The 57,671-nt window shown below is 54.2% G+C and carries 52 protein-coding genes and 1 riboswitch (2 of these 53 cut by a window edge); of the genes, 30 read left to right on the top strand and 22 right to left on the bottom strand.

The window, feature by feature from the left end; all coding sequences use genetic code 11:
- Positions 1-2,907, top strand: the 3' portion of a protein-coding gene (locus G7G_RS0111750) for an ATP-binding protein (protein WP_029621953.1). 96 nt of this gene lie to the left of the window's left edge; 2,907 of the gene's 3,003 nt are visible here — the last part of the coding sequence; the start codon falls outside the window, past its left edge; its stop codon occupies positions 2,905-2,907.
- On the opposite strand, the gene G7G_RS0111745 is transcribed toward G7G_RS0111750, so the two are convergent.
- Entirely contained in the window at positions 2,904-4,556 is a 1,653-nt protein-coding gene (locus tag G7G_RS0111745) for a peroxidase family protein (RefSeq protein ID WP_010441622.1), read from the bottom strand. The two genes, G7G_RS0111750 and G7G_RS0111745, sit on opposite strands and share 4 nt — an antisense overlap.
- A gap of 18 nt (positions 4,557-4,574) precedes the next feature.
- The gene (locus G7G_RS0111740; protein WP_010441621.1) at positions 4,575-5,642 is read right to left on the bottom strand and encodes a catalase family protein; all 1,068 of its coding nucleotides are present in this window, start codon (positions 5,640-5,642) and stop codon (positions 4,575-4,577) included.
- Positions 5,643-5,973: 331 nt separating this feature from the next.
- A riboswitch (cobalamin riboswitch) is annotated at positions 5,974-6,181 on the top strand.
- 237 nt (positions 6,182-6,418) lie between these two features.
- Between G7G_RS0111740 and G7G_RS0111735 the strand changes: the two genes are divergently transcribed.
- From G7G_RS0111735 to G7G_RS0111720, 4 genes are read left to right on the top strand one after another with little or no spacing between them, the layout of a single operon-like run.
- Positions 6,419-6,775 (top strand): DUF1636 family protein, encoded by a 357-nt coding sequence (locus G7G_RS0111735; protein ID WP_010441620.1) that lies wholly within the window; start codon positions 6,419-6,421, stop codon positions 6,773-6,775.
- Complete coding sequence (locus G7G_RS0111730; RefSeq protein WP_010441619.1) at positions 6,772-7,557, top strand: ABC transporter ATP-binding protein; 786 nt, start codon at positions 6,772-6,774, stop codon at positions 7,555-7,557. The genes G7G_RS0111735 and G7G_RS0111730 overlap by 4 nt, the downstream gene beginning before the upstream one ends.
- A 16-nt stretch (positions 7,558-7,573) precedes the next feature.
- A complete protein-coding gene (locus G7G_RS0111725; RefSeq protein WP_010441618.1) occupies positions 7,574-8,521 on the top strand; it encodes an ABC transporter substrate-binding protein in 948 nt (315 codons plus the stop codon).
- Position 8,522: 1 nt separating this feature from the next.
- On the top strand, positions 8,523-9,536 hold the full coding sequence (locus tag G7G_RS0111720; protein WP_010441617.1) for a FecCD family ABC transporter permease: 1,014 nt from the start codon (positions 8,523-8,525) through the stop codon (positions 9,534-9,536).
- 151 nt (positions 9,537-9,687) lie between these two features.
- On the opposite strand, the gene G7G_RS0111715 is transcribed toward G7G_RS0111720, so the two are convergent.
- Together G7G_RS0111715 and G7G_RS22980 are read right to left on the bottom strand one after the other, a co-directional pair.
- Complete coding sequence (locus G7G_RS0111715) at positions 9,688-10,611, bottom strand: hypothetical protein (protein WP_010441616.1); 924 nt, start codon at positions 10,609-10,611, stop codon at positions 9,688-9,690.
- Complete coding sequence (locus G7G_RS22980) at positions 10,608-11,057, bottom strand: O-methyltransferase (protein ID WP_083829005.1); 450 nt, start codon at positions 11,055-11,057, stop codon at positions 10,608-10,610. Before G7G_RS22980 ends, G7G_RS0111715 begins: the two co-directional genes overlap by 4 nt.
- Here G7G_RS22980 and G7G_RS24395 point away from each other — a divergent pair.
- The 9 genes from G7G_RS24395 (at position 10,998) to G7G_RS22975 (ending at position 20,611) form a co-directional block, all read left to right on the top strand.
- Positions 10,998-11,153 carry a hypothetical protein gene (locus tag G7G_RS24395; RefSeq protein WP_010441614.1) on the top strand — a complete coding sequence of 52 codons (156 nt, stop codon included), beginning with the start codon at positions 10,998-11,000 and terminating at the stop codon, positions 11,151-11,153. The genes G7G_RS22980 and G7G_RS24395 overlap by 60 nt on opposite strands.
- Positions 11,154-11,277: 124 nt before the next feature.
- A complete protein-coding gene (locus G7G_RS0111705) occupies positions 11,278-11,730 on the top strand; it encodes an Lrp/AsnC family transcriptional regulator (protein WP_010441613.1) in 453 nt (150 codons plus the stop codon).
- Between the two features lie 226 nt (positions 11,731-11,956).
- Entirely contained in the window at positions 11,957-12,967 is a 1,011-nt protein-coding gene (gene dctP, locus G7G_RS0111700) for a TRAP transporter substrate-binding protein DctP (protein WP_010441612.1), read from the top strand.
- 7 nt (positions 12,968-12,974) lie between these two features.
- Positions 12,975-13,517, top strand: a complete 543-nt coding sequence (locus tag G7G_RS0111695) for a TRAP transporter small permease (RefSeq protein ID WP_010441611.1) — start codon at positions 12,975-12,977, stop codon at positions 13,515-13,517.
- Positions 13,517-14,809: a TRAP transporter large permease gene (locus tag G7G_RS0111690; protein WP_010441610.1), complete on the top strand. Its 1,293-nt coding sequence runs from the start codon at positions 13,517-13,519 to the stop codon at positions 14,807-14,809. Before G7G_RS0111695 ends, G7G_RS0111690 begins: the two co-directional genes overlap by 1 nt.
- Positions 14,810-14,826: 17 nt before the next feature.
- Positions 14,827-15,231, top strand: a complete 405-nt coding sequence (locus G7G_RS0111685) for an OsmC family protein (protein ID WP_010441609.1) — start codon at positions 14,827-14,829, stop codon at positions 15,229-15,231.
- A 49-nt stretch (positions 15,232-15,280) separates the two neighbouring features.
- A complete protein-coding gene (locus G7G_RS0111680; protein WP_010441608.1) occupies positions 15,281-16,477 on the top strand; it encodes a cytochrome P450 in 1,197 nt (398 codons plus the stop codon).
- 191 nt (positions 16,478-16,668) lie between these two features.
- The gene (locus G7G_RS0111675; protein ID WP_010441607.1) at positions 16,669-18,105 is read left to right on the top strand and encodes an aminotransferase class V-fold PLP-dependent enzyme; all 1,437 of its coding nucleotides are present in this window, start codon (positions 16,669-16,671) and stop codon (positions 18,103-18,105) included.
- 448 nt (positions 18,106-18,553) lie between these two features.
- On the top strand, positions 18,554-20,611 hold the full coding sequence (locus tag G7G_RS22975; protein WP_010441606.1) for an adenylate/guanylate cyclase domain-containing protein: 2,058 nt from the start codon (positions 18,554-18,556) through the stop codon (positions 20,609-20,611).
- A 266-nt stretch (positions 20,612-20,877) separates the two neighbouring features.
- Here the strand turns inward: G7G_RS22975 and pta are convergent, their stop codons facing one another.
- The 9 genes from pta to G7G_RS22970 all read right to left on the bottom strand — a co-directional run bounded on the left by pta (position 20,878) and on the right by G7G_RS22970 (position 29,275).
- Positions 20,878-21,885 carry a phosphate acetyltransferase gene (pta, locus tag G7G_RS0111665; protein WP_010441605.1) on the bottom strand — a complete coding sequence of 336 codons (1,008 nt, stop codon included), beginning with the start codon at positions 21,883-21,885 and terminating at the stop codon, positions 20,878-20,880.
- Positions 21,886-22,092: 207 nt separating this feature from the next.
- Entirely contained in the window at positions 22,093-23,157 is a 1,065-nt protein-coding gene (locus G7G_RS0111660) for an aldolase/citrate lyase family protein (protein ID WP_010441604.1), read from the bottom strand.
- Positions 23,158-23,170: 13 nt separating this feature from the next.
- Positions 23,171-23,971 carry a 2-oxo-hept-4-ene-1,7-dioate hydratase gene (gene hpaH, locus G7G_RS0111655; protein ID WP_010441603.1) on the bottom strand — a complete coding sequence of 267 codons (801 nt, stop codon included), beginning with the start codon at positions 23,969-23,971 and terminating at the stop codon, positions 23,171-23,173.
- Positions 23,968-24,822: a fumarylacetoacetate hydrolase family protein gene (locus G7G_RS0111650; protein ID WP_010441602.1), complete on the bottom strand. Its 855-nt coding sequence runs from the start codon at positions 24,820-24,822 to the stop codon at positions 23,968-23,970. The genes hpaH and G7G_RS0111650 overlap by 4 nt, the downstream gene beginning before the upstream one ends.
- 91 nt (positions 24,823-24,913) lie before the next feature.
- Positions 24,914-25,765: a 3,4-dihydroxyphenylacetate 2,3-dioxygenase gene (hpaD, locus tag G7G_RS0111645; RefSeq protein WP_010441601.1), complete on the bottom strand. Its 852-nt coding sequence runs from the start codon at positions 25,763-25,765 to the stop codon at positions 24,914-24,916.
- Between the two features lie 42 nt (positions 25,766-25,807).
- Positions 25,808-27,319 (bottom strand): 5-carboxymethyl-2-hydroxymuconate semialdehyde dehydrogenase, encoded by a 1,512-nt coding sequence (gene hpaE, locus G7G_RS0111640; protein ID WP_010441600.1) that lies wholly within the window; start codon positions 27,317-27,319, stop codon positions 25,808-25,810.
- Positions 27,320-27,322: 3 nt separating this feature from the next.
- Positions 27,323-27,721 carry a 5-carboxymethyl-2-hydroxymuconate Delta-isomerase gene (locus G7G_RS0111635; RefSeq protein ID WP_010441598.1) on the bottom strand — a complete coding sequence of 133 codons (399 nt, stop codon included), beginning with the start codon at positions 27,719-27,721 and terminating at the stop codon, positions 27,323-27,325.
- 139 nt (positions 27,722-27,860) lie between these two features.
- On the bottom strand, positions 27,861-28,574 hold the full coding sequence (locus G7G_RS0111630; protein WP_010441597.1) for an aspartate/glutamate racemase family protein: 714 nt from the start codon (positions 28,572-28,574) through the stop codon (positions 27,861-27,863).
- Positions 28,571-29,275: a GntR family transcriptional regulator gene (locus tag G7G_RS22970; RefSeq protein WP_010441596.1), complete on the bottom strand. Its 705-nt coding sequence runs from the start codon at positions 29,273-29,275 to the stop codon at positions 28,571-28,573. The genes G7G_RS0111630 and G7G_RS22970 overlap by 4 nt, the downstream gene beginning before the upstream one ends.
- A gap of 103 nt (positions 29,276-29,378) precedes the next feature.
- Between G7G_RS22970 and G7G_RS0111620 the strand changes: the two genes are divergently transcribed.
- Positions 29,379-31,073 (top strand): thiamine pyrophosphate-binding protein, encoded by a 1,695-nt coding sequence (locus G7G_RS0111620; protein WP_010441595.1) that lies wholly within the window; start codon positions 29,379-29,381, stop codon positions 31,071-31,073.
- Here the strand turns inward: G7G_RS0111620 and G7G_RS0111615 are convergent.
- On the bottom strand, positions 31,034-31,954 hold the full coding sequence (locus G7G_RS0111615; RefSeq protein ID WP_010441594.1) for a LysR family transcriptional regulator: 921 nt from the start codon (positions 31,952-31,954) through the stop codon (positions 31,034-31,036). The two genes, G7G_RS0111620 and G7G_RS0111615, sit on opposite strands and share 40 nt — an antisense overlap.
- Before the next feature lie 97 nt (positions 31,955-32,051).
- On the opposite strand from G7G_RS0111615, the gene G7G_RS0111610 reads away from it, so the two are divergent.
- The 6 genes from G7G_RS0111610 to G7G_RS0111585 all read left to right on the top strand — a co-directional run bounded on the left by G7G_RS0111610 (position 32,052) and on the right by G7G_RS0111585 (position 38,320).
- A complete protein-coding gene (locus G7G_RS0111610) occupies positions 32,052-33,185 on the top strand; it encodes an enolase C-terminal domain-like protein (RefSeq protein ID WP_010441593.1) in 1,134 nt (377 codons plus the stop codon).
- On the top strand, positions 33,182-34,432 hold the full coding sequence (locus tag G7G_RS0111605) for an NAD(P)/FAD-dependent oxidoreductase (protein WP_010441592.1): 1,251 nt from the start codon (positions 33,182-33,184) through the stop codon (positions 34,430-34,432). The genes G7G_RS0111610 and G7G_RS0111605 overlap by 4 nt, the downstream gene beginning before the upstream one ends.
- 52 nt (positions 34,433-34,484) lie before the next feature.
- The gene (locus tag G7G_RS0111600) at positions 34,485-35,459 is read left to right on the top strand and encodes a TRAP transporter substrate-binding protein (protein WP_010441591.1); all 975 of its coding nucleotides are present in this window, start codon (positions 34,485-34,487) and stop codon (positions 35,457-35,459) included.
- 70 nt (positions 35,460-35,529) lie between these two features.
- The gene (locus G7G_RS0111595) at positions 35,530-36,063 is read left to right on the top strand and encodes a TRAP transporter small permease (protein WP_010441590.1); all 534 of its coding nucleotides are present in this window, start codon (positions 35,530-35,532) and stop codon (positions 36,061-36,063) included.
- 4 nt (positions 36,064-36,067) lie between these two features.
- Positions 36,068-37,381 carry a TRAP transporter large permease gene (locus tag G7G_RS0111590; protein WP_010441588.1) on the top strand — a complete coding sequence of 438 codons (1,314 nt, stop codon included), beginning with the start codon at positions 36,068-36,070 and terminating at the stop codon, positions 37,379-37,381.
- Positions 37,382-37,387: 6 nt separating this feature from the next.
- Positions 37,388-38,320: a hypothetical protein gene (locus G7G_RS0111585; protein ID WP_010441587.1), complete on the top strand. Its 933-nt coding sequence runs from the start codon at positions 37,388-37,390 to the stop codon at positions 38,318-38,320.
- A 612-nt stretch (positions 38,321-38,932) separates the two neighbouring features.
- On the opposite strand, the gene G7G_RS0111580 is transcribed toward G7G_RS0111585, so the two are convergent.
- Positions 38,933-40,255 (bottom strand): UDP-glucose dehydrogenase family protein, encoded by a 1,323-nt coding sequence (locus G7G_RS0111580; protein WP_010441586.1) that lies wholly within the window; start codon positions 40,253-40,255, stop codon positions 38,933-38,935.
- A gap of 356 nt (positions 40,256-40,611) precedes the next feature.
- Complete coding sequence (locus G7G_RS0111575; protein WP_010441585.1) at positions 40,612-41,493, bottom strand: LysR substrate-binding domain-containing protein; 882 nt, start codon at positions 41,491-41,493, stop codon at positions 40,612-40,614.
- Positions 41,494-41,682: 189 nt separating this feature from the next.
- Here G7G_RS0111575 and G7G_RS0111570 point away from each other — a divergent pair, with 189 nt between their 5' ends.
- The 4 genes from G7G_RS0111570 to G7G_RS0111555 are packed head-to-tail and all read left to right on the top strand — an operon-like array spanning position 41,683 to position 47,996.
- A complete protein-coding gene (locus G7G_RS0111570) occupies positions 41,683-44,136 on the top strand; it encodes a GcvT family protein (protein WP_010441584.1) in 2,454 nt (817 codons plus the stop codon).
- A 15-nt stretch (positions 44,137-44,151) separates the two neighbouring features.
- Complete coding sequence (locus G7G_RS0111565; RefSeq protein ID WP_010441583.1) at positions 44,152-45,672, top strand: trimethylamine methyltransferase family protein; 1,521 nt, start codon at positions 44,152-44,154, stop codon at positions 45,670-45,672.
- 60 nt (positions 45,673-45,732) lie between these two features.
- Positions 45,733-46,746 (top strand): Ldh family oxidoreductase, encoded by a 1,014-nt coding sequence (locus tag G7G_RS0111560; protein ID WP_029621950.1) that lies wholly within the window; start codon positions 45,733-45,735, stop codon positions 46,744-46,746.
- An 11-nt stretch (positions 46,747-46,757) separates the two neighbouring features.
- Positions 46,758-47,996 (top strand): NAD(P)/FAD-dependent oxidoreductase, encoded by a 1,239-nt coding sequence (locus G7G_RS0111555; protein WP_010441581.1) that lies wholly within the window; start codon positions 46,758-46,760, stop codon positions 47,994-47,996.
- Here G7G_RS0111555 and G7G_RS0111550 read toward each other — a convergent pair.
- The 3 genes from G7G_RS0111550 to G7G_RS0111540 are packed head-to-tail and all read right to left on the bottom strand — an operon-like array spanning position 47,977 to position 50,555.
- The gene (locus tag G7G_RS0111550) at positions 47,977-49,365 is read right to left on the bottom strand and encodes an MATE family efflux transporter (protein ID WP_010441579.1); all 1,389 of its coding nucleotides are present in this window, start codon (positions 49,363-49,365) and stop codon (positions 47,977-47,979) included. The genes G7G_RS0111555 and G7G_RS0111550 overlap by 20 nt on opposite strands.
- Before the next feature lie 12 nt (positions 49,366-49,377).
- On the bottom strand, positions 49,378-49,965 hold the full coding sequence (locus G7G_RS0111545; protein WP_010441577.1) for a helix-turn-helix domain-containing protein: 588 nt from the start codon (positions 49,963-49,965) through the stop codon (positions 49,378-49,380).
- 11 nt (positions 49,966-49,976) lie between these two features.
- The gene (locus G7G_RS0111540) at positions 49,977-50,555 is read right to left on the bottom strand and encodes a carboxymuconolactone decarboxylase family protein (protein ID WP_010441576.1); all 579 of its coding nucleotides are present in this window, start codon (positions 50,553-50,555) and stop codon (positions 49,977-49,979) included.
- Between the two features lie 316 nt (positions 50,556-50,871).
- Between G7G_RS0111540 and G7G_RS0111535 the strand changes: the two genes are divergently transcribed.
- The 4 genes from G7G_RS0111535 to G7G_RS0111520 are packed head-to-tail and all read left to right on the top strand — an operon-like array spanning position 50,872 to position 54,268.
- Positions 50,872-51,618 (top strand): amino acid ABC transporter ATP-binding protein, encoded by a 747-nt coding sequence (locus G7G_RS0111535; protein ID WP_029621948.1) that lies wholly within the window; start codon positions 50,872-50,874, stop codon positions 51,616-51,618.
- A 1-nt stretch (position 51,619) separates the two neighbouring features.
- The gene (locus G7G_RS0111530) at positions 51,620-52,462 is read left to right on the top strand and encodes an amino acid ABC transporter permease (protein ID WP_010441574.1); all 843 of its coding nucleotides are present in this window, start codon (positions 51,620-51,622) and stop codon (positions 52,460-52,462) included.
- 36 nt (positions 52,463-52,498) lie between these two features.
- Entirely contained in the window at positions 52,499-53,332 is an 834-nt protein-coding gene (locus tag G7G_RS0111525) for a transporter substrate-binding domain-containing protein (RefSeq protein ID WP_010441573.1), read from the top strand.
- A gap of 54 nt (positions 53,333-53,386) precedes the next feature.
- On the top strand, positions 53,387-54,268 hold the full coding sequence (locus G7G_RS0111520) for an amino acid ABC transporter permease (RefSeq protein WP_010441572.1): 882 nt from the start codon (positions 53,387-53,389) through the stop codon (positions 54,266-54,268).
- Between the two features lie 7 nt (positions 54,269-54,275).
- On the opposite strand, the gene G7G_RS0111515 is transcribed toward G7G_RS0111520, so the two are convergent.
- The 3 genes from G7G_RS0111515 to G7G_RS0111505 all read right to left on the bottom strand — a co-directional run bounded on the left by G7G_RS0111515 (position 54,276) and on the right by G7G_RS0111505 (position 56,780).
- Positions 54,276-54,593 (bottom strand): non-heme iron oxygenase ferredoxin subunit, encoded by a 318-nt coding sequence (locus G7G_RS0111515; protein ID WP_010441571.1) that lies wholly within the window; start codon positions 54,591-54,593, stop codon positions 54,276-54,278.
- A gap of 3 nt (positions 54,594-54,596) precedes the next feature.
- The gene (locus G7G_RS0111510; protein ID WP_010441570.1) at positions 54,597-55,541 is read right to left on the bottom strand and encodes a fatty acid desaturase family protein; all 945 of its coding nucleotides are present in this window, start codon (positions 55,539-55,541) and stop codon (positions 54,597-54,599) included.
- 153 nt (positions 55,542-55,694) lie between these two features.
- Positions 55,695-56,780, bottom strand: coding sequence for a hypothetical protein (locus G7G_RS0111505; protein WP_010441568.1), 1,086 nt, complete (start codon positions 56,778-56,780; stop codon positions 55,695-55,697).
- 95 nt (positions 56,781-56,875) lie between these two features.
- Here G7G_RS0111505 and G7G_RS0111500 point away from each other — a divergent pair, with 95 nt between their 5' ends.
- On the top strand, positions 56,876-57,671 hold the 5' portion of the coding sequence (locus tag G7G_RS0111500; protein ID WP_010441567.1) for a LysR substrate-binding domain-containing protein. It continues 134 nt past the right edge of the window; 796 of the gene's 930 nt are visible here — the first part of the coding sequence; its start codon is at positions 56,876-56,878; its stop codon lies off the right edge, out of view.

Here is a 57,671-nt window from a genome sequence, read left to right as displayed (position 1 = left end):
CTCGCCCAGACCCTTGATCCCGAGGATTTGCTATCGACCACGCTGCGCTATCAGAAATTGGTCGAACATGCCACCAATGCCTTTGGAGGCAGCGTGCTGCAGATCGTCGGTGACGGAGTTTTGGTGGTCTTTGGGTGGCCTTCTTCCTGTGAAAACAATGCCGAAAGGGCCATGCGCTCGGCTTTGCGCATACATTCTGATCTGGCCGAATTGTCTGGCCCGACCGAATTGCAGTGCCGCATCGGAATCGCTTCTGGCGTCGTGCTGGTCGGGGATATTGCACTCGGGAGCAACATCCAGCCGGATGCGATCTTTGGATCTACGCTAAATCTTGCTGCGCGGTTACAGGCCCTTGCTGAACCCGGTGGGACGCTGATATCCGCTGCGACCCGTGCACTGGGGGGCGAGCAGCTTGAGTTCGATGGCCTGGGTGCAAAGAGCCTTGCAGGATTTGATCGGCCCGTTCCAGTGTATCGCTTGGCAGGTGAGACCCGAATTCAGGTATTGGATAAAGACCGGATACCTTTGATCGGGCGGGACGCTGAGAGAGCGCAACTTCATGCGGCTTGGTCTGACGTGGAAACCGGCAAAGGAAGGGTAATTTATCTGCAGGGTGAAGCAGGAATTGGAAAATCCCACTTGATCCGGGATCTGCGTACGTCGGTCGGCCCCCAGGCCTGGGTGACGTATCATTGCAGTCCTTTTCATGTGAGCTCACCCTTTTTTCCATTCATCTCACAAATTGAACGCTGGTGCGGAATTCTCGACAGCGACGACATCGCGATCCGACGAAACCGAATGACGGAACATCTGGGCAATATTCTGGATGACGACCAGTTGGGCACCTTGTTTTTTGTTCTCGCCCCAGGACCCGGCGATCATGGACCCGCCAGCGAAGAGGCGCTGCGCGCCGAAATCGTTACGATATTCCGTCGTGTCTTTGAAGTGTTAAGCCGCGAAGGGCCGGTGCTTGTCGTGGTCGAGGATTTGCAATGGGCAGATCCGTCGACCCTTTCGGTTCTTCAAGCTGTGGCAGAGCATCTTAGCAAATTACCTGTTCTGCTATTGTTGGCCGGGCGAAATCCTGTCACGCGGGCTATGGAAGAACGCATCCCTTCGCTGCAGATAACTGCACTATCACCGCTGGATGATGACACCGCTGCGGTTTTGGCCGGTGCCGCATCAAATGCGCAGCTTAGTGATGATACCATGGCGCAGATCGTGACCCGTGGGAACGGCATTCCACTTTTCATCAAAGAATGCGCGACTGCTATGGCAGCTTCACCCGAACGTGGGCTGGGGGCCATTCCCGCGACACTTCACGACCTATTGGCTCAGCAAATAGACGAAGTGGGTGAATTGCGCCGTACAGCTGTCGAGGCGGCAGTCATAGGTAGTACATTTGGCGTACCAATGATGGCGCATATCAGCGGCATCTCAGAAGCCGAAGCTGATGAGGCAATACACCAGCTTGCCTCAACAGGTTTACTGCAGCACCTGCCGGGTACAGGGAAAAATGCGACCGGGGCCTGGCGGTTTAGGCACGAACTTGTCCGCGAAGCAGCCTATCAAAGCCTCGTACGGGACCGGCGGGCGCATTTACATCGACGCGCAGCCGAAGCACTGAACGCACAGCCTGAGGCGGCCCGCAAACCGGAACAGATTGCACGTCACTGGGAGTTGGCAGGCGCGCCCGGCAAAGCCGTGGCTGCCTGGATCGAAGCCGCTCGCATAAACCTGCGTCGCCATGCCAATCAAGAAGGTGCGCAGCACGTTAGAAACGGACTGCGATTGCTGCAGAAACTGCCTGCCGAACATCGTGAAGAGGCAGAACTTTCCTTGCAGTTTCTACTTGCAGCCGCAGAACGCGTCCGGATCGGATATGGCGCGGATTCTGCAATTTCAGCCTTCGACCGTAGCTTTGAACTTTCCAAGAAACTCGGGGACCGACGCACTTTGGTGCGCGCCGGCAGGGGTCTCTTTACCGCCGCGATGGTCAAAGGGGATTATCGCAAGGCCGAGCATTGGGGACAGGCGATGATTGATGCCCATGATGATCACCATACGTGCATGGTCGGCAATTACATACGTGGATCAGCGCTTGCACCGCGTGGACAGTTCATAGCTGCGGCGACTGCGCTGGAAAAAGCAGCTTTGCACGCCGAAGCACACGCTGCTGAGGCAGGAAACGATCCGGATGTCGCGGCGATGTTACAGATCGAGAGCATGGCTGCTTTGGTCGACAGTTTCCTGGGAAAAACTGAACGTGCTTTGGCTCGCGCCAAAAGTGCGGTTGATGCTGCAGGGGTATTGGGGCAGTCGCTGACAGTGGCAAATGCGATGCATTGGCAGACCGAGATCTACATGCAGACCGATCATCCGGATTATCCGCATATGGCAAAGACTTTTGCAAAGATCGTGCGAGACAGTGTTGGCCCATATTACAACGCGGTTGCAACCGCGCATCTCGCGGGTGCGTCGATACGTTCGGGCGAACCGGCAAAGGGCGTCGCCTTGCTGCAATCGGCCTGGGAAAAAATGCATGCAACTGGAGCCAAGGCGGCAGGTGTTCTTGTCCATACTGAACTTGCGCGTGGCTTTCTCGCGCTTGGTCAAATCCCACAAGGTCTGGAAGCAGTTGATGCTGGTTTAAGATTTGCGGATCAAACCGGAGAGCGGAATTACGAAGCCGAGCTAAACCGGATCAGAGCTGCGCTGCTGGCAAAGCAGGAAGACGCTTCTGATGAGGCCGAGGCCGCGTGCCGAACGGCGATACAGGTGGCCCGTGATCAGGGAGCTGCTCTGTATGAGAAACGAGCATTAGAAGATCTGGCCCGTCTGCGACCAGTTGACCCTGAGATTGCTGCACGTCTTGCCAAGCTGAATGATGCCGGGGTTTCGGCCTAGCGCCTTCGGCCCAATGCACAGTCATCCGGGGCAAGATTCAGACCAACAAATTCAGCGACCTGCGCAAATGAAGAGGTTTTTAGCAGCAGCCGATGTCCCGTTTGCGAAAAGGTCTTGGCCGAGTACAGGTTCTTTGAGACCATTGGGTTGTTCATGAGTTGCGTGATCGCGTCATACCCCACCATTGACGTCATCAAGTCACCCATAATGACGGTCCCCTTGTGCTGCTCGGCGAACAAGCCCGGAAACAACTCGATCCGGTCAACATTGCAATACATTCTGCTCAGGTCGGCGATTAGCTCGTCGGCGAAGGGCTGATCCCCCACAAGATCCGCGATGCTCGAGTGTACTCGACGTTTAAAATGATGACGATAGGCGTTCAGCGAGGGAAGTCGTGCTTTGCGTGTAAGGGCAATCGTTGCTTCGACCGGTGAGGGCACACCTTTTGCAGGCCTTTCGAACAGAAAATCAGGTGTATTGCGCAGCGATATCCTGGCTGCGGGTTGGCGCGAGAGAGAGCGGATCATTTCCTCAAGTCCCGTTTGTTCGACGAGGCGAGGGTTGAACCGGAAACCAGTCGGCTCGACCTGAGCGCCGTCGATGATGAAACGCTCGGGGATCATTGAATGCCAACGGTACAGCAAATTGAATTCAATCGCGATTTGGTTTGAGTGATGCCAACGCTGCCAGCGGTTGACGCCGACCGGCAGATGAAAAGGCATGTTTGCCACGTGGCTGATATAGTCCTCGATCACCAGTTTGATCAGCAGCGCGATCAGAGTGCATCGCGTGGTTTGGAACACGCGCTCTTTATCCCAGCCGTCAGTGCCGCGTTTCTCGCGCCAGAGAAGATCGGCAAATGTATTGTGCGCGCGCATCATCAATGTGTTGATGGCAGTATAGCCGATCGTGCCGTTGCCGTTGTCCAGGCCGGTTGCGTGAAAATCAAGCAGCCTTTGATCGACTTGTTGGCACGTCAGCTCGGGATGTGCGCGTTTCAGGGAGTTGCGCAGCTTGCACGGATCATGCAGGGGCCGCGCAGCATCATCACCCTCGGCGAGACTGCCATCAAATGGCGGGGCCAGCTTAACTCCACCGGATTGATCTTTCTGGAACAGCTTCGGCGGCCACATTTCGCCATTGTCGTCCATCCGAAACGCCAGTCGGTGGGTCATTACGCCTGTTTCGGGGTCTCTTTCGCGCAGCATATCAGTTTGAAAATCATTCAACCCGTAGATCTGGCAAAGATCGACTTCGTGGTTTGAATCAGTCTGATCAAACGGTCCGGTTGGCCCGAAGGTCCGCAGAAAGCTGTCGGTGAACCATTGCGCGACCGATATGAAAAGAACGGTCGTGCCTTGCGGGCACAACAAGGTAAGCGGGCTGCCATCTATCTGTGTTCTGCGGCGAAACAAGTCGGCCACTTCACTTTCCGATGGCAGGATCGGTGAGGGATCTTCGGGCGGTGTGTGACGACCAATCCAGCGGTTGGAATAGACGCCCGGCCAGCTGGTATAGTCCGCACACAATGTATAGGGTCGCGGCCGGTGCACCCGCGCTGCATTCGCAAGCCTCATGGCTGAGATATAGCTTGTCGTGCGTGGTGCGATCTTGAACCCAAGATTGATAAGATCATCAATATTCAGCATCTAAATGGCTCCAATTGATCATCGGTTTGGAAAACGGGCGCGCGCGAGGCTGAGGTAAGTCTTAAGCCGGATTTCGTTGATCGGACCCAGAGGTTTGTGCTCGGCGGTCACACGCCATGGCGAAAATGAAAGGGTATCACCATCGAGCGGATCAAATTCTGCATCTCTTTCGATGGTAATATCTGCGATGGGTGTAACCGTGCGATGAAACGGGTCAAGTGGTGCGTCTGGCTGTGGATCGCAGGCCCATCGGACGCGGTTGTCGAGCGGATCGAAGTCGCCATCATTACGCGGTGGTTCGATTATACAGAACTCAAATCGATTGCCGTCACCGGCGACGTCCTGACGGAGTTTCCGGCTGATGCCGTCATGCTCGTCCACCGGTTTAGTTGCTACCTTATGTCGAACGCTGCGGGCGAGGTATCGTACTGTCAGGTCAGTCCCCAGCCGATAGGGCGTCGTTGACCAGAAATGCGCCTCGAATGGCGACTGCATGTAGTTCGAGGCAAAATCGCTCGCAGTCTGAAGACGTCGCCTGCCTTTTTGTGTGGCAAATGCGTGAAACAGGGCCACCAACCCTCGAGTGATCAGCTTCAATGACCAGCTGCGACGCTTATTTGACGCGTGCTGTAGGGCTTGCAGCGTGGCGATCAGGCTGCTTAGCCGTTCATAATCGTCGGAAAGGTAACTGGGGAAAGTGTCCCGATCGACAAGAACAAAGTCGAACTCATCGCTGATTTGCGAGATGTTGAGTTGTGAAAGCGCCTCGACGTCGATCAGTTTGGTGCCCGGCACATCAAATAGTTTGACCGCCATTCCATGGGCATCGGTTTTACGATCATCCAGATGCGCACCGTTGGAAAAGCGAACTGCTGCAGAATAACTTGCTGCTTTTTCGAAAAGGCCATGGCGCAACCTTTCCGGCAGATCGTCCCGGATTGTGAAAGTGGCTTTGACACACCCATGGCTGCGCCCATGTTGCGCTCTTAACCTTCGACCTTTCCACTTCGCGATCGCTTCAAAATTCTGATCGATGATATCGTCAACCACGTCTTCAGGTGAAGTGTTTGGCAAATAATGTGTCAACGAACCCCCTTTCCCGAGCAAGCCCAGGCAATAATTAACCTCTACAAATATGTCTGACAGCCAACCCCTTCTAAATGCCCGCAGATTAACCCTTTTTGGTTTTTCTTTCAAATGAAGTGACTTATGGCAGCCTTATTGCCTCAATCCTTTCGACCTCAAACAGCCGTTTTCGCGTCAGAATGAAGTATACCGGTCAATAATTGGTAGGGTGGGATCAATCGATTTACGACTTCCAAACGGGCGCGGTTGGCGCCGTGTTCGCTAGCGTTGCGTTGGCTTACCTTGGAAGACTTATGCTGACAGAAAGTTATTGACGCATTTCTTGATCTCGGGCACTCAGGCAGCAGATGGTTCCCAACGATACGTCAGAGGGATGAAAAGGGAATACGGTGAGGAATGCCACGCGGCGCCAATTCCGTAACTGCCCCCGCAACTGTAAGCGGTGAGCTATGCCAAATAGCCACTGACCCCAAGGGTCGGGAAGGTTGGCCAAGCGCGGACCCGCAAGTCAGGAGACCTGCCATCAATTGTTCAACCAACCCGGGGCGGGGCGTCCTGGAAGGAGGTATTGATGGCACGTTATACACGTGTGTGCACGACTGGCAGCTTCCGTCTGCGCTTGGAAACAAGCGGAGTGAGAAATGCGAAAATCGCTGATCAATACATTGTCGACAACGTGAACCGCCGACGCGGGGTGCCCAACGCGGTGTTCAGAATACTCATAACGTTACGATATAGCATAGCAATAACTTTAATTGCGCAATAAAGGTGGCGAGATGACGAACAATGTTGATCATATCCTTCTTGTCTGCGCGAGCTGCAGAAGTGGCGAAAGTGCAGACAAAGTACCCCAGGCTTTGAAGCATAAATTGCCGAGGGAATTTGTGATCCGCTCTGTGAATTGTATGGCGGGTTGTGAAAGGCCAACCACCATCGGCTTTCAGGCCCGTGGCAAAGCACAATATCTATTTGGTGACATTTCTACAGATAAAGATTTGGACGCGATCGTTGAATTTGCCCATCAGTATCTGCGCAGTGGCGATGGTTGGACAAAAGCCACTGATCGGCCACGGGCATTGTTCACAAAAACTCTCTCACGCCTGCCGCGTATTGAGCTTGAGGAAGCGCTATGACCAAGCAAAGCTTTCTGATAGCCGAAAATCTGGAATATTACGCGCTTAACGGAGATATCTTGTTGCAAGGCGTTTCGTTCGCCTTGGACGAGGGCGCTATTCTTGCGATCGCTGGTCCGAACGGGGCAGGTAAAACAACGCTTTTGAATCTACTCTGTGGTGCCGAGGCACTGGCATTGGGGGATGTGCGTATGAATGGACAAAGCCTCAAGCACCTATCCGCAAAAGAACGCGCCCGCATGATAGCCGTTGTCAGCCAGCAGGAATTTCCTGACGGGCGTCTGTCACTGCGTGATTATGTGGCATTGGGTCAGATCCCCATACGCGCAGATCGCTCGGCCGAAGATCATGCGCGCGAACTGAACCGGATATTAGACCTCACCCATTTAGGCATGTTGGCGGACAAGCGGATGGCTCAGCTTTCTGGGGGTGAGCGTCAGCGGGCTCATATTGCTCGCGCCTTGGCACAAAACCCCTCGTTGCTGTTTCTCGATGAACCCACAAATCATTTGGATCCGGACGCAAAGGGGCGGATGCTATCGCTGGTCGCTGATCTTGGGGTCACAGTGGTAATGATCGTGCACGATTTGGTCATGATCCCTGAATTTGCCACACATGTTGCTTTGATGAAATCCACGCACCTGACCGGATTTGGCACTGTTGCCGAAGTTCTGACGCCCGAACGGGTCCGTGAAACCTTTGGCGTGGATTATCTGTGCTTTCACCATGAGGGTCGCGTGATACCGGCTCTTGATATCCGAAGAACCACTGTTTCTACATAAACTCAGGAGAATATTGATGAAACACATCTGGTCCGTGGCTTTGGTCACTGCCATTGCAAGCAGCGCTGCAGCGCAGGAAGTCACCGTGGACAATTGCGGCGAACCCCTTGTGTTTGAGACGTTGCCGGAACGGTTGGTCGTGCATGACATGAACATGACGGATATGGCTTTTGCTTTGGGGCTACAGGACAAGATCGTCGGCCTCACCGGGATCACCGGCTGGTACAAGACCAGCCCGGAATTCGATACCTTGCGGGGTAACATTCCGGAGCTCGCGCCGAAATACCCCACTGTTGAGAACCTCGTCGCAGCGGACCCAGATTTGTTTTTCGCGGGCTGGTATTATGGAATGAAACCGGGTGGGGATGTGACGCCAGACACATTGGAACCCTTCGGGATCAAAACCATGATCCTGACCGAAAGCTGTGTGCATTTGGACAAGGATCGCCCCGAGTCCAGCATGGACCTGCTGTTTGACGATGTTCTGCGTCTTGGCAAGGTTATGCAGGTCGAGGACAAGGCCGAGGCGCTAGTGAGTGAATGGAAAGACGAATTGGCCGCGATCGAAGCGCAAACGACCGAGCTGCCGAAGCCTCGAGTTTTCTTGTTGGATGGTCCGGCGGATGCACCGTTCACTGCTGGGAAGTTTGCCATTCCCGATGCTATGATCGCTGCGGCGGGTGGTGAGAATGTCACCCATGACATGGATACAAGCTGGGGGCGTAGTTCCTGGGAAGCCGTAGCCACATCTAACCCCGAATTCCTGGTGCTGCTGGATTATCAGACCGGCAACGGCGCAGCAGATACCTTCAAATTCCTGCAAGAGCATCCGGTGATGTCGCAGACCGATGCCGTCAAGAATGAGCGTTGGATCGGCTTGCGGTACGAAGAATTGACACCTGGCCCCGCAAATATTGAGGCGATCTCGAAAATGGCTCAAGCGATGCATCCGGGCCTCAACTGATATGGGCCGATTTGGCCTAACACTTCTGCTGGGGGCGGCTATTTTGGCCGCCCTTGTGCTGGTTTCCACGATTTACGGAACTACCTCGATCCCGGTGTCTGAGACATTTACTGCTATTATGCGTGGCACGGGTATCGACGACGGCGAAATGTCTCCGATGCACCGGATCGTGTTTGATCTCAGGTTGCCCCGTGCATTGTTCGCCGCTGTGATAGGCGCCGGACTTGGTATCGTTGGCGTCGTCCTACAAACCACGACTCGCAACGATCTTGCCGACCCTTTTCTTTTTGGCTTGTCTTCGGGGGCCGCCGCAGGTGCGGTGTTTGTCATCACCGTAACCGGAGATGTGCTGGGTTTTTGGACACTGCCGCTCGCCGCCTTCTGCGGAGGGCTCGTCGCGTCGGGCGTTGTATTGGCGCTGGTTCACGGTTTGCGCACAAGTGCGCCAGAGAAACTAATCCTGGCAGGATTGGCGGTTTCATTCCTGTTTTCAGCCATCACCAACTACTTGATATTTGCGGGTGACAACCGCGCTGCCCACTCGGTGATCTTCTGGATGTTAGGTGGATTGGGCCTGGCCCGCTGGGAGACGTTTCCGCTTGTTTGTGTTGGGCTGATCCTGATCCTAACGTATTCTCTGTATCGCAGTCGTTGGTTGGACGCGCTGCTTACGGGGGATTTAACCGCAGCAACTCTTGGGGTCCCTGTTCAGGGATTGAGATTCAGCATGTTTTTCACGGCGGCTTTGGCAACTGCAGTTTTTGTCTCGGTGGCGGGTGTGATCGGATTTGTTGGCTTAATGGTGCCACACATAGCCCGCGGAATTGCGGGACCTTTGCACAGCCACCTTGTACCGACTGCCGCGATTGTTGGCGCTGCGTTATTGACCGGTTCGGATATTCTCAGCAGGCTTTTGCTGGCGCCACAGGAGTTGCCAGTAGGGATTGTCACGACTTCCATTGGTTCGGTTTTTGTATTTTTGCTTTTGTTCAGAACAGCAAGAAACCAGCGGTGAATTTAAGTGATGAACAGCCGCAGCTATCGCTTTCCGGATTTAATCGCATCTCCGCTTCTTGATGGTCGCAATGAGCCTAAAATTGCCAACTTCTCAATAGTTTACTCTATTTGAAAGGTGCAGTCGGGCTAAAAGTTTGGCAATCAAATGATCATTCTACTCTTGGCGAGATACGCCACAGAAAAGCGCCGCCGATAAAGAATGCCAGATCACCCAGTGATGTGACCACGCGAAACAACCCGATTGCAATCAGCGCTTCTGCCTCAGATATGTAGGCCTGTAAAAAAATGAGCAGAACAAACTCACGGATTCCGATCCCTCCAGGCGCGCCAGGAGTGACATAGCCTAACAGCCAAGACGTCACGGCAATGACTATGATGGCAGGGTCATAGTCACCGGAAACCAATCCAACCAATACCAACAAAGTAAAACCCATGGCTAAAAAGAAGATGGAAGCAAGCAACGATCCGTAGATAAGCCTTTGTCGCGACGGCGTGTTGGGCTGCGCTCGAAGCATTCTTGTAATCAGTATGATCATCAAAATGGCAATAACCATCGCTGTCGGTACAAGCCAATGAATGGGTATGACCTCAGATATTTCTAGTGAGTGGGGAGCTGCACCAAATGTAAATCCAATTAGAGCGAAAAGCCCCGCGACCAGAATAAGAGTGCAAATTTCAAGAATATTTGCGAGCGCCAACCCACCCTGACTTGCTCCATGGTCAGCCATAACGATATGTCGGCCCAAATATTGAAACACGTTTCCCGGTAGATATTTCGCGATCTGCGTTTTGGAGTAGGTTGAAAACGTCAGTGCACGTGAAAATGTTTGGTCTTGCGTTCCCTGGACCAGCCCATGCCAAAGCTCGGCCAATAGCAACAAAGCGGTTGAATAAAAAAATATTGCCGCAAATACGATTGCCCACGCCTGCCAGCCAGGAGACCAAGCCGCAATTTGGGACCAGTGCTGTGCAACCGCGACGGTAAAATAGTACAAAGTCACGGCAACAATGGCCCAGCCTATCACGCGTAGCGCGCGCCGCAGTCCACGCCCTAACTTATTTGGAAGTGTCATTTCTCTGCTACAGGGGTGGGTTGGATCAGTGTCGTTTGATCGGGGTAGGGCAGTGATGGAACGCGCCCCCGGTAGGTCTTGATCTGTGCCTCCACCGCTTCAATCGGGCTGCGATACTCCCGTCTGCCAGAGTTATCAAATACGATCATGCCACCAGGTGCAACGTGTGCTATCGCGTGCCTCAAACAAGCCACCCGTGCGCGTCCGTCTATGATGATGACGTCGAATGGACCTTCTGCGCCTTCGATTGCAGTGACATAATTTTCGAAGCTGTGCGAAGTATTGCCAGGTTTTTTTGATCCGTATTCTGGATTGTAGTTGGCATCGGGCTCAATCAGCCTCAATTCAACGTTGGAAAACGCGCTCAGCCGGTTGGATATTACAGGATGCCAATCGACATCATGTTCGACACTGGTGACATGATGAGCGCGCCGCGCGGCCCAGATTGTGCTGGTACCGCTACCGTATTCAAAAACGCGTGGGGTGTCTCACTGGGCGAGAAAAGCGTCGATCTTGTCGATGGACGTCAGTCTGGCGGTTGATGGGGCTCGATTCATTTCGTGGGGTCAGAGAAATCGTGGTAGAATCAATACTATTGCGTTGTGTGTAAGAGTTTCCTGTGTTTTTTGTTGTTTTATGGGTCAATTGAATGAATTGCGTGCGTAGATGGATGACAAAGACTTAAAAATCATTGAGGCATTGCAAAAGAACAGTTCTCTTTCGCAGCGAGAGCTTGCCGAAAAGGTCAACTTGTCTCAGAACGCCTGTTGGCGACGCTTGCAGCGGTTGAACGAGACCGGTGTAATCGTTGGTTCGACGGTGCGCGTTAACCGCGAGAAACTTGGCCTCGGCTTGGTAGTCTTCATGATGGTGAAAACGCGCCATCATTCGACGGAATGGCTTGATGCATTCCGCCGCGCCGTATTGAAAATTCCGGATGTCGTAGATTTTTTCCGGATCGGGGGCGATTACGACTACATGATAAAGGTCATCACTGAGGATATGAACTCGTATGATCTGGTATATCAGCGCTTGATTTCAGAAGTAGAGCTTGACTCAGTTACCTCCTATTTCTCGATGGAAGCAATCGCTGAGCAGCGGCCATTAAAAATCTCTTGAACTTTGATTTTCACGTGAACAGCCCGATTTGGTTGGTCCAAACTAATTGTAAGTGCATGATTGGATTGTTTTCGATTGGGAAGAATCGCACTAGGGGCGATCGTAAACTTTAGGCGAAGTTTTCCCATTCTTGTGGTCACATACACAGGATAATCTGAAATCGGTTGATATTTTGGTGATAATATTCACCAGGTCGCAGATATCATTTCCATCAGGAGGACACGATATGAATAGACTTATCCAAGCTGCCGCATTCGGTATTTCGGGTATAGGAGCAGCCATTTCGCCAGCGATGGCCGATGAGTGGCGCCTTAACAACTTTCTTCCGGAAACACGCCCGGAAACGGCTGAGCTGGAGCAATTCGTCGAAGATGTGAACGGCGCACTCGCGGAAGGCTCTGAGATTACTCTCTACAGCGGCGGTTCGCTGGGTTTGCCCAACACGGATACCTTGCGTTTTTTGCCCAAAGGCGCAGTGGAAATGAGCTTGATGTGGGCCAACTATTTAGGGCGTGACGCTCCTGCGCTAAGCTCCGTAGTTGTTCAGGGCACCATCGGCTCGATCGAGGAGTTCGAAAAAGCAATCCCGACAGTCCGCGATATCTATGAAGAAGAGTTTGCTGACTGGGGTGTGTCCTCAGTGGGTTATGTCGCAATCCCGATGCTGTCGGTTTCAGTTTTCTGCCGGGATGAGCCCGTGCGCACCCTTGAGGATCTCAAATCAAAGAAGCTGCGTGTCTGGGCGCGTGATCAGGTCGAAACCTTCACCCGTCTGGGTGTAGCCGCGCAGATCATCCCGCAAGAAGAAATGTATGTGGCGCTCAAGACCGGGGTCGTTGACTGTGCCCTTTACCCGGCGCTCTATGCGCATACGGTCTCGTTGCAGGAAGTGGCCAAGTATGCGTCATTCCTTTATCCGATGGCATCCGGCCCATACGTAATCGGTGTGGCCACCGACAAGTGGGACGCGACGGATGAGGCGACCAAAGCGGCGATCACTGCAGCAGCAGATGATTTGTGGGACCGTACCAACCAGTATGAAGATGACTTCGAGCGTGAGCTTGCTGCCCGTGAAAAACTTGGTGAAGAGGGTGTGACCTGGGGTGAAGACTTCTCTGACGAAGACCGGGCCCTCTTTGTGTCCTCGGTAACCGAAACATGGAAAATGCTGGCGGAAGAAGCTGGTGGAAACGCACCGGCCTACCGCGAACGTGTTCTGACCGCTTTGGGCCGCTAATTCTAAGATGGCAACAAGATTAAAACACTTTATCGCGCAGGGGCTGGATCGTCTGGCCCTTGCGTGTGCGGCGGCATCAGCACTGGGAATGATTGCCATTGTTGGCATTATCGTAACCAGTGTCCTGATGCGTAAGTTTGCCAACTCGCCTCTTCACATCACAGAGGAAGTAGTTGGACTGTTATTGAGCGTCTCGTTGTTTTTGGGTTTGCCGATGGTCACCTTGCGGGCCAAACATGTGCGCGTTTCGCTGTTGGCCGACAGGATAAAAGGCAAGATGCATGTCGTTGTGCAGATAGTCGCGCTGCTGGTTGGTATAATCTTCTTTCTCTGGTTGATCGTCGAGACGATCCCTTGGTTCGAGTTTGCTTTCATGCGCTATCTCAAGACGGAAACCACCCGGATTCTGCTCTACCCCTGGATGGCGTTAATGCCGATCTCTCTGACGCTAACCCTATCCATTTTTGTGGCCCGTCTGGTCGGTGTTCTGGACCGAGTGGATGACTCAGAAGCAGATATGGAACAAAGCTTTACCGACGAGGCCCGCTAATGTCATTTTGGCTTACTCTGATTGGGGTGCTGGTTGCCACCGCCGGTACTGGCGTCGCTTTGGGTGCCGCATTGGGCCTGACTGGGCTTATTATCCTTTACTTTTTCTCAAACGGCGCGACCTCGCTTGCAATCGACGCAATCTGGGGCGTTTTCAACTCGTTCACACTCAGCGCGGTGCCAATGTTCATCTTGCTTGGTGAGGTGTTGCTGCGGAGCGGAATCAGCGAGAAAGCCTATTCCGCATTCTCGCCTCTATTTCGGCGAATTCCAGGTGGGTTGCTGCACACTAACATTGCGGTTTGCACATTGTTTGGAGCCGTCAGCGGTTCGAGCCTTTCGACAGCAGCCGCGGTCGGATCGATTGCTTATCCTGAAATGTCCAAGCGCGGCTATGACAAAGACACCGTAGTTGGAAGTCTGGCTGGCGGAGGCACGCTGGGGCTGCTGATACCGCCGAGCCTGTCTTTCTTGATTTACGGCGCATTGACGGAAACCTCGATCGGCCGCCTGTTTGCCGCAGGCATTATCCCGGGTTTCCTAGTGGGTCTGATGTTCATGGCCTATCTCTTCGTAAAATGCTCTCGCAACCCGTCGATCGCTCCACGTGACCAGGAGCCGGTATCGTTGTGGCAAGCCTTAGCAGGCTTCAAACAGATTTGGCCACTTCTGGCACTGATTTTCGCGGTGATCGGCAGCATTGTGGGTGGTTTGGCAACGCCAACCGAAGCCGCAGGTGTGGGCGTTGTGCTGGCAGTCATTATCTCTTCGATTTGGGGGGATTTGACCTGGAAGAAATTGGTTGAGGCGGTGTATCAGTCCGTTCTGTTGTTCGCTGCAGTTGGTTTTCTGGTGCTGGGCGCAACCATTTTGGCAAAATCCACAAGTATCCTGGGTGTCCCTCAGCAAATTCTCGAGGTGGTCGCAGAAAGCGGTATGGGAACCTACAGTGTGCTGTTAATCGTCGTTCTGATTTATCTGATCCTGGGATGTTTCTTCGACGGATTGTCCCTGATGATCATGACGTTGCCGGTGGTATTCCCGCTTTTGACGGGCTTGGGATTTGATCCGATCTGGATCGGAGTAATCATCACCATCGTGATCGAGATTGGACAGGTCACACCCCCGGTGGGACTTAATCTATCTGTCCTGACGGCGCTGACCAATAATGAAGTCAGTTTGGGACGCGTCGCGGTGGCAACAGTGCCTTACTGGTTGATCCATCTGTTCGCCATTCTGGTACTGACGATGTTCCCTGCATTGGCGCTTTTCCTGCCAAATCTGCTATTCTGATAAAGGAGCTCAGCCCTGTGGTTCTGAAAGTGAGGCCCAAAAGTTTCGGACCGGTCTTTGTGTTCTTCGATGGAAGTGCACAACTCAGCTATGCCTATGGGGATACTGACGACATTATTTCTCATCCGCCGCATGAAACTCCGGTGGACACAATGATTGCGTCGCTTGGTTCATGTATCATACGTTCAGTCGAGTGGGCGGCTGCGCAACGTAAATCGCAGTTGAATCCTTTCACGGTCAAAATTGTAGGCACCAAGTCTCCTGAATTGCCCGGTCGGTTGGAGAAGGCCGAGATCACGATCATCGGCGATGTGGTGGATGATGGGGTGATGGCCACCCGCATCTTGAAGCAGGCTAAAGCTATTTGCACTGTCAGCAACTCATTGAACACCGAAGTCGAGATCAACATTCAGGCGGCCTGATCGCCTGAATGCCGCTGCCAGCCAATTTCTCGGTACAAGGAGCAGAGCCATGACCGAACCCTCTGCTGCGAGGCACGAAGTTCCCGTAGATTCCGACACGACCCTTGAAATGCTCGACAGAGATCCAGCCTCTGTCTATCGGCGTTTGCGGCGCGAAGCGCCTGTGGTCCGGATAGAGGCGATCGGCCGGATTGTTTTGACTAAGGCAGACGACACCTATCTGGCCAAAACGGATTCACAGCATTTTCATTCCTCCGATTCCAGGACGGCAATGGAACGAGCGTTTGGTGGCAACACGTTGATGCGTAAAGATGGTCCGGCGCATCTGGACGAGCGAAATGCAATGGTGGAAACCTTTCATGCTCGCCACATTTGCGATACCTGGAGGGCTAGGTTCCAAGCAGTCACTGAATTGGCTGTATCCGCTTTGCGCGATCAGACCAGAACGGACCTTCGCCAGACCTTGGCGGCTCCGCTATCGGCGCTCTACCTGCAACACGTTTTAGGCATCCAGCCTGACGATCAGGATCAACTTTTCAGTTGGGCGAATGCCTTGATCACGGGGGCCATGAACTCGGGTTTTGACCCGGCCGTATTTGCGCTCAGCGATCGTGCCAACGATGAAATGAACCGGTGTTTTGACAGGATGATCGATTTTCATCGCGAAAACCCCAATCCTTCCGTTTTGTCAGTGATGGTCAATGCGCCTAATCCACTTTCACTAAGTCAGATACGCACAAATCTAAAAATCTGTATCGGGGGCGCGGTGGTCGAAAGCCGTGATGCGATTTCAACCACGATCCACGGGCTTCTACGCAATCCGGATCAGCTAAATCACTGCATAGAATCCGATCGTTGGGACTTGGCATGTGAGGAAGGGCTGCGCTGGGTTGCCCCTATTCAGGCCAGCCCACGTATAGTTGCCAGTGAAATTGCCCTACGCGGAGTAACGTTGCCTAAAGGTGAAACAATCTTGGTTGTGCAGGGCTCGGCCAATCATGATGAAGACTACTGGCAGGACCCACATCTGTTCAATATTTATCGCCCGCTTAGTGCAAACCAGACCTTTGGGTTGGGTCCGCATCGGTGTATGGGGGGCGATCTGTATCGTCGACTGGTAAGCGATGCACTGCTGCCGTATTTGTTCCGGTGTTTTCCAAATATGCAGGCCGATCCCTCGCGGGCTGTAGAGTTCAGGGGTTTTGCTTTTCGTGGCCCGACTTCACTGCCGGTTTTTCTCCGTTGAGTTTGATAAATGCGGAGGCGGCATTGAACGAGCGCCTCGATAACGGTGTGGCAGAAACTTAGAGTTGGTGAATTAACCCAATAACAACCCTATTCTTCGTTCATAATTATCGAATAATATGCCAATGGTGATAACTTTGGGTCATATTTTTTTGTGATTACATATAAAATACTCATCAAAGGAGTATTCCCATGTCGCTTGCAGATTTTCGTAGTTCTCTAAAATCCGATAACCTTGTTCGCAACTTGCGCGAAGGCGTAATTGGCGACGGGGCAAGCATCCCGGGCCTGTTTGGCGAGGTATCACTCGTTTACGCAGATTATGTTGCCTCCGGACGGGCTCTTGCTCAGGTTGAGGACTATATCCGAGAATCCGTGCTGCCCTATTATGCCAACAGCCATACCGAAGCATCGTTCTGCGGTTCCTTTATGACCCGTCTGCGCGCCGAAGCCCGGGCTGAAATCTCGCGTCTTACTAATGCCGCAGGGTGCAGCACGATATTTACTGGTTCTGGTGCTACTTCGGGCCTTAACCGGCTTGTCGCGCTATTTGGTATCAACGACGCTGCCAAGGCTGTTGTTTTTATTGGTCCTTACGAGCACCATTCCAATCTGCTGCCTTGGCGTGAATCAAAAGCTGAAGTAGTGGAAATCCCCGAGGCCGCAGAAGGTGGCCCTGATCTGGCGTTGCTTGAAGCAGCATTGAAGGATCATGCTGACGCTGACGTCAAAATTGGCAGCTTTTCGGCAGCGTCCAATGTCACGGGTATTGTCACTCCGACCGATGAGGTCACGCGATTGCTCAAGTCCCATGGTGCATTGTCGGTCTGGGACTACGCAGGAGCTGGTCCCTATCTGCCGATTGATATGAACCCCGCCGATGATTGCCAAAAAGACGCAGTCGTTGTTTCACCACACAAGTTTCCGGGGGGGCCAGGAGGCAGCGGGGTATTGATAGTGCGCGATGACACTGTTTGTCTGGATATCCCATCGTGGCCAGGAGGAGGGACAGTAACCTTCGTGTCGCCGTGGGATCATCGGTACTCGTCCGATATCGCAGCCCGCGAAGAGGCAGGCACCCCCAATGTTATTGGTGATATTCGCGCCGCGCTGGCCTTTATCATCAAAGACGAAATTAGTCAGGCCTTCATCTCTGCACGCGAAGCAGAGATGAACGAAATGGCATTGAAGGCTTGGTCCAAAAACCCGCAACTGGCCCTGTTGGGCGTTGGTCACCCGCATCGATTGCCAATCTTTTCGTTTCGGGTGAGCCGTGCTGATGGATCGCGTTTCCACCACCAGCTTTTTACCCGAATGCTAAGCGACGTTTATGGTATTCAGGTACGAGGTGGATGTGCCTGCGCAGGTCCGTATGCGCATCGGCTCTTGGAAATAGGACAACCCGAATCCGAACAGCTATTCAGCGATCTGCGGGATGGAAAAGAGTTGCTTAAACCGGGTTGGGTACGTCTGAATTTCAGTTATCTGATGGATGACGCGAAAGTTCAGTACATCATCGATTGCGTGAACGAATTGACCGGTCGTCTCGACGAGTTGGAAGTGCGTTACATGTCCGATCCAGCAACCGCTCGCTTCGCCATCAATTCCGACGCGCTTGAAGTGGCGTAGTCGGCGATATCGAGAACTTACGGCGGTCGGACCTCCCTCGGTGGGTCTGGCCAAATTTCTTACTGTCTGATTGTGACAACAGCCGGGAGCGGGTCATTTTGCAACGATTGAAATATCGAAGTTCAGTTTCTATCACACACGGGGGCTTGAACATTGAACCTGGGATTAGTGCGACTGATTTTCATTTGTACCGTGACTGGGTAGAAGTCGTTGGCTCTTCGAATTCTAAGGCGCGGGTTCGTTCAATGTGAATTGATTACGCTGCTACCAGTTTGTGTGCGATCATTCACCGAGAAAGAGGCCATTTGGCACGGCGCGTCAAATGGTCAGGCTATTTAGTGGTCAATCTGGGTAGATTGGCCATGTCGGGCCGGGGCATGAGGAATCATATGGTCGAATCGCGCAGTGAAATTGCATTTTCCCGACGATGTATCGTGTTGGAGCAGACATGCGCATCAGTGTAGGGATCGCGGTGACTCTGCTGGTTGCGTTGTCGATTGGCGTGTCAACTTTTCTGGTGCATTCGCTTTGGTGGACGACTGCACGCGAGAACAGCCGAATGTTGGCGGCTGAGATCAATAGCCAGATCGCAAATACTGTTCGGATCGAAGTTGGCTTGACGCTAAGATCTGCCGAGGCAGCCTGGGCAGCCGTGCGAACCATCTTTGTTCAGGATGTCATCGCCACGCGACAGGCCGACAAACGCGAGTTTGTCTTTCTGTCGCAACTGCAGGCGCAACCAAACATTTCGTGGATCATGTTTGGTTGGCCGGACGGGAATTATTTCGCCGCTCACCGCTTGGGGGATGGTGGGCTTGAGATGATCGAGATCGACAGCGAAATCCGAGATGGAATGCTGCGGACCGACCGATACATTTTTATTCCGGGTGATATTCAGTTCGAAGAACGGGCTTTCTCGGCGACAACCTTTGATCCGCGTGATCACGCTTGGTATCGGAATTTCATAGGCCGGGGCACTGCCGACTGGATCGAAGCCCGCGATCTGCCCGGTGGTCATAAGACGGTCTATGCGTTTGCAGGCCCCGTCGACGTAAATCGCAAGCGTCAGGGTGTTCTGGCGGTTGTCATCGAAACTGACAGGCTGTCGCGTTTTCTGGGCACACTGCGACCTGGTGAATTTGGCGCTGCATTTATTCTTGACGCTGACGGGAAGGTGATCGCAGTTCCCGATCCCGAGGCGGATGAGATCACACCTGCCCGGATGGGTGAAGGTCAGCTTTACGAAGTTGCCAAGAAGTCCGGGCAGCAACTGCTGGGGAATTCGATTTCGCGCGCGTCCATGAACTCCACAACTAGGATTGTGAACGATGGCGTGCCCTATGCAGTGGCTCTGACACCGTTGGGGTTTTATGGGTGGCGCGTGGCGACGGTTATTCCCGAGTCTGCATTCTTGTCCGGAATCAATCAGACACTGGTGAACTTGCTCTATATTCTGGTCGGAGTTGTCGTCGTCGCAACGGCGCTGGCAATTTGGCTTGTCCGAACGGTTGTCGCAAATCCTTTGGCACGCATCGTCGAAGACCTGAGCCGCGTTGAAAGGTTTGATACCGAAAAGATCACCCGCAGACCCTCAAAGCTTCGCGAACTTTCGAATCTTTCAGCGGCAACCGCGAATATGGCGGCAGGCCTATCGGCCTTTCGCAAATATGTACCAACTGATCTTGTTCGGATGCTGGTTGCAGAGGGGATCAAAACGCAGCCGGGCGGAGACCTAAAGCGAATTTCAGTTCTGTTTTGTGATGTGGCTGGTTTTACAGGGCTTTCGGAAAAGCTGGGCCCCGAAATTGTTCAGTTGATGGCGCCGTTCTTCAGCGCTGCATCGTCTGCTATCGCCCGGCATGATGGGACGATTGATAAGTTCATGGGTGATGCTGTCATGGCCTTCTGGGGTGCCCCGCGTGCCGACGCCGATCACGCCGAACATGCCTGCAGGGCGGCTTTGGATCTTGTCGAATTCGTTGCCGCAACAGGTATCAAAGATGATGAGGGGCACCCTCTGAGCATACGTGTGGGATTAAATACAGGCGATGCGCTGGTCGGGAATATCGGTTCAGAAGAGCGGTTGAATTATACAGCGATAGGCGACGCTGTTAATATTGCCAGCCGTCTTGAAGGTGCCAACAAGATTTATAGAACTTCGATTCTGATCGGCCCGGAAACGCGCCGTGCTGCAGGTGATTCAATCGTGGTTCGCGAGCTCGACACATTGGCAGTTTATGGTCGAACAGGTGGTCTGGTGATTTATGAGTTAATCGAAATGGCCGACAGTTCTGCGGGATCGCATTCATGGATAAAAGCTTACGAAGAAGGACTTGAGCACTACCGAAACCTCCGCTTCGAAGCGGCGATCCGGGCTTTCGAAGCTGCAGAACGAGGCCGGGGCGGCGATCAGGCTTCAGCTATTATGATAGAGCGCTCAAACACCTATCTGGTGTCGCCACCACCGGAGGATTGGAACGGGGTTGCTATAGCGGACTCCAAGTGAATTGACCGGCTTGGGCGATCACCAAGAAATGGTGCTTACACCGCAGTCTCCAGCGCCGCCGAACTATACACCTCGGTGCTGACCTCAAGGTTTCAGATGTAACAGACATCCAGCGTGCAAAATGCGACACGAAGGAGATCGTCTCCCGATGTTTCATTTTCAGGTAGGTGAGGGAGAGACGCATTGGCGGAGACCATTCAGACAGGTCCTTCAAGTGTCTTGAATGGGTCGCTAGCCTGTCAAAACTGAAAGCCAGGTGCCTGATTTTAGGATTCAAGCGCCTGAAGGATGGTCACAGCGATAATCTGTGTCACATCCTCTGCACTACAGCCCCGCGAGAGGTCGTTGGCTGGTTTGGCTAGCCCCTGAAGAACCGGTCCAATTGCCAGATAACCGCCTAACCGCTGGGTCATCTTATAGCCAATATTCCCGGCATCCAGATTTGGGAAAATCTTGATGTTCGCCTGTCCGGCAACTGTCGATCCGGGTGATTTGCGTTCGCCGATCGATGGAACAAATGCGGCGTCAAATTGCAGCTCTCCATCAACGTTCAATTCCGGGTGCTTCGCGCGGAGTATTTCTGTTGCGTTGACTACTTTGTCGACCGACGGATGGCGTGCGCTGCCCTTGGTTGAAAAGCTCAGCATCGCGATTTTTGGTTCTTCCCGCAGCAAGGCGCGCGCGGAAACCGCCGATGCAGCAGCAATACTCGCCAATTCTTCCGAATTCGGGTCTATTACTAATCCGCAGTCAGAATACAGCATCGCACGTGCACCGGGTTGTGCGTTTTCGGGCGGGTACATCAGAAAAAAGGATGACACCATTCCAGCGCCAGGTTTCATGCCAATGACCTGAATTGCGGTTCTGACAACATCGCCAGTTGTATGTACCGCTCCTCCCACTGTGCCTGTTGCGTGTCCGAGTCTCACCAGCATCGCCGCATAGACCAATGGCGTTTCCGCCGCCTGCCGCGCCTTGGCTTCGTCAACACCCTTGTGTTTTCGCAGGTTATAATACTCGGCTGCAAAAGCCTCAGTCAGGGAAGATTGGGCCGGGTCGTGGATCGAGATACCGTCGCCAGCTGATGCGCCCTCGGCGTGCAATGCGGCTTCAACCTCTGTTTTTGGTCCGACCAGAATGATATCGGCGACACCCGCACTATGTGCCGCCAGCGCCCCTGCTACTATCCGCGGGTCTGCTCCTTCGCTCAGCGCCACAACAGGGCGGGTTGTCGGCGCATTCGCCTTCAGCAGCTCGATTGGCGTCAAGGTCATCGGTACCCGTCCTTCTCCACTAGAATTGGCAGCAACGCTCGGTTGAGGACATTGGAGTACACCAATTGGCTTGCCCGTAGCTGCACTGCGCCGGTTCGTCTCACAAACAATGGTTTTGTTCAATGCGTCAAACGGCGCGCCGCTGCCGATAAGCGACCAGAAGTGGGCCAGTTGTTGGCTCGTCGCTGTCAAATCTGCGTGAACGGATCAGGAAGAACTCTGATCCCAGATCGGCGTGCAGTCTTCGCGGAAGGCGAAGCGTAAGAGGTGTTGTTCAATAATCTGTTTCCAATGTTCCAGATCACCGCGCGCGCGCGTTGTAGCGACAATCGACAGATAGTCTTGGGTCGCCGACATCTCGACAGATTTGCCATCCGAAAAGTTGATCCGGCCGTGCGTCTCGTTGAATTCAACCTCGGCCTTGTGCGACCAGTGCTTGCAGAGTTGTTGCAGATATTTGCTGCTGTTGGCCGAGGTCATCCGTCCCGATGCTGTCTGGTCAGGAAGCAGGCTCAACGCTTTTTGCGCGCTCGTGCGAATAGCGCTGGCAAACCGGGTTACATCAATGTCGGTGGCTACAAAGGTTGCACCCAGATCAAGACATTGGCGCTGCATCTCGGGGTCCGTAGTCAGAATACCTGCCGCCTTGCCAGCGGCCACTGTGCGTTTTATGGCATCAAGCACGGCGGCTTTGACCTCTGGGTGTCCTGCCTGGCCGATATGGCCCATATCAGCAGCCAGATCTGCTGGTCCAATAAAGACCCCGTCAACCTCGGTCTCCAGAATTCCATCAAGTGCCGCCATACCGGCACGGTTTTCAACCTGAACGATCAGACATATCTGGTCATCTGCAGTGGTGAGATAGTCGTCGATTGCGGCGAACATCGACGCCCTAGCTAAAGATGAACCGACACCGCGTGACCCAATAGGCGGATACCGAACCGCCCGAACCAGTTCTTCTGCCTGATCCTTAGTTTCAACCATTGGTACAAGGAGACTTTGAATACCCGCATCCAGATATTGCTTGATCAACCATGTTTCGCCGATCGGCAAGCGGGCGAGTGGTATGCTGTCGGAGGCTTCTATCACGCGCACCTGTTCCAGTATCGAGCGCAGATCATTCGGGGCATGTTCGCCATCTACCAGCAGCCAATCAAATCCGGCGGTTGCCGAGATTTCGGCGGCGTATGGACTTGCCAAGCCAATCCAGCAGCCCATTTGGGGGCGTTTTTCTTTTAGCGCGATCTTAAAGCGGTTTGTTGGGGCAGGCATGGCGAACTCTCTTTTAAGCGAAGCGAATGTCAACGGACCCAAACGCGCCGAAATCAGCATGGATTTCGGTCCCGGAAGGGCATTCGACCGGTCGGATAAAACTACCGGACAGGATAATCTGGCCGGGCTCAATGCTTTGGCCATATGTAGCCATGCGGCGCGCCAGCCAAACAACGCTTTCGATTGGGTCGTTCAGCACACCCGCTCCCAGTCCGGTTTCTTCGATTTCACCGTTGCGGAATGTCAGAGCTCCGACCCATCGCAGATCAGCAGCATCGATCTTATGACGCGCGGCACCCAACACAATGCCAGCATTGGCCGCATTGTCACTGATGGTATCGAACACGGTTCGGGTCTTGCCGGTCTCGGGGTCTACACGCTGGATCCGTGTATCGAGAATTTCGATGGCAGGTGCGACATAGTCAGTGGCTGCAATCACATCTTCTCGGCTCACGTTGTCTCCACCCAACGGAGATTTGGTGACAAAGGCGATCTCAGCTTCGATGCGGGGCTGAATGAATCGGTCGGCAGGCACGGTTGCGCCATTGTCAAAGATCATGTCGTCAAACAGGATACCGCTGTCAGGTATATCGATGTTTAGCGCGTATTGCATCGCTTTCGAGGTCAGGCCTATCTTCCAACCAACCACGCTGCGACCCTCGGCCAACTTGGCGCGATAGATTGCGTTTTGTACCTCATAAGCATCATCCATCCCCATCTCGGGATGACGCAAAGACAGAAGGCCGATCTGATTGCCGCTGCGTTCGGCGTCAAGCAAGTCTGCAGCGGCTTTTGCGTGCTCGGCAGGTGTCATACAATTTCGTCCTCGATGCCATTGCGCAAAGTCCCAATGCCTTCGACTTCGATTTCGACCACGTCGCCTGGCCTGAGGTATTTAGGCGGATCAAACCGCGCACCCGCGCCTGTGGGCGTGCCGGTAACGATTATATCTCCAGGCTGCAGGGTCATGAAGGTCGAGATATATTCGATCTCGCGTCGGATCGGAAACATCATGCGGTTCAGCGTATCGTCTTGACGTACCTCTCCGTTGACGCGGGTGACGATACGGGCGTCATCCAGCTGAGAGGCGTTGGTAAATGGCACCAGCCACGGCCCGATGGACCCAGAACGATCCCAGTTCTTGCCTTGCGTGACGTTGAATTTCGCGTGCCGGACCCAATCGCGGATCGTGCCTTCGTTGCACAGTGTCAGAGCTGCGATATGGTCATAGGCCTGATCCTTGGGGATACGTCGCCCTGTTTTGCCAATGACAATCGCAACTTCACCTTCGTAGTCCAATGTATGGTTTTCGGGGGGGCGAACGAGGTTTTGTTCATGGCCCGTAAATCCACTGGCGAAACGTGGAAACAGTGACATGTATTTCGGTTGCGCGCTGCCATCTTTGTATTCGGCATTCCGATCCGGAAAATTTACTCCAACGCACAGGATGCGCCGCGCATTGGGCATGACCATTTCATAGGTGAACTCGGTGTGTGTCGCAGGTTTGCTATTAGCGACCGTCTCTAGCTGGTCCAATGCACCTGCAGCTATAACATCATACAGAGATGGCCAGTGGGGAAAATCCGGCGAAAGGGCGATCATGCCCTTATCGGTAACAGCCCCGTAGAATAGTTCTTCATTGGCTGTGTAAGTTGCGTAGCGCATTGATTTTTGTCCTCGTCAGCGGGGTCCGGTCTCATACTGAATTTCAACTATTAGCCGCCACACTCAGGTTCTGATTTAGCAATTCGAGGGTTCAAACGGGGAAGATGACATTGGTCTGTCCGGTGCCCGAGCTGGGGAAGTACTCAGTCACGACCTCGCACTTCTTGTCATAGGCATCCCATCCCAGTGCGCCATACAGCATCGCCGTGTCGTGCATCGAACCTTCACCACAGCAGAAATTGGCATAGTCGCCCAGCATCTTGAGGAATGTGGCGTGGTCGCCGTTCTTCCACATTTCAAGAACGTGCAAGTCCATCTGGCGGTTGAATTCCGAGCTGATGGTAAATGTGCCGTTATTGGCAGCGTAATCCTTGTTGGCCCAGATCTTGTGCGACAGGGAACCGGACGCGACCAGCAGCACCTTCTCATCGCTGGCCTCGGCCGCCTCGCGAATGGCTTCACCGATGATCCGACTTTCGTCATGATCGTGAACCGTGGCCCAAGCAGCGACGGAGACGACCTTCATGTCATGCTCGCGGCTCATGAACCGCATCGGGACCAAAGTGCCATATTCCAGTTCAAGACTGTCCAGATGATGCGCAAGCGTATAGGTGCCCTTATCCGATGCGATTTTGGCAATCGCATCCCCCATTTCCGGGTTGCCCCGATACGAGTAAGGCAGGTTCTGAATGAACTGAGGGAATTCGTTTGAGGTGAACAGCCCCTCGAACTTCTCGTTCGCGTTGATGTGGAACCCGGCATTGATAACCCAATGGGTGTCACAAATAATCACAGTGGTCGCACCCAGCTCTTTCGCACGACGTGCGATTTCGCGGTGGCCGTCAATGGCTGGCTGACGTTTACCTTTTATCGGCCCTTCCTGCTCGGACATAAGCAGCGTGGGTACGTGGGTCATCTTTGCAGCAAGAACGATTTCGCCCATGATCTCCTCCTGAATTTTCAGTCTTTTGAGCGGGTTGGCCTACTATAGCTTACCCAATTGCATGATTTTGTGTTGCCCTGTGGCAAAACCGATATGCTTTTGTTCCATATAGAACTCAAAGCTCCAATCACCGCCATCGCGACCTATGCCGGATGCCTTTACCCCGCCAAACGGTGTGGGTAGGTGTCGAACATTCTCCGAGTTTACCCAAATCATCCCAGCCTCGAGCTTGTCGGTAAAGCTTAGGGCACGGGTTAGATCGTTGGTCCAGACATAGCCGGTCAGGCCATAGTCGGTGTCGTTCGCCATAGTCAGCGCCTCTTCCTCGGTCGAGAAGGGGATTGAGGTCAGAACGGGCCCAAATATTTCCTCGCGCGCAATCCGCATCTTGTTATTGGCGTTAGTGAACAGGGTGGGGCGGACAAAATAGCCTTCGTCGCCGACCTTTTCGCCACCTGCGGCGATCGTGGCACCGTCAGCCATAGCGATGTCAAAGTAGCTGGTGACTTTGTTGTAGTGTTCTTCGGTTACAATCGGGCCAATCTCGGTTGCTGGGTCCAGCGGATGCCCGACCTTGATGTTATTGACACGTTCAATCAAGCGGGCTTCGAATTCCTCTTTGATCGTATCTTGTACCAGCAAACGCGACGACGAAGTACAGCGCTCACCGTTGATCGAATAAATCATGAAGATTACCGCATCCAGCGCACGATCCAGATCGGCGTCATCAAACACGATCACTGGATTTTTTCCGCCTAGTTCAAGATGCATCCGCTTCAGTGTATCTGCCCCTTGCTTGGTGATAATGCTTCCGGTGCGGCTTTCCCCCACAAAAGCAATTGCTTTGATCGCAGGATGCTCAGTCAGACGTTTACCCACATCATGACCAAAACCGTTTACGGTGTTCAGAACACCTGGTGGAAGCCCGGCCTCTTCTGCAATTTCTACCAGCAGTCTTGCGGTTAGCGGGCTATCTTCGGCCGGTTTGTGAACCACGGTACAGCCTGCAGCCAACGCAGGAGCGATCTTCCATGTGCTCAGCATGAACGGCGTGTTCCATGGCGTGATCACACCCACCGGGCCAATTGGTACGCGGGTGGTAACATTCATCAAGGTTGGTGATTTCAACTGCTGACCGTCGCGGGCCTGCACCACCTGATCGGCAAAATAGCGAAAGTTCTCGGCCCCGCGCAAAGCCGCCTTGGACATGAACCGCCATGTCTGTCCCGTGTCCCAGCATTCGCATAGGGCAATCTCTTCGGCGCGCGTCTCGATTGCGTCAGCAATGTTGATCAGAATTTTCTTTCGTTCTGTTGCGGGCATGTCCCGCCACGCTGGAAATGCGTCCTTTGCGGCTTGGGCCGCCGCATCTACATCAGCCTCGGTGCTGCGGGCCACATCACAGATGATGCTTTTATCAACTGGTGTCATGGATTGAAACACACCACCAGAGCCATCGTGGTCTTTCCCATTGATCCGGTTTCTGATTCCAGTTTCCTTGAAACGGGTCAGATAGCCAGCCAGTTTTTCGATATTGCTGTCCAGTGCGCTCATGTATCAGGTCTCCTGACGGGCCGCGCCCATATGGTCGCGGATCGTGCCGGTTTTTGGGGAAAGCTCAGGGTCTATGTCACGCATTTCCAGCGACAATGCGATTGAATGGCGGGCCATGGCCGGGGCCAGATAAGTATTGGCTGCCTCAAAGATGCGCCGAGTGGCATCTTGTTTCACATCTTCACTGCGACCTGCGCGCAGGCGGATCGAGATGTCGATAAACCCGTGGGCCGGGTTTCCATCGGCGATGGCATAATGATCGACCCGCACCGCGCGAATGCGGATTCCGGGCATAGGGAAGGTATCAATATCCGCCGCTGTCGCACGGAGGCATTCGCACAGACCGCTCATGTCCACGATATTTTCGAGGTTTCCCGAGTAGTCGACGTGAAAATGCGGCATGGTCCCTCTCTACGATTATTTGATAAACATGTTAAGTAAAATGCTCGCTGGGGTCAAGCACTTTCCTTAACATATTAACCGTAGGGAAGGTGATATGGTCTTCCTAAGTGTGTAGGGGCAGTTCTTATGTTCTGGGACTTTACAGGTACTTAGGCGGGGCTAGTCCGGCATGAAACCAGTTTATGAAAGACACGATGGAAAAGACGGGAAGGCCCGTCGCTTTTTGAATATCCGGCGCGTAAGGGCACATATTGGTGCATTCCAACACGATGGCGCCAAGGTCAGGGTTGTCGGACTGTAGGGCAAGCGCTGCTTTGACATTGTCAGAGCGGGCTTGGTCCACATCCAATGTCAGTTTGTTATCAAGGATCGCCGAGGTAAATTCGAGGCCTCCTTCGGTTGTGCCGATTGGTGTGCCCTCGGGAACACGAGCTTTTCTTAGGTGTTCTTTGCTCAACGTCGATGCGGATATGGTTAGTACTCCGGCGTGTTTTCCCGCTGGCAAAACGCGATTGACCATCTCAACCTGCATCAATGAGGAGGTTGCTACAGGGACAGATACCGCGTCGGCCAGTTCTTCCTGAAACAGCGAGAGAAAGCCGCAATTGGTGGTGATCCCGTCCACCCCATCTTTGACAAGGTCTCTTGCAGCGTCGATAAACGCGTCCAGCAGCCCTTCTGCCCGTTGCCGGACCACAAGGTCAGGTGAAGCGTTGCGAACGATGCGATACAGCACCGGGAACGACCATGTCTGCGCATTCCCCATATCGCCGGGAATCCGCGGAAACTGGGCGTCCAGCATGAGAATCCCAACGGATGCACCATAGATAGATTTGCCGCCCTTCGCGATCATGACTGCGCCTCCTGAATGATGCGGGTTGAAATATCTTTGGACCCTTCCATGAAGATGCTGGATATCCCATGGCGCACCGCATCCTGCACCTGATCCATCCGCTTGTTGATATGGGTACCCAAAACCCGTGCAGCTTCATCGGCATCTCGGTCCATCAGGGCCTGCATGACACGTTTGTGCTCGTCTTTTGATCGCTGAACCCGGTCAAGGCTCATGGAAATCCAGCGAATATAGCGAATGCGTTCGTTGATCCGTGTCAGCGTCAGCAGCAACTCTTTGTTTCCGGATAGTTTGGCCATTCCTAGATGGAATGCCTCGTCCCGGGTCACCGCTTCTTCGACCGTCAATCCGGTGATATCGATACCGGTTGCATACAGCTCATCATGGAGCGCCTGCAATTGTTCTGAAGAGGCTTTAGTACACGCCGCTCGAACTGCGGCGGTTTCGATGATTTGGCGCAACTCGAACAAGTCAAAAATGCTTTGGGCATCCAGAGGGCGGCAAAAGAAACCCTGTCCCGGGCGAAAGTCGAACAATCTCTCTGCGACCAGCCGGTTCAAAGCCTCACGCAATGGGGTCCGGCTGACGCCCAATTCTTTCGATAGTGCGACTTCGTTCAATCGATCGCCGGGACGCAGGCGGAATGAGACCGCCATCGCCTTCACCTGATCGTAGATGTCATCAACGCGTGGACCCGCCATAAGCATTTCTCCTTGATCTACAGGTGCCACACGCCGTTCTTGAAATCAATATACAAATCTGTATACAGTACTGTGTGCAGGAAGAATCGAAAGGGCGTCTACCATGACGGGAACGAATTATCTGACCGGAGCCGAAGCAATGGTTCGTATGCTGGAAGCGCATGGAGTGAATCACATGTTTGGCTTGTGTGGTGATACAACCCTGCCGTTCTATGACGCGCTGGCCCGCATGGATCATGGCATTCAGCACATTCTGACCCGGGACGAGCGTCATGCAGCCTATATGGCAGATGGTTACGCACGGGTGACTGGTAAGCCAGGTGTGTGCGAAGGCCCTTCTGGGGGTGGGGCGACCTACATTCTACCCGGTGTGGTCGAGGCCAATGAAAGCTCGGTTCCTATATTGGCAATTACCTCTGATGTGGCAACGTCCAGTCGGGGGAAGTATCCGCTCACCGAGTTGGACCAGCCCGCGTTGTTCAAACCGCTGGCTAAGTGGAACACATCACTGGATGATGCCACGCGACTGCCAGCCATGGTGCGTGCTGCTTTTCGCGCAATGACAACTGGAACTCCCGGGGCCACACATCTTGCTCTGCCCTTTGACACTCAGAAAGCGCCGGTCGATGAGGCCGAGATATGGGCTGATGCCCGGCATCGCAGTTATCCAGCCGAGCGCGCAGGGCCTGATCCGGACGCGATCGAGGCGGCAGCAGAAATACTCGCAGGATCGAAATCCGCAGTGGCGGTCTGCGGGGGGGGACCTGTTTTGTCCGGAGCCACAGACGCCCTGCGCCGTGTTGCGGCGCTGTTGGATATGCCCATTGCCACGACAGTATCCGGGCAGGGTTCCATCGCCGAAACAGATACTCTTGCCTTGGGTGTCGTCGGGTCGAATGGCGGGGTACCTGCCACCCGTGCAGTGGTGGACGCAGCCGATGTCGTTCTTTTCATCGGCTGTCGTGCCGGATCAGTTACGACTGAACGCTGGAGAAGCCCCGCGCGCTATGCCACTATTATTCATATCGACAGTGACCCGATGGTGATCGGGGCCAATTATCCGACCGAGGTTGCAATTTGTGCCGACGCCCGATTGGCGCTTGAGGCTTTGGCACAGGCGCTGGAAGAAAAGAGTGATCTGCCAAAGCTTGGTGGTGCTGCCAAAGCCAGCGCCGCATGGGCGGCCAAGATGGCGGCCTTCAACTCACTCGCTGCTAGCTACGAAACACCGATCCGTCCCGAAGCGGTTATGGCCTCGCTGATGGACATTTTGGATGACGATGCGATTGTAGTCGCTGATCCAGGCACGCCATGTCCTTATTTCAGTGCACATTACCGCTGGCGGAAACCTGGGCGGCATTTCATCACCAATCGGGCCCATGGGGCGCTGGGGTATTCATTGGGTGCTGCGATGGGCGCACATATCGGGCGGCCTTCGGTCAAAACGCTCTCCGTGATGGGGGACGGCTCTTTTGGATTTACCTGTGGTGAGTTCGAAACCATGGTGCGGCACAACATGCCGATCACATCGATCGTGTTCTCGAATTCAGTCTTTGGCTGGATCAAAGCGGGACAGAACGCGGGGTTTGGCCAGCGCTACTACAACGTCGATTTCAACCGCACCGACCACGCCGCCGTCGCAAGCGCCTTCGGTGTGAAATCCTGGACAGTCAAAGACCCTGAGGATCTGCCGAAAGTTCTGAAACAGGCGATTGAGCATGATGGACCCACACTGGTCGACATCCATTCGCAACAGCTTCACGAGGCCGCTGCGCCGGTTTCGGAGTGGGTAGCGTAAGAGGCAATTGAAGGAGTCAATTGGGCCAGAAAATCCTGAGCAATCGTTGAAAGAGGACGCCCTTTGGCGGTGATGATTGCCAAATCCAACATCACGGCGGGTCGGAAGGGGCGGGTTTGATACCCGCTCTCGCCATCAAAGGTAACAGTAAAGGGGTCGATCATCGCAACCCCCATACCTTGCTTAACGAAGCTCAGCAGATTTTCGGACAGATGCGTGTGGATCTGAGTCCGCCAGGTGCGCCCCGCGGATTGGAAGATGTCCCTGGTCCGCCTGTGTGTTTGATGTTCAGGACCCATCACGATGAACGGTTCGTTTTCGAGTATCTCGGGTGTGAGCACATCATGGACAGCCAAAGGGCTTTCTTCTGGGAACGTTGCCAGCGTTTCAAACTGAAAGACTTGGTAGTTTAGCGTGTCATGCAGAATGGGCATCTCGACAACGCCGATTTCAAACAAGCCTGAGATTACCCACTCTTGAATTTTCGAGGAATATTGCGACTGAAAACTGACCGATAGGTTCGGGCGGCTTTTGGCGAAGCGAGCAATCTCACGCGGCATGAAGCCGAAGGATAAAAGATGCGGTGCGGCGATCTGCAATTGGCCGGGGTGCTTGTTCTGCAGATCCGTGACGGCCTGCGCCACGTGGTCTAGGCCTCGAACAACCGTATCAACCTCGCGATACAGCAATTCCGCTTCTGGCGTAGGCAGAAGACGCCCTTTGTTACGCTCAAATAGAGGTAGCCGCGCTTCTCGTTCGAGTTGGGCCAGAAGGTTACTGATACCCGGCTGTGAAATTCCAAGCACCGAAGCCGCGCCTGTCACGGTTCCGGTCTCCATTATTGCATGAAAGGCTTGTAGCTGACGAAAACGCAGGGACATGTTTTACAGTATCATTTTTTCTGATGATCTCTAGATAATATAGTATTTGAAATGATAGCTCGGTCAAGGCAGGCTCTCGCCATAGGCTGGGGGCGCAATGGGCAATCTGTCACAGAAAATCATAGGCTATGATCTTTGGCACCTTGAGTTGCCAGTTACCTCGCGCCGAGATCACGGTATTGGGTCCGTAGAAGGCGTCTGCGAAGTCGTTGTTCTGCGTCTCAAGTCCGAAGACGGTAACGAAGGGTTTGGTGAAGCTTCCCCTTGGTCCGTTTTCACAGGCACACCCGAAGCCACCTACGCAGCCCTGGATCGTTATCTGCGCCCACTCGTGGTCGGAGAGGTGGTCACTAATCGGTCAGCGATCATGGCGCGGGCGGCTTATGCGGTCGCACATTGCACCGAAGCGAAGGCCGCATTGGAGACTGCGTTGCTTGATCTTGCAGGCAGGATCAGCGGAATTCCGGTTTGGTCCCTTCTGGGTGGGCGGTGTCGTGAGACCATCCCGCTCAGTTGCTCTATCGCGAATCCAGATTTTGTGCAGGATATTGACCTCTTGGCTCGGTTGCAGGCGGATGGTGTTCGCCTTGTGAAGCTCAAAACCGGGTTCAAGGATCACGCCTTTGATATCATGCGACTAGAGTATCTCGCCCAGAACCATCCGGAGTTTTCGGTTCGCGTGGACTATAATCAGGGGCTCAGTATTGAGGACGCTCCCGCTCAGGTACGTGATGTTGCGCAATTCGCTCCTGATTTCATTGAGCAACCCGTTCGAGCCCACCATTTCGGTATGATGGGCAAGCTACGACAGATGATCGACGTACCGCTGCTGGCCGATGAGAGTGTCTTTGGCCCTGAAGATATGGAGCGCGCCGCGCGCGAGGGTATTTGTGATGGGGTATCTGTGAAAATCATGAAATCCGGTGGTCTGGCCCGGGGGCAGTCTGTGGCCCGTGTTGCTGCAGCACATGGTCTAACAGCCTATGGCGGCGATATGTTCGAGGCTGGACTGGCACATCTGGCAGGAACGCACATGATTGCGGCAACCCCCGAGATCACGTTGGGCTGTGAGTTCTACCAAGCTTCCTATTTCCTGAAAGAAGACATTCTGGAAAGCCCTTTCCAAGTCAGCGGCGGCGAGGTGGTCGTCCCTGACGCTCCTGGTCTCGGCAATAGGCCAGACATAGCCAAACTTGACCATTATGCAGTGGCAAAGGCGGTGGCGGCGTGAGCGAGAAGAAGACCATAGCGATCATCGGTGCCGGGATCGTCGGCGTGTCTGCTGCGGTATGGCTGCAGAGGGAAGGGCATAAGGTAATCCTGATCGACAAGGCGGGACCGGGGGAGGGGACCTCCCACGGCAATGGGGGCGTGCTGGCGTCCTGCTCGATTGTGCCAGTGACTGTTCCGGGGCTTCTCAGAAAAGCGCCCAAAATGCTGCTCAGCCCGTCGCAGCCATTGTTTTTGAAATGGGGGTACCTACCAAAGCTTGTCCCTTGGATGACCCGCTATCTGAGTCATGCGAATGCATCAGATGTGGAACGTATCGCTGCAGCTCTGACACCAATTGTTGGCGATAGCTTGAACGACCACAAAGCGCTGGCCGAGGGCACAGGCGCTGAAAAGTGGATTGTGCCCTCAGACTACCTGTTCCTCTACAAAGACCGGCCGCATTACAAGGAAGACGCATTTGGGTGGGACATTCGTCGTCGGAACGGTTTCATATGGGACGAGTTGGAAGGGCCAGCCTTCCACGCCTATGACCCGGTCTATAGTGAAGACATCGGTTTTGCTGCGAAGCTCTCGGACCACGGCCATATCACTGACCCGGGTCGCTATGTCAAAGATCTGGCGGCGTATGTGGAAGCAAATGGAGGGACGATCCTTCGGGCCGCGGTTGATGATGTGGTTCAGGAAAATGGAAAGGTAACCGGCGTTCGTACGGGTGGGGAAACCATCCCGTGCGACACTGCGATCGTAACCGCAGGCGTTTGGTCAGGACCTTTAGCCAAGCGTCTGGGCATTTCTGTTCCCCTTGAGAGCGAACGCGGCTATCATCTTGAATTGGTGGAGCCTTCTGCCATGCCGCGCAGTCCGGTCATGGTGGTTTCTGGCAAATTTGTTGCCACACCGATGGATGGCCGCATTCGTTTGGCTGGCATTGTGGAGTTTGGCGGGCTTGATGCGCCACCCTCGCGCGCGCCGTTTGAATTGATGCGCAAGAATGCCCGGATGGCTTTCCCGGGTTTGAAATGGAAGGAGGAAGTGGAATGGATGGGGCACCGCCCTGCACCAACTGACTCGATCCCAATTATTGGTGAGGCTCCGGGGATCAGCGGTGCGTATATGGGCTTTGGGCATCATCACATAGGCCTGACAGGCGGGCCGAAAACGGGGCGACTTCTGGCCCAGATGATTGCGGGCAGAACCCCGAACACAGACATGGGCGTCTACGCACCCTCGCGTTTCGCAACATAGAAATGACTGGCGAAAAACGCCGGCGTCTCAAAACTTAACAGGGAGAAACATGATGAAAAAACTGACAAGCCTTCTGGCGGCAACCGCTCTGACAGCTGCCGCAGCCGCACCGGCAATGGCCGAGAAATGGGATATGCCGATGGCCTATTCGGCATCGAATTTTCATTCAGCCACGGGCGCGGAATTTGCCAAATGCGTGACCACCGGCACGGGTGGAGAGATTGAGATTGTCACGCACCCTTCTGGCTCGCTGTTCAAAGGTGCCGACATCAAGCGTGCGATCCAGACCGGGCAAGCCCCAATTGGTGAGCGTCTGCTCTCTGGTCACCAGAACGAAAACGCTCTGTTCGGGTTTGACTCGATCCCGTTCCTGGCAACGTCATTTGATGACAGCGCCAAGCTTTGGGACGCTGCTAAACCTTCGATTGAAAAGCTGCTGGCCGAGCAGAACCTGACCCTGCTTTATGCCGTGCCATGGCCACCGCAAGGTCTGTACTTCAAGAACGAAGTGAACTCGGTTGCGGATATGGAAGGGATCAAGTTCCGGTCCTACAACAATGCCACTTCGCGGCTGGCCGAGTTGACCGGGATGCTGCCGGTTACCATCGAGGCGGCTGAGATCAGCCAGGCCTTTGCAACCGGGGTGGCGGATTCCATGGTGTCGTCTGGGTCGACTGGCTATGACCGCAAGGTCTGGGAAAGCCTGAACTACTTCTATGAAGTGGATGCCTGGTTGCCGCGCAACTACGTGATGGTCAACTCGGATGTCTGGGCCGGTGTTTCGGATGCGAACAAGAACGTCATCAAAGGTTGTGCAGAACTGGCCGAGTATGCAGGTAACTGGCGCGCCAAGGAATATACCGGCTTTACGCTTCAGGGTCTGCGCGATGGCGGTATGACCGTTGGTCCTGCGTCCGAGCAAATGACGAATGAGCTGAAAGAAATCGGCGTCACCATGACGAACGAGTGGCTTGAGGCCGCTGGTGACGAAGGCAAAGCCATCGTCGACGCGTTCAACTCTCAGTAACCATTCCAATGCGGGCGGCGGCCCTACCTGCCGCCTGCTCCCAATCCACAAAAAACACAGCGGGGACAGCATGACGGCAATGCGAGGGCTCAGGTCCGTACTGGATTTCATCTATCTGGCAGCAGGGGTTCTGGCGGCGCTCAGTCTGATTGCCATTCTGGTGCTCATTGTGGTGCAAATGCTGGCCCGTTGGACCGGCGAAGTCTTTCCCGGCGCACCGGATTATGCAGGATACGCGATGGCCGCTGCGTCTTTTCTGGCCTTCGCCAACGCGCTGAACCGGGGCAGCCATATTCGGGTGTCCATCCTCTTGAATGCGGTTCCCGATGGCTTTCGCAGAATTCTCGAAATCTGGTGCTTTGCCATCGGCTCTGCCATCATGTGGTACTTCTGCTGGTACGCCTATCGATTTGTGTACTGGAGTTGGAAGTTCAACGACATAAGCCAGGGGCAGGACAAAACCGCCCTTTGGATACCTCAATCAACCATGCTGATCGGAGCCGTCATTCTCGCCATCGCGCTCACCGATCACTTGTTCCACGTCCTGTTCAAAGGTGATCACGGCATCACCCGTGATCTGGCCGATCAGAGCCACGGAGAGTAAGAGCATGGAGAATATATCCGTCATTATCCTCTTCCTCTTTGTCCTCTTCACCTTGCTGGGCACCGGTGTCTGGGTCGGTCTGGCCCTTATGGGCGTCGCATGGGTCGGGATGGAACTATTCACAACACGCCCTGTGGGCGATGTGATGATCACGACTATCTGGTCAGCGTCGTCATCCTGGACGCTGACCGCCTTGCCGATGTTCATCTGGATGGGCGAAATCCTCTACCGCACGCGATTATCCGAAGACATGTTCAAAGGGCTCTCACCGTGGATGGCACCTTTGCCCGGAGGCTTGGTCCACACGAATATCGTAGGCTGTACAGTGTTTGCTGCGGTCTCGGGGTCTTCCGCGGCCACGCTGACTACGGTTGGCAAGATGTCGATCCCGGAACTGCGAAAGCGCAACTACCCCGAACGCATGGTCATCGGCACACTAACCGGAGCGGCAACGCTTGGGCTAATGATCCCACCGTCGCTGACGTTGATCGTCTATGGGGTGACGATCAATGAATCGATTACCAAGCTGTTCTTTGCGGGTATTCTGCCTGGCCTTGTGCTGGCTGCGATGTTCATGGGCTACGTAGCCATCTATTCCAAAGTTGGCAAAGACTGGAACCCCAACGACGAGGGCAAGTTGACGTTTTCCGAAAAGGTCAAGAACTCTCGTTTCCTATTACCGGTGATCTTGCTGATTATGGTGGTAATCGGGTCCATGTATCTGGGATATGCCACCGCGACCGAGGCGGCCGCATTTGGCGTGATCGGAGGTCTGTTGTTGGCCGCGGGGCAGGGGTCGCTGAATTGGAAGACCTTCACTGAAAGCCTGATGGGCGCGACCCGCACCAGCGCAATGATCGCCCTGATCCTTGCAGGCGCTGCGTTCCTGTCACTGTCGATGGGCTTTACCGGCCTGCCGCGGGGGCTGGCTGACCTGATCGCGGGGTGGGAGTTGACACGGTTCGAACTGTTGATGGTCCTGCTGGTTTTCTATGTCATTTTGGGTTGTTTTCTCGATGGGATTTCTTCGGTCGTGCTGACCATGGCCGTTGTCGAACCGATGATCCGTGACGCCGGAATTGATCTCATCTGGTTCGGGATTTTCATCGTCGTCGTCGTCGAGATGGCGCAGATCACACCGCCCATCGGGTTCAACCTGTTCGTGATGCAAGGGATGACCAACCACGAGATGAGCTATATCGCGCGTGCTGCAATCCCAATGTTCCTGATCATGGTGCTCATGGTTTTTGTTCTGATCTGGTTCCCTGAACTGGCCACCTGGTTGCCTGAAAACTTGCGCCAAAGTCCGGGCGGGTAGAACGCCTTGAACCCGCTTCACCTCGCGGCACGTCACGGACCATATGTCTTGGTGTCGGGGCTTATCGCAGGTCTTTTGTTGCCGGGGCTGGCCGAACCAATGCGGCCGTTCCTGCCACCCTTGGTCATGGTGTTGCTTTTTCTAACGCTGCTGCGGATGAAACCAGGTGCCATTTTGGGTTCGCTGGTTGATCTGAAGCATGTTGCCGTAACAATCGTTGCCTTTCAGCTGGCCACGCCGCTGTTGGTGGCTGGGGTAGGTATTGTTGGTGGCTGGACTGATACTCCGGTCTTTCTGTCGTTGCTAATCATGGCAGCGGCTCCATCTATTTCGGGCAGTCCCAATATGTGCCTGATGATGGGATATCCCGCGGAATACGCGATGCGGCTGGTCGTTGCGGGGACTGCTGTGCTGCCAATTACCGCCTTACCAATTTTTTGGCTGATGCCTGAATTGGGTGATATGCAAGCTGTGCTGATGACCACCCTTCGATTGTTTCTTACGATCGTGGTCGCTATCCTCTTTGCCGTTGTGTTGCGGAGGACGGTTCTTCGCGCGCCGTCAGACGCCACGCTTCTGAATATGGAAGGCGCGGCAACGATCACGCTTGCCGTATTTGTGGTCGGCCTGATGCCATCATTGAGTGCGGTGGCCATAGTTAACCCAGGTGTGGCGACATTTTGGATTGTGTTTGCTTGTGTTATTAATTTTGGCGCTCAGGTGGTCTCGTTCCGATTGACGCGCACTAGTCTCCCTCCGGCAAAGGCAACAGCGGTTTCCTTGATAGCTGGAAACCGGAACATTGCTATCTTCTTCGTCGCGCTACCCCCCGAACTGACTTTGCCTATCATGGTATTTATCGGCGCCTATCAGATCCCAATGTATCTTACGCCGCTGATCATGGGTCGGTTGTATCGGCAGGCAGATTCAGTGGCTTGACTTTCTAAGTTACGGATGCGGTTAGCAAACTCGTCAGAATGCTTATTCAACAATCAAAGAAACGAATGTCTAATTCCAACTAAGAAATGTTGACCATATAGCGACCAGATTTCAACGCATGCCTGATGCGCGCGATACTTGGAGTGTAGAAGCAAATCGGAAATTTAAGTTGGACAATTTGGGAGCCGATTATTGGGGTGTTATTGCTAGCTTGATCGTTGGACCAACCGAAGCACTCGTGATTTTTTTGACAGCCCATTTAGATAGATGGCTGCGCTGCTGACACCGACCTGGTGGATTGGCCCTGAATAACCCAGCTTTCAACAAACTTGAATGGCCTCCAATTGAGCCAGGTGGATTTCATAATATCCTCTTTTGTGCCGATGCTCATCGCTCTGATTTCGTAGGCTGGCTCTCTGGGGAATGGCTCTGTGACCTCAGGCGGCCATTGCAACGGGCTTTCCGTTTGCGATTGTTCTGGCGCTGACTTGCGTGTCGATCTTCATCGGCTTGGCGAATAAACGACGCCGTCGCTAGGGTGTAATAAAAAATTGCCCGGCTAAATGCCGGGCAATTTTCATTGTTAGGTATAAAATTACATCTCGTGGCTGGTCACATCTGTGTGTGATCGCCAACTCCGACGCCGACATAGGTCTCAAACCCTGAGCCTAACACCAACGCGGAAGAGTAGATGTTGCGCAGATCAACCATTCGGGCCGATTTCATAGTTTCTGCCAGGTCATTCAGATTCAAGGCACGGAATTCGTTCCACTCTGTCAGCAAAACAACAACATCAGCTTCTGCGGCCGCGGCATAAGGATCATCCAACCATTCGACACCCGGCAGCAGCGCCTCGCCTTCGGCACGACCTTGCGGATCAACCACGCGCACACGGGCACCGCCACCAATTAGGGCCGGAACGATCGTCAGAGACGGTGCATCGCGCATGTCGTCAGTGTTGGGTTTGAAGGTCACACCCAGCACCGCAACCGTTTTGCCGTTGAAGTTGTCGTCGCAGGCTTCCCGGATCTTTTCGATCATCCGCTTCTTGACCTCGTCATTGACGCGGATGACGGTTTCGGTGATCTGCATTGGATGCGCGTGATCCTGCCCGATCCGTGCAAGTGCAGCGGTATCTTTCGGGAAACAAGAGCCACCATAGCCGGGCCCGGCGTGCAGGAATTTGTTGCCAATCCGTCCATCAAGACCGATGCCACGTGCGACCTCCTTAACATCGCCACCGGCACGTTCACACAGCCCCGCAATTTCGTTGATGAAGGTGATTTTTGTCGCCAGAAATGCGTTTGCGGCGTATTTGATCATCTCGGCACTTTCCAGATCGGTGGTTAGGATCGGGAAATCCCGCAGATAGAGTGGGCGATATATTTCCGCCATAACCTCTGCAGCGCGTTCGCTTTCGACGCCTACAACAACACGGTCAGGGCGCATAAAATCATCAATTGCTGCACCTTCGCGCAAGAATTCTGGGTTCGAAGCTACATCGAAACTCGCCTTGGGATTGGCAGCTGATACGACTGCATGAACCTTGCGATTGGTACCAACCGGGACAGTCGATTTGGTGACTACGACCGTATATTCAGTTATAGCTTGCGCGATCTCTTCGGCTGCAGCCATCACATAAGTCAGGTCAGCATGGCCATCGCCGCGTCGAGTTGGCGTTCCGACTGCGATGAACACAGCGTCTGCTCCATCGACCGCTGACGCTAAGTCAGTGGTGAATGTCAGACGGCCTGCAGACACATTCTTGGCCATAAGTACATCGAGGCCCGGTTCATAAATCGGCACCTCGCCGGCCTGAAGCATTTCGATCTTGCGCTCAGATTTGTCAACGCAAACAACGTCGTGCCCGAAATCTGAAAAGCAAACTCCGGACACCAGGCCGACATATCCGGTACCAATCATAGCAATACGCATTAATCAAATTCCTTCTTTTTCCCGCCAGCGGTGCGCTTCCGATTGGAACCACACACTTAACCATTGCTCAGCGTATGGGCGCAGTACCGATATTGGTGTCCGGAACATTCCACCGGGATGCAACTCTTCGCGACGGAATATGCCCTTTAGGGGGGGATGTTCAAGTGAGTTTGTTTACTCTGACGGTGGTGTTCAAACCATTGAATAAGAGCATTGGTTGTTTGTCCGGTGAAGAATGACCGATAAGTGACAATAGGGTTTTTGCTGCTGCCAACATAAGGTTAGGGTGACCGACAACGATACGTGATCGCTCAAAACAATCAGGGCATAAAGGCGTCGCTCGGATCGAGGTGTTCTTAAATCGCCTCACCCAGCCATTTGAATACGAGCTTTGCGCGGTCGGATGAGGTGTTGTGCAGTTTAACGTAAAAATCCAGTTGTGATGAAATGGTCTGCGGCAACAACTTAACGAGTTTGCCGGATGCGACTAGCTCCGAGGTCAAGCCCTCCCATCCTAAAACTGCCCCCATATCGTCTTGAGCGGCCTGAAGCGCAATCGTGTAATTGTTGACGCGATGGGCGGAGTTCAAAGGGCCATCATACCCCAGTTTTTGGGTCCACGCGCGCCAGTCAGTCCATCCGGTATCCGGGGCATCAAGATGAATGAGTGGAAGCCCAGCGATTTCGTCGACCCGTTCAATCGGGTTTTGTTCTGCAAACCGGGGGCTGCATAAGGCCATGATGTTGTCATGAAACAGCGTCTTGAAAATACCCGTTTCACGGCTGGAATCTCCGTAATGGATGCTCAGATCACACTTCGACGAGTCGACGCCGAGATCTGTCACAACCTGCGTAACGGAAACATGTCCGTGTTGTTTCCAGAATTGGGCAAGGCGTGGTGTGAGCCAGAGTGAGCTTACCGCTGTTGTCGAGCGGATCGTCACGCCTTTTTTGTCGTACTGGCGCCGCAATTGCCCAAGGGCCTCGCTGATCCCTTCTAGGCTGCGTTGCAGTGAGACAAGTAGGTATGCCCCACTTTCAGTCAGTTCAACACCGCGATGATGGCGCACAAACAACCCGCATTGCAGTTCATTCTCTAGCGCTTTGACCTGATGGCTGATCGCGGCCGGGGTGACGTTGAGTTCTTCAGCCGCGGTCTTGAAGCTGACATGCCGCGCGGCTGCTTCGAAGCTGATCAGCGAACTAAGAGGTGGTAGATCGTAGGGACGGTTGGGCAAGATGTTTTGACCTGTGATGGATCGATTGCCTGATAAATTAAAGGAGATCGTCTGGCTATAGACTTATTTCATCTAACTCAGAGTGAATCTTTTTGCAATTGTCGGCCAACGGTTCCCGATGAAAATGCTCCCCAACCGGTTTGCAATGCGATCCCTTGTTGGTCGTGCACAGTTTGAAGGAGTTGCGGAATGCAGTCACATGCAAAAGTCGTGGTTGTCGGAGGAGGTTGCGTAGGGGCGTCGATCCTTTACGGGCTGACAGAACATGGCTGCACAGATGCGGTCATGCTGGAACGTACAACACTAACCTCCGGCTCGACTTGGCATGCAGCGGGTCTGTTGGTGACCTTCGTGCGGTCGCACAATGTGTCGAAGATGACGATGGAAACCATCCGCATCTATACTGAGGTTGAAGAAAAGATGGGCAGCTCGGTCGGGTTGCGGAAGGTTGGTCAACTGCGGGTCGCCAACACTGAAAAGCGCTGGGACGAGTTCCAGTCTTATATCTCGATTGCCGAGGCGGCTGGCGTACCTTGCAAGCTACTGACCCCTGAAGAGATTACCGAAGTCCATCCGTTGCTAAACCAGAGCCCGGACATTCGGGGTGGTATCCTGCACACCGAAGACGGGTACGTGAATCCGGCCGATATCACCATGGCTCTGGCCAAGCTGGCACGCGATGCTGGTGCCAAGGTTTACCAGAACACCGAGGCTCAGGCCTATGAAAAGCTGGATAACGGCCATTGGAAAGTGACCACCAACCAGGGTGAGATCACATGTGAGCATCTGATCTTCGCGACTGGCAACTATGCCCGCGAAAACGCACGCCGCGTGGGGTTGGATCTGCCCTGTATTCCGATCGTTCACCAGTATTGGACCACCGAGACCGTACCGCTGCTGAAAGAGCGCCGGGCGGAGGGCCTGCCAGAATTCCCGATCCTGCGGGATGAAGATTACGGCGCTTATCTGCGCGAAGATGTGGGCGGCATCCAGTTCGGGCCCTATGAATTCACCAAAGACCTCAAGCTATTTGCCGAAGACCGCGTGCCACCGGAATTTGGCGCTGATCTACTGCCCGAGGATTTCGACGCCGTGGAAACTCAGTGGGAACGCGCGATTGAAAGGGTGCCCACACTGGGTGAGGTTGGGATCAAAGCCAACACCCGCGGTCCATTTCAGATGACACCGGACGAGCTGCCTTTGGCCGGTCCAGCGCCGGGACATGAAAACCTCTGGCTGGCCGAAGGCATGCCCGGTGGCATTCTGTGGGGCGGGACGGTTGGCAACCGTCTGGCCAAGTGGATCGTCGATGGCGATCCGGGCATGGATATGTCGGAACTCGATCCGCGCAGGTTCTCGGATTATGCCTCCAAGCGCTGGACCATGGATAAGGTGCGCGAGACATGGGGCACCCATATGGATGCGCATGTGCCGGGCGAGGACTTCCCCGATGCGCGTCCTATGAAGACCGTCGGGTCATATGATCTGCTGACCGCACAAGGAGCAGTCTGGACCAGCTTCAATGGCTACGAATTCCCGCGATGGTTCGCCAAATCACCCGAAGAAGCGATCCCCGAACACAGCTTCCGTCGCACCAATCATATGGAGCGGGTTCAGAAAGAGGTGCGAACTACACGTGAAGAAGCTGGTTTCATCGAAATGTCTCCGATGACCAAATTCACCGTTCGCGGACAGGGGGCCGCACAGTGGTTAGACAGCATCATGGCCAACAAACTGCCAAAAGTGGGCCGCATGACCCTGTCGCTGATGCTGAACGACAAGGGCGGCATGGATGCGGAATACACCATCGTGCGCTATGCCGACGACGATTTCTACCTGATCTCAACACCGAACTGGCGGGCCTATAACTGGGACCAACTACAGCGCGCGCTGCCGCGCGACGGGTCTGTCGTGATCGAGGACATCTCAGAGCAGCTGGGCGTGATCGCGCTAGCCGGGCCCAAGGCACGCGAAATCTTACAGCCGCTGACGGACAATGATCTGTCAAATGAAGCCTTCCCGTGGCTCTCGGCGCAGATGGGTGAGGTGGGCTATGCCAAAGGTGTGCACCTGCTGCGTGTCTCGTATACCGGAGAGCTTGGATGGGAACTGCATCACCCGGTTGGGTACAATCGCCACCTCGTTGATCTGCTGCTGAAGACCGGCGTGAAACCCTTCGGTCTTGAGGCGCTGGAATCGATGCGACTTGAGAAATCCTATCGCGCCATCAATCGCGAGATTTGCAAGGACCTGACACCCTATGAGGCCGATCTGGGCCGTTTCGTGGCGATGACAGAAAAGATCGGCGGGCAGGTGGCCGAACGTGACTTCATCGGCAAAGCCGCGCTGCAGAAGCAACAGGCCGATGGTGGATACAACACGCTGGTCACACTGAAGCTGCCGTTCTGCGATACCTCGGTGATGTTCGACGAAGGCGTCTATGCCGATGGTAAGTTGATCGGGCGGGTCACCTCGGGCGGGTTCTCGTTTTACTGCAACCACGACATTGCGATGGCACTGGTGCCACAGGACATGACGGCACCCGGCACCAAAATGCAGGTGCTTATCCACAATGAAATGCGCGAGGCCGAAGTGATCGATACCTGCGCCGTTGATCCCACCAGCACCCGCGCCCGCGCCTGATCCGGAGGAATTGAGATGGCAGAAGTCAAAGCACGCTCGGGCCGTGGCGGCGGACGTGCCGCGCGGGTCAAGGCTCGCACCAACCCGCCCCCCGTCTACCTGTCGACGCTCAACCGCAAGGTGGGACCAATTGATCTGCTTGGCCCCGAAGGCGTTGAGAAGATTCACAACGCCGCAATGACGATCCTTGAGGCAACAGGCATTGAATTCCGTGACCCCGTCGCCTTAGCCGACTGGAAGAAATACGGTGCGGATGTGCAGGGTGAACGGGTGCGTATCGGGCGCGAGATGCTGATGGACCTGATCTCGGCCGTTCCCCCAGAGTGGGGCTATGCCGCGCGCAACCCGGAACGCTCGCTTCGGGTGGGCAATCAGCATTCGGTCTTTGCCAACGCTTATGGTGCGCCGTTTGTCTACGGTCTGGATGGCGTGCGCCGCCCTTCGATGCTTGAGGATGCACATAATTTCTTCAAGCTCAGCCAAATGAGCCAGTCGATGATGGTGCCGGGTATTTTGCCGGTTGAGCCGCAGGATGTGCCCGTCCCGCAACGCCATCTAGAGTTGGTTCATGCCGCACTGACCTTGACGGACAAACCGATCAAAGGTTCGGTGCTGTCGGAACAGGCGGCACTGGATTCGGTTGAGATGACTCGCATCGTGTTTGGTGAGGAATTTGTCGACAACAATGTGGTAATGGCGGCCCTACTGAACTGCAACACACCGCTCGTCTGGGATGAGACCATGTTGCAAAGCTTGCGCGTCTATGCCGCTGCCAACCAGCCCTGCCTGCTGTCGCCCTTTGTCCTTGCCGGGGCAAGCACACCTGCCAGCCCGCAGGGAGGTGTCGCGCTGCTGATCGCCGAATCGCTGGCGGGAATGGCTTACAGCCAGATCATTCGGCGCGGAGCACCGATGGTATTGGGCGTCGCGATCATGGGCGTTTCGATGAAGACAGGCGCACCGATGATGGGGTCCCCGGAGCCCGGCTTGATGAACCTTTTGGTGGGTCAGATGGCGCGGTTCTACGGTGTGCCGTGGCGAACCTGCACGATGTGGACCGGATCGAAATCCCCGGATATGCAGGCGGCGTTCGACACCGCAAATACCATGTGGCCGGTGCTGCTGGGCGGTGCGAACTACATCGTCCACTCGGCGGGCTTTCTTGAGGGCGCGCTTGGGGTCAGCTATTCGAAATGGGTGCAGGACGCATTGCAGTTAGAGAACTTCCACCGTTTCTTCAGTGGCCTGCAAGAGGAGAATCTGGACGCTTTGCTGGGCGACATCGAAAACATCGGACCCGGCGGACATTTCCTAGGCACCGACCACACGCGTGAGAACCCCATGCACATGAACCACTTGCAAAACAATGACAGTTTTGAACAGTGGGAAGCTGAGGGCTCGAAAACCGCCGAAGTCGTTGGTACGGAAGAGGCGCAGCGTATGCTAAACACCTATGTGCGGCCGCCAATGCCGGATGATCAGCGCGGTGCGTTGGATGAGTTCGTCGCCAAAAAGCGGTTGGAATACAGCGCTTGATTAATCTGGAAAGCGGGCGCTAACGTGCCCGGTTCATAACCCAAGGACAGGATCATGCACATGACCGATGACTCGACGACAACGCTCTCACTCGACGAGGTAAGGGGCTTGGCCAGGTCTGTCTTTGTGGCTGCGGGAGTGGATGAGCACGGTAGCGCAGTATTGGCCGATCTTGTTCGAATGAGCGAACGAGACGGGCCACGAAGCCATGGCCTACGAATGTTACCTGTTTATGCGCAGAGCTTTGCTTCGGGCTACGCCAACCCCGCCGCCAACCCGAGTGTTGAACGTATCGCTCCGGGTGTTTTGCGGGGGGATGGCGACAATGGTTATTACCAGATCGTGGCCGCCAAAGCGCGGAACGAGCTTATTGAGATGGCGCGCGAGAACGGGGTTGCGGCATTCAGTTGTGCCAATTGCCACCATCTGGGGGCGTTACGGTTCGATACCGGTTCGTTAGCTGAGGCTGGACTGGTCGCGCTAGGTGTCGTGAACTCGCTTTCCATGGTGGTGCCACAAGGGGGCGTTCGCCCGGTTTTTGGCACCAATCCGATGTCTTTTGCCTGCCCTCGACCTGGGGGTGAGCCGGTCGTCTGGGATCAGGCATCGTCCATGGTGGCACTTATGGATATTCGCATGGCAGCTGCGGAAGGGCATGATTTACCACGTCCTGCAGGGCTTGATCCAGAGGGACAGCCGACACGTGACCCCAACGCCATACTGGAAACCCGCAGTTTGTTGCCATTTGGTGAACACAAGGGAGCAGCGATTGCATTCCTGATCGAGGTCCTCGGTGCAGCACTGGCTGGCGGAACCTTGTCCGTCGACAACGCCAAGCGCGAAGCGCACGGGGCGTTAAATATCAAAGGCGGCAACACGCTGATCGCAATTGATCCGGCGCGGTTTGGCAACGAAGCGTTTGGAGAATATGTCCAGCGCATTTGCGGCGAGATTGAAGGTAATGGCGATGCACGCGTCCCCGGAGATGGAAGGTTGAAGAATCGCGCTGCTGCCGAAGCGGATGGAGTTAGTGTCACTGCTGAATTGATGGCACAACTGCGCGAACTTCAGTAGAGGCCGCACGAATGTCTCGGGTCGTTGTAATCGGTGGCGGTGTTGTCGGAATTTCCTGTGCTTTAACACTGCAGTCGCAGGGGCACTCTGTCACGGTCGTTGAACCCGGACCGGTGGGTGAGGGGGCAAGCTGGGCCTCCTGCGGCTGTATCGCGGTTGGCGAGATCGTGCCTTTGTCGCAGCCGGGGATGCTGATGAAAGTGCCGGGTTGGTTGCTGGATTCCGAGGCCCCGCTTTCTTTGCGGCCAGCCTCGGCATTGAAGCTGATTCCTTGGTTTGCGCGGTTCACAGCCAATGCGCGGCGTTCGAAGATGCGGGCGATTACCGCCGATCTGGCACAACTCACCTTTGCTGCCACTGATGATTTCAAAGCGCAGCTCGCAGATGTTGGTCACCCAGAACTTTTGGTTGAGCGACCAGTGATCAAGCTGTTTGATGATGACAATGACCTTGCGACCATGCGCGCAGCCTTTGATCTCGCGCGTGAGTTCGGGTGCACCATCGACCAGGTATCAGGCCATGAAGCGCATGAGATGGACCCCGCTATTGCGCCCGATTTCAAATATGCAGCGCTGTTACGGGATTGGAGCTTTGTGACGGATCCAAAACTGTTGGTCGAAATTCTGATGCAGAGCTTCACCCAACGGGGCGGGGAGATTGTCTCGAATGCAGCGGTCGACTTTACTCGTGATGGTCAACATATCCAAAACGTGCATACCGGCGACGGGCGCACGCTTAGCGCGGATGAGTTTGTAGTTGCCGCAGGCACGCATTCGCGCGTTTTGGCTAAGAAGTTGAATATTCCACTGCGCATGGAGGGTGTTATCGGATACTCAACTGCTTTGCACGACAGTGGAATCGATCTGCGCCACACGGTGTTTTACGCAAAGGGCGGGTTTGGCATCACCCCTTATGAGGATGCGCTGGCCGTGGCAGGCACCGCAGAGTTTGCGGACTTGAATGCGCAGCCCGATTGGAACCGGGCCGATGTACTGGTCAAACGTGCGCACCGTGTATTGCCGGGGTTGCGGACTGAGAAATTTGAGCGCCGCATGGGTCGTCGCCCTTTTACGCCTGATACACGCCCGATCATTGGCCGCAGCAGGCGTCTGACCAATGTCACTTTTGCTACGGGCCACGGGCAACTGGGTCTGACATTGGGAGCGACGACGGCGCGACTTGTTGCAGATGTAATCGCTGGCAGGGTACCGAGCATCGATATACAGGCCTTCAGCCCGGATCGGTTCTAAAACTAAGCCAGAGCCCGCCCAATTCCTTATGGGCGACGTAAGATGCCACCAAAAGCCCGATCATCCATCCAGTGATCACGGCACAGGCGGTTCCATACCAGACACCGATTTCGTTGAAGCCGAGAACGCCGATAAAAATCCAGACAAAAAAAGCGACGCCAAATCCCTGACGATAGAGGCTGATCCATACTGTCCAGATTGGCCGTTTTAGCGCCTGCAGCAGCGAGTTGATTGAAAACAGCATCATATAGAATGGAAGGATCAGACTATCGACACGTAGATAGCTGAGCCCCACGCGAATAACTTCGGGATCATCGGTAAAGAGACCCAGCAGAGACCGGCCAAATATCCACAGGATAGGGGCCGCAATAGCGGTCATGACCAGCCCGACTTTCCAGCAATAAAACAGGGCTTCGCGCACCCTTTCATAGTCCCGTGCCCCGAAATTCTGAGATGCGATGGGAAGCAGCGCACCAGTGACCCCGAGCACAGGCAATAGCAGAATCTGCTCCAACCTAATAGCGACACCGAAGCCCGCAATCGCGTGCTCGCCGAAGATTTTCAACGCGAACTGCACGACAAAACCTGATAGGAGCATCACGATGAACGATGTGGCCGTTGGAAGGACTTGAACTGAGATTTCCTTGAACTTTTGCAGGCGCGGAATGAAATTTCTTGCCCGCATGCGCCTCATTCTTCGGCGTCTGAGCACCTGGCGGATCATGAACACCATCACACCGGTTTGGCTGATTACCGTAGAAATGGCGAGGCCATCGAACCCGATGCCGGGGATCAAGCCCGGGATACCAAAGATCAACAACGGATTGAGGCCAATATTGGCAAAAAACGCAACGATAAGAGCGCGTTGCATCGAAACCGCGTCCCCATGTGCTTGAAGAATTCCGTTGCATCCAAAGGCCAAAAGGAACCCGGGCAGGGCCAGTAATAGCCAGTAGAAATAGCGTAATCCCGCTTCGCGATATGGTCCCGGTTCCGAAACCAATTGAATAAGTGCCGGGCCGTACCAGAGCCCTGCCAATGCCAAAACTCCGGCTGCGATGAAACCGTAGATCATCCCTTGAGCTGCAAACCGCCGTGCCGCGCGATTATCACCGGCACCCAAGGCATTACCGACGAGCGCGCTCATTGCTGCGCCCAATCCAACCCCGACTGAGATTGCGATGAAGAATGCCTGAAAACCCAATGCCAGGCCTGCTTGCGCACTGGTCGAGAGGAGCCCGGCAAAGAACATATCTACGACGTTGTAGAGCGTGTTGAACAGCATCCCAATTGCCGCTGGGATGGCTAAGGTTCGAAAATGGGCTGAGATCGGCCCGCGTGTCAGATCAATATCGGTTGGGGCAGCCACCTCAGTAAGCCCCTAAGGGCGCTCGGCTTGAACGGTGAGGAAGACGAACTCGGGTGTCAGAACCTCTTCAAAGCCGTGGTTCAATTCCGCATCAACACTAATACTATCCCCGGCTGAAAGCGTGAATCTTGCTTCGCCATAGCGATAGACTGCCTGTCCTTCGAGGACCTGAACAAACACAACGCCGTGCCCGACATAGGTCGGCGGTTGTCCCTCATCCCGCAACAGCGTTACGCGACGGGCCTGGAATCGCAGGTCTTTCCGAGAATGCAATGCGAGGTTGACATATTCATGCGAATGTCCACCGGCCAAGCGAGTGGACTTCAACCCTTCGCCATGGCGCACGAGGGTATAGTCGGTGTGATCAGTTCTTGCTTCGCGAAACAGTGAAACGATGGGGACTTCTAGTGCTTCCGCCAATGCCGCAAGAGTGTCAATCGAAGGTGAAACCAGCCCATTTTCGATACGGCTGACCATCGCAGCCGAAATACCCGATTGTTCGGCAAGCCGGCGGGCGGATTGCTTCCTGCTTTGACGCAGCTCCCTCAGAGAGGCGCCAATGGCACGGTCAATCTGTCTTCCCGGCGTGTCAACTTGCATGAAACGTCCCGTCAATCTTCGCCGTAATAGCCTACGACGTCTCCCTTTGTTGTGACACCCAGACCATTCAGTAACCGATTGGCATAATTGAAATATCCCACGATTTGATTGATTTCGAGGATCTCACCGTCTTCCCAGCCAGCATTTTTCAAGGCGTCTACATCCGATTCTTCCATGGTGCCCGGCGACAGCGTCAGCTTCTCAGCATAGCTCAACGCTTCCAGATGTGCGCCCTCGAACGCATCCTGAGGGCGATGCGCCGTAAGCGCAGCCTCAATTGAGTCGGCGCGTGCGTCGTCACCGATCAGATGACGGGCGTTTGCCCAGTGGTTGGCATAGGAGTAAGGGCACGTGTTCAGCGTGGAAACGTAGGAGCTTATGACCTCCTGAAACCACATAGGCACTGAATTGGCGTCATCATGAAGGCAGGCGCGATACAAAATGACGTGCCCTTTCATGGTGTTGGGACGTAGCGAATGGACACGCATCACGTTGTCCACTGTCCCATGCGGTGTACGCGCTAAATCAAGGGTATTCTTCAAATGTTCGTCGGCATCTTCGTCAGATATCATCCGAATCCAGGCAGACATTCATTCGTCCTTCTATAGTTTATTTTCGTATTTCGAGGCGGCGACAGAGCGCCCGTTGAGTTTTTTATTGACGAATATTGCACATTAAGCAACCATATTGATTAGCGCGCAACAGATTTGAGGATTCTGAAGCTTTGCCAGATTACTCCGCTTCGCCAAATTCAAAGCTGCCGATGTCTTGTGCAGACAGGCATGACGACGGATCGCGGTTGATCAAATGCGCGCAAAGTCGAAATGCGCCTGGTTTGTTGACGGGCTATACTCGCAACCTCAAAGGTCAGCTATTGCGTCTGACCCGGATATCGACAGGTTCGGCATGACTCAGCCCTCCCCTATGATAGAAGTGACCAATCTTGATAAGTATTATGGAACTTTCCATGCGCTCAAGAATATCGATCTGACTGTTCATCAGGGTGAAAAGGTTGTGATCTGCGGCCCGTCTGGGTCGGGAAAATCCACGCTGATCCGTTGTTTCAACGGGTTGGAATGGCATAACTCTGGACGTCTCGTGATTGATGGCATCGAAGTTTACAAAGACGCAAAAGAAATACGTGAGTTGCGGCAAGAAGTCGGAATGGTGTTTCAGCAGTTTAACCTGTTTCCGCATTTGACCGTGCTTGAAAACCTGATGATCGGGCCGATGAAGGTGCGAAAGATTACCAAAACTCAGGCCGAGGAAACCGCACGCAATTATCTTGATCGTGTTCACATTCCCGAGCAGGCCGACAAGTATCCGGCGCAATTGTCGGGTGGGCAACAACAGCGCGTTGCCATCGCGCGGTCCTTGTGCATGGAAACCCGGATCATGCTGTTTGATGAGCCGACCTCTGCGCTTGATCCAGAGATGATTAATGAAGTGCTGGATGTGATGGTGGAACTTGCCGATACCGGTATGACCATGGTTGTTGTCACCCATGAGATGGGGTTTGCCCGTAAGGTCGCTGACACTATGGTCTTCATGGAGGCCGGGCAAATCGTGGAAATTTCACCTCCAGAACAGTTCTTTACCAACCCGTCCAGCGAACGCTGTCGCCTGTTCCTGAACCAGATATTGGAGCACTGACGTGACCGATCTGGGCATATCACGGGGGAAAGGGCAATCGTTGCCGAAACCGCCCTTCTATAAGCGGTTCTTTGGCTCGGTGTTTGTCTCGGTCGCGATTTACGCAATCATCGTTGGGCTAATTGCCTATGGCTCGTACGTTGGTGCTCAGGGAATGGGGTATAACTGGCAATGGTACCGGGTGCCTCAGTTCCTCTACCGCAACACAGAAATCGGCTTTGAGTGGGGTGAGATACCCATAGGGTTGGTCGCCACGATCAAATTGTCTGTCATTTCGTTCCTGTTGGCCACTGCTATTGGACTGCTGGTCGCGTTGCTGCGTCTATCCGGCCTGGTAATTGGTACGGCTGTAGCAGTTGGCTTCCTTGAACTTATCCGAAACATTCCTCTGCTGGTTCTGCTTTATCTGTTCTACTACGTGCTGGGTCCGATCTTCGGTTTTGACCGGTATACCGCCAGTATTCTGACCTTGGCGGTGTTTCATTCGGCGCTGATATCCGAAATTCTCCGGGCTGGGATTAATGCCGTCCCTACTGGTCAGTGGGAGGCGGCTAAATCCATCGGGATGACCCCCTATCAGACCTATCGTTACATCATCCTTCCGCAATCTGTTCGGTTTATGTTGCCGCCGATGACGGGCGAAGTTGTTCACCTAATCAAATCCTCGGCTATTGTCAGCGTCATTGCCGTCGCCGAACTGACCACCTTCGGACGCAACATCATATCCGACACTTACATGAGTTTTGAAATCTGGTTCACCATCGCACTGGTCTATCTGGTGGTGACCCTGATCCTGTCGATCGGCGTAAGTTATCTGGAGAAGAAATATGCCGTCGACCAATAACCACAAGAATTTAACCGGACAACAAGGAGAACCAAGATGAAGTTATCTCGCAGAATGCTCGGGGTTGCCCTGGGCGCGGTCGTGGCAACTGGCATGGCGACCTCAAGCTGGGCGCAAAGCGCAACTCAGGAACTGTCCAGCGAAAGTGTAATTGAAACGATCAAACAGGATGGGGTGATCCGGATTGGCCTGTCGCTGTTTGTACCTTGGTCGATGCGTGACAAGAACGGCGATCTGATCGGATTCGAACTGGATGTTGGCCGAAAATTGGCCGAAGACATGGGCGTTGAGGTCGAATTTGTTCCAACTGCCTGGGATGGTATTATCCCGGCCCTTGTGTCTGGTAATTTCGACGTGATCATCTCGGGCATGTCGGTGACTGCTCAGCGGAACCTGACGATCAACTTCACTGACCCTTATGCCTATTCTGGCTTGGCCATCCTGGCCAACAAAGAGTTGACTGCAGGTATGGCGCGTGAGGACTTGAACTCATCTGACGTTACCTTTGCTGCGCGTCGCGGTGCAACGCCGGCAACCGTGATTGCCAAGGCATTCCCTGAGGCTAATCTGCTGTTGTTTGATGAGGATGGCGCATCGACTCAGGAAGTTCTGAATGGCAACGCCCACGCCACAATGGCATCGCAGCCAACCCCCAACCGCGAGGCGGGGCGCAATCCAGAAACACTGGTTGTGCTTGAAGGTGAGCTGTTCGACCCGCGTGGTGAGGCGTTCGGGATGCGCAAAGGTGATCCCGACGCGATGAATTTCTTCAACAACTGGATTGCGCAGAATTGGCGGTCCGGCTGGCTGGAAGAGCGCCACAATTACTGGTTTGCCACTGAAGAGTGGGCCGACCAGGTCGCCCAATAACCACTCTGACTGGGGGCGGACCCACCGCCCCTGGTCCTTATGCGGAGCGCTTTGGTGCAGGAATTCCTTAGAAAAATCAGATGGCCCGACTATGTGATCGTGGCGGTTTTGATAACCTTCTTTGGGTATATCTGGCTGTCGATCGAAGGTACGCTGAATTACAAATGGCGTTGGGAACTGATCCCAAGCTATATTGTTGGCTGGCATTCCGGGCGCGAAGAGTATTTTGCAAATCTGCTGCTGCAGGGTTTAGCAGCGACAGTTCGCATCAGCATCTATTCGGGTATTCTGGCGCTCATTCTTGGTACAATTCTGGGAATTGCACGCTGTTCGGCCAATCTGACCATACGCATGCTGGCGCGCACATACCTCGAGTTTCTGCGTAATGTTCCCCCCGTCGTCGTTGTTTTCATCTTTTTCTTTTTCTTATCTCAACAGCTGATCGATGCGCTGAACCTTGAACGTTGGGCGCGCGGTATTGCACGGCAGGAAAACAACCAGATCTGGACCTTTTTCTTCGGCGAAATGCGGCGCTTTCCATCGCTTGTTTCAGGCGTGATCGTTCTAGCCCTGTTTGAAAGTGCGTTTGTCGGCGAAATCGTACGTGCCGGAATTCAGTCGATCCCGAAGGGGCAGCGCGAAGCGGCACGCTCGATCGGGATGAGCCGCATGCAGGAGCTGCGCTACGTCGTGCTGCCGCAGGCGATGAAAAAGGTTGTGCCACCGCTGGCCAACCAGTTCATTTCATTGATCAAGGACAGCTCGATCCTGTCGTTGATCTCGGTGCAGGAACTAACCTACAAAACCGTCGAACTGGTCGCCTCGTCCCGGATGATCTTCGAGGCGTGGATCACAACCGCGGCGTTCTATTTTGTTGTATGCTTTGGTCTCAGCCGCATCTTTGCGCGGCTCGAGAAGCGATCTGAAAAGCGCTAGGCTCAGGTCACATACGGACCTGAACCATACCGTCCTGCACTCGTGTTTCAAATACGCGCATCGCGCGGGTTGCTGGTGCTGAAACGGGCTTGCCGTCCCGGACATCGAATGCGCCCTGATGTAATGGGCATTCGATCACGTGGCCGTCAAAATAACCGTCGCATAAATCGGCCCCACCATGGTTACACAATGCCAGCGAGGCGTAGACTCCGCTGGGTGTATCGTACACCGCAATCATACGTGGTCCGATTTCCACGCGCGTGACCCAATTCTCTTCCAGTTTTGATACTTCGATCACATCGCGCCAGGGTTTTTCTGCTTTCATCACTCAAGCCCTCGTCTTGCGTCGCATGATCTGACGCAGAATGTCGCGATGCGCGGCCAGATAGCCGCCTTTTTCGACAAAGATGTGATCTTTCAACTTCTCGTGCAGACGGGGCAGGGCGTGGAAAGGGACCGAGGCGACATAGTGATGCTCGGCGTGATAGTTCATGTTCCAGCACAAAAAGGACATAGGTTTTGACACCAGATTGGTGCGGGTGTTTTCTGACATCTGCGCCACGGTGGGCCGCCCAACATGTTCAGTCATGCGCACAAAGCGCATCACTGGCTCACCCAGAAACAGTGGTATGATCCAGTACCAGATCAAGCCCCACCAACCGGTGACCGCCATGGCCAGCAATATCGTTGCGTAGATGGCCAACATCCGGCGCGCGTCCCAATAGACCGATTGATGTTCTTCTTTGGGAATAAATCGCAGTTCAACGTCGCTGAGTTTGCCAAAGGCATGCCGGAACAGTTCAGTGAATTTGCCGCGCCAGTAGGGTAGGGCAGATAAATACAGAAAATACTGACCAAGTGTTTTCGGTAGCGGGATCAATTCGGGATCTTCTCCGGTCAGTTGGGTATAGGTGTGATGGTCACAATGCTCGTACCGAAAGAACCGGTGTGGCAGGATGATAATCAGGCCGCAAATCTGCCCGACCAGATCGTTCAGCCAGCGGGTACGAAACACCGTGTAGTGGACACACTCATGTTGTAGTGAGAAATGGTGAACCAGGACGACGCCCTGCAGAAACATCGCGGGCCAGATCAGCCAACTGTTCCAAGCCAAGGTGATCAGAGTTGTAGTGCAGGTCAGTACCAAAATCCAAAGTGCAAGATGACGCAATCCAGGCGCGTTCGAGCGTTGCATGAATCCTTTGAGTTCTTCGCGCGTCAGTTTTCCTTCGGCCAGTGCCTGAGTCAGCGGCGTGACGATAGCTTTTGACATGTGATTTCCATGAGTTTGCCGGAGCGGGGGCCTTGCACTCTACGCGTATTCCGGCACCGGAGACGGGAGTGCTCCGCACCAAAGGACCAACTCGATCAGGTCCTATTAACAAGATTATTTCGACAGGTGATGATTCGATCAAGCCGCGATTGATCAGCTCGCGACCCTTAATCCGATATCAGGGTCGGGATATTTGAACAGGCTTGCGGCACAAGGGTATTGATCCAGAATGGTCTGCCCGTTGGGCAACCGATCCGCATGAAAAACGCCGTTGTTCCAGTGGGTCACGCCGTCAATCTCGATTGTCGGGTCGATGACATTCCAGCTGATTTCACCGGGCGCGTAGGCCCCGCAAGTGTGGAAGTGCAGGATGCGCGGGTTGCCAAAGGCAGACCCGCCCCAGCGTTCGTAGTTGTCGCGCATGTCCCAAGGATAACCACAGCCTGGGTGAATGCCTGCATGCCAGGAATGAACGAAGCTACGGTCGATACCTAAATCTCCTGCGACCCGGTCATAATGTGCTTCGGCCTTGGACGCATTGGCAGGATCGCCTTCGAAGCGAAGCAACCGCCCGTTTTCCATTATCGCAAAGACCGGGCGGTCAAATTCAATCGTATAGTCGTCATAGTATTTCGAACCTGTTCCCGTCAGAAAACTGATAGCTACGCGACCCGAGAAACTGTAAGCCGGAACAGGGGTAAAGACGGACATTGGAAAGCGCAGGATCGAGGTGTCACCTGTTGGTTTCAGGTTCATAATCGGTCTGCCACGAACATCAGTGCCCAGCGGGCAGGTCAGGCGCACCTCAGTCGATGAGTCCAGCACTGCGTTGATATCGGCCTTAAGCTCCATGAACGCATCGTGGTGGCCATTAGAAAAGCCCGAGCCCAGCATCTCTTTGGACAATGCAAAGCTGACAATAATCTTTTTGCCCTGCGGCATATCCGAAAACCGCAACTGATCCCCAAGCCGGGCAAGGAACAGAATAATGTCTGCTTCTTCGAACCGGGCCATAAGATCAGGTGTCAGATGCGGATTGTCGGGGTTAAAGCCGACATCGACGGTATCGACGGTCATTCCCAGCTTATGGGCTACTCGGCTCACGACATCTACGCATTCGGCATCGAAGTACCCAAACTCGGGCGGTTCATATGCAATCAACAACTTGTCGCCCGTAGATGCGCGTGCGCAGTTGATCAGCAGATTTAGAGCGCCCCGCTCCGGCGTCATATCAGACATCGACACATCCTGATTGCTTAGTATCTCAAATTTACGATCCGATGCGGGAGCTAATCCATTTGAAAGTATTAATGGCTCACATTAGGGTCACTAATATGATCTTGAACCTGCCCTATTCTGCATTGCGCGCCTTTGAGGCGGTCGTGCGCCATTCTGGATTTTCTCCTGCTGCCGACGAGTTAGGGGTCAGTCAGAGCGCGGTTAGTCAGCATGTCAGGACACTGGAAGAGTGGTTGGGCAGGGATTTACTCGTGCGAGGCGCGCGGCAATCGCGTCCAACCCGGGAAGGCGAACAACTAGCGCTGGCTATTGCAGATGGATTGGGACGCATATCAGAAGTGTGCGCCCAATTGCGGGACCGCACCCGCTCGGATCGAACAATAGTCATCTCATGCCTGCCTGGATTTGCTTTTAACTGGTTGTTTCCAAGGCTACTGCACTTCGATCTGGCGCATCCTGACCTTTCAATATCAATTGCGACTGACACCGGTTACCACCCGTTCTCCGGAGCGGATTCAGATATCGGTATCCGATACGGGCTTGGAGAATATCCGGGGTTGGAAGTTGATTTGTTGATGCGGGAAAGGCTGTTTCCGGTTTGCGCCCCTTCACTTGCCTCATCGCTGACAAGCATACAGGATTTGGCGCAACACACGTTGCTTGTTGATGAAAACCTCCATCACGGCACATCCAGCCCTACTTGGGAATTCTGGGCACGGCAGAGTGGCTTGACCATGCCTTCATCGCCGCGGACACGCCGATTGGGGCAGTCAAACATGGTCATTCAGGCCGCTATCGAAGGGCTGGGCGTAGCGTTAGGCCGCGAGCCATTGGTCATTGATGCACTATGTGATGGCAGGCTGGTTCGTCCGTTTTCGGAAATGACCTTGT

This window comes from Ruegeria conchae (assembly GCF_000192475.1).
Classification (GTDB): domain Bacteria; phylum Pseudomonadota; class Alphaproteobacteria; order Rhodobacterales; family Rhodobacteraceae; genus Ruegeria; species Ruegeria conchae.
Note: the sequence above shows the minus strand (reverse complement) of the source record. Positions and strands in the feature narration are given on the sequence as shown.

Excerpts from the sequence above, each read along its gene's own strand:
- G7G_RS0111725 (WP_010441618.1), top strand. The coding sequence starts at position 7,574 with ATGAAACACATCTGGTCCGTGGCTTTGGTCACTGCCATTGCAAGCAGC.
- pta (WP_010441605.1), bottom strand. The coding sequence starts at position 21,885 with ATGACCTTGACGCCAATCGAGCTGCTGAAGGCGAATGCGCCGACAACC.
- G7G_RS0111505 (WP_010441568.1), bottom strand. The coding sequence starts at position 56,780 with ATGTCTGATATGACGCCGGAGCGGGGCGCTCTAAATCTGCTGATCAAC.
- G7G_RS0111580 (WP_010441586.1), bottom strand. The coding sequence starts at position 40,255 with ATGCGTATTGCTATGATTGGTACCGGATATGTCGGCCTGGTGTCCGGA.
- G7G_RS0111560 (WP_029621950.1), top strand. The coding sequence starts at position 45,733 with ATGACCGATGACTCGACGACAACGCTCTCACTCGACGAGGTAAGGGGC.
- G7G_RS0111620 (WP_010441595.1), top strand. The coding sequence starts at position 29,379 with ATGACGGGAACGAATTATCTGACCGGAGCCGAAGCAATGGTTCGTATG.
- hpaD (WP_010441601.1), bottom strand. The coding sequence starts at position 25,765 with ATGGGCGAAATCGTTCTTGCTGCAAAGATGACCCACGTACCCACGCTG.
- G7G_RS0111630 (WP_010441597.1), bottom strand. The coding sequence starts at position 28,574 with ATGATCGCGAAGGGCGGCAAATCTATCTATGGTGCATCCGTTGGGATT.
- G7G_RS0111635 (WP_010441598.1), bottom strand. The coding sequence starts at position 27,721 with ATGCCGCATTTTCACGTCGACTACTCGGGAAACCTCGAAAATATCGTG.
- G7G_RS0111510 (WP_010441570.1), bottom strand. The coding sequence starts at position 55,541 with ATGTCAAAAGCTATCGTCACGCCGCTGACTCAGGCACTGGCCGAAGGA.
- hpaH (WP_010441603.1), bottom strand. The coding sequence starts at position 23,971 with ATGACACCTGCCGAGCACGCAAAAGCCGCTGCAGACTTGCTTGACGCC.
- G7G_RS0111545 (WP_010441577.1), bottom strand. The coding sequence starts at position 49,965 with ATGCAAGTTGACACGCCGGGAAGACAGATTGACCGTGCCATTGGCGCC.
- dctP (WP_010441612.1), top strand. The coding sequence starts at position 11,957 with ATGAATAGACTTATCCAAGCTGCCGCATTCGGTATTTCGGGTATAGGA.
- G7G_RS0111705 (WP_010441613.1), top strand. The coding sequence starts at position 11,278 with ATGGATGACAAAGACTTAAAAATCATTGAGGCATTGCAAAAGAACAGT.
- G7G_RS0111680 (WP_010441608.1), top strand. The coding sequence starts at position 15,281 with ATGACCGAACCCTCTGCTGCGAGGCACGAAGTTCCCGTAGATTCCGAC.
- G7G_RS0111730 (WP_010441619.1), top strand. The coding sequence starts at position 6,772 with ATGACCAAGCAAAGCTTTCTGATAGCCGAAAATCTGGAATATTACGCG.
- G7G_RS0111690 (WP_010441610.1), top strand. The coding sequence starts at position 13,517 with ATGTCATTTTGGCTTACTCTGATTGGGGTGCTGGTTGCCACCGCCGGT.
- G7G_RS0111745 (WP_010441622.1), bottom strand. The coding sequence starts at position 4,556 with ATGCTGAATATTGATGATCTTATCAATCTTGGGTTCAAGATCGCACCA.
- hpaE (WP_010441600.1), bottom strand. The coding sequence starts at position 27,319 with ATGAGCGCACTGGACAGCAATATCGAAAAACTGGCTGGCTATCTGACC.
- G7G_RS0111650 (WP_010441602.1), bottom strand. The coding sequence starts at position 24,822 with ATGCGCTACGCAACTTACACAGCCAATGAAGAACTATTCTACGGGGCT.
- G7G_RS0111565 (WP_010441583.1), top strand. The coding sequence starts at position 44,152 with ATGGCAGAAGTCAAAGCACGCTCGGGCCGTGGCGGCGGACGTGCCGCG.
- G7G_RS0111535 (WP_029621948.1), top strand. The coding sequence starts at position 50,872 with ATGACTCAGCCCTCCCCTATGATAGAAGTGACCAATCTTGATAAGTAT.
- G7G_RS0111570 (WP_010441584.1), top strand. The coding sequence starts at position 41,683 with ATGCAGTCACATGCAAAAGTCGTGGTTGTCGGAGGAGGTTGCGTAGGG.
- G7G_RS0111610 (WP_010441593.1), top strand. The coding sequence starts at position 32,052 with ATGGGCAATCTGTCACAGAAAATCATAGGCTATGATCTTTGGCACCTT.
- G7G_RS0111600 (WP_010441591.1), top strand. The coding sequence starts at position 34,485 with ATGAAAAAACTGACAAGCCTTCTGGCGGCAACCGCTCTGACAGCTGCC.
- G7G_RS0111540 (WP_010441576.1), bottom strand. The coding sequence starts at position 50,555 with ATGTCTGCCTGGATTCGGATGATATCTGACGAAGATGCCGACGAACAT.
- G7G_RS0111715 (WP_010441616.1), bottom strand. The coding sequence starts at position 10,611 with ATGACACTTCCAAATAAGTTAGGGCGTGGACTGCGGCGCGCGCTACGC.
- G7G_RS0111590 (WP_010441588.1), top strand. The coding sequence starts at position 36,068 with ATGGAGAATATATCCGTCATTATCCTCTTCCTCTTTGTCCTCTTCACC.
- G7G_RS0111660 (WP_010441604.1), bottom strand. The coding sequence starts at position 23,157 with ATGCCTGCCCCAACAAACCGCTTTAAGATCGCGCTAAAAGAAAAACGC.
- G7G_RS0111735 (WP_010441620.1), top strand. The coding sequence starts at position 6,419 with ATGACGAACAATGTTGATCATATCCTTCTTGTCTGCGCGAGCTGCAGA.
- G7G_RS0111555 (WP_010441581.1), top strand. The coding sequence starts at position 46,758 with ATGTCTCGGGTCGTTGTAATCGGTGGCGGTGTTGTCGGAATTTCCTGT.
- G7G_RS0111595 (WP_010441590.1), top strand. The coding sequence starts at position 35,530 with ATGACGGCAATGCGAGGGCTCAGGTCCGTACTGGATTTCATCTATCTG.
- G7G_RS0111675 (WP_010441607.1), top strand. The coding sequence starts at position 16,669 with ATGTCGCTTGCAGATTTTCGTAGTTCTCTAAAATCCGATAACCTTGTT.
- G7G_RS22975 (WP_010441606.1), top strand. The coding sequence starts at position 18,554 with ATGCGCATCAGTGTAGGGATCGCGGTGACTCTGCTGGTTGCGTTGTCG.
- G7G_RS0111695 (WP_010441611.1), top strand. The coding sequence starts at position 12,975 with ATGGCAACAAGATTAAAACACTTTATCGCGCAGGGGCTGGATCGTCTG.
- G7G_RS0111515 (WP_010441571.1), bottom strand. The coding sequence starts at position 54,593 with ATGAAAGCAGAAAAACCCTGGCGCGATGTGATCGAAGTATCAAAACTG.
- G7G_RS0111720 (WP_010441617.1), top strand. The coding sequence starts at position 8,523 with ATGGGCCGATTTGGCCTAACACTTCTGCTGGGGGCGGCTATTTTGGCC.
- G7G_RS0111615 (WP_010441594.1), bottom strand. The coding sequence starts at position 31,954 with ATGTCCCTGCGTTTTCGTCAGCTACAAGCCTTTCATGCAATAATGGAG.
- G7G_RS24395 (WP_010441614.1), top strand. The coding sequence starts at position 10,998 with ATGCCAATCGACATCATGTTCGACACTGGTGACATGATGAGCGCGCCG.
- G7G_RS0111525 (WP_010441573.1), top strand. The coding sequence starts at position 52,499 with ATGAAGTTATCTCGCAGAATGCTCGGGGTTGCCCTGGGCGCGGTCGTG.
- G7G_RS22970 (WP_010441596.1), bottom strand. The coding sequence starts at position 29,275 with ATGGCGGGTCCACGCGTTGATGACATCTACGATCAGGTGAAGGCGATG.